The organism is Serratia sp. CY83965, assembly GCF_052166375.1.
Classification (GTDB): domain Bacteria; phylum Pseudomonadota; class Gammaproteobacteria; order Enterobacterales; family Enterobacteriaceae; genus Serratia; species Serratia marcescens.
The window spans coordinates 1,519,688-1,567,113 of record NZ_JBJNOV010000001.1 but is presented as its reverse complement, the minus strand read 5'-3'; the positions used below and the strand labels follow the sequence as shown (position 1 = coordinate 1,567,113).

The following is a 47,426-nucleotide window of genomic DNA, read 5'->3' as shown; positions in this document are numbered from 1 at the left end:
GCGGCTGCCGTCGTCGCGCTGCTCCTGCAGCAACCGATAACCCTGCCACAGGAAACGGGTCGTCTGTTCGATTTTGCCCTTGTAGCGCACCACCTTGCGGCTGCGGCGGCCCAGCGCGTCGTAATGATACTGCGCCTCGAATTCGCCCTGCGGGCCACGGCCGTGCGCCCGCACCAGCCGATTGTCGGCGTCGTAGCGGTAGTGCTGTTCGTACAGGCCGTTGCGCCGGCTGATCAGGTTGCCCCAGCCGTCATACCGGTAAAACAGTTTTTGCCAGTGCGTCAGGCGGTTGTCGGCGATCGGCGCCAGCGGCAGGTGCGCGTCGATGTCGCTCTGCGGGCTGCGTTCGCCCAGCAGGTTATCCGCCAGATCGTACACCAGCCGCGCGCCCGGTTTGCCCTGATTGGGTTCGCGGTGTTGCAGCAGGCGGCCTTCGGCGTCGTAACCGTAGTGCACTTCGCCGCGCAGCGCGTCGCTCACCCCGGCCAGCTCGCCGCGGCCGGTGTAGCGATAAGCGCGCCACAGCACGCCGTCTTCCGGCCGGGTCAGTTTGTCATGGCCGAAGGCGCTGCTCTGCCAGCTGCGGCGGCCCATGGCGTCGTAACGCCGCTGCTGCTGCAGCGCACCCTGGCTGCGGCCGGTTTCCCGGTGCAGGCGATCGCGAGTGAATTCGCTCACCACCTGCTGGTTGAATTTAATGGCGCTGGCGTGGCCGGAACCGTAATACAACCACTGCAGGCGATCGCCCTGCGGCAGCGTCAGCGCCTGCAGGTTGGCCAGCGCATCCCACTGGTATTGCAGCTCGCCGTTCACGCCCTGCTCGCCGAGCAGCCGCCCGGCGGCGTCATAGCGCATCTGCACGCTGTCCGGCTCGATGCCCAGCGCCGCGCCGCTCGCCGTCGGCAGGCGGTTCAGCTCGCGCAGCCGCCCCATGGCGTCGAAGCGGTAATGCCATTCCGCGCTGGCGTTGCCGCGCCAGACCAGCTGCCCGGCCTCGTCGAAGCGGAAGCGCTGTTCGCGCTGCGTCAGCTCGCCCGCGCTGCCCGGCAGGCCGACCTCGCGGTGCTCCTCCAGCAGCCCGGCCGCGCCGTAGCGATAATAGTGGCGGGTGTCGTCCGGGCGCTCTTCGGCCAGCACACGGCCCACCGCATCGTAGCTGAAGCGGTAGTCGCCGCCGTTGCCGTTCTCCAGCCGCGTCAGCCAGCCCTGCGGGCTGTAGTGATAGCGCCGGGTGCGGTTGATGCGATCGGTGATGCTGACCGGCAGCCCCAGGGCGTTGTACTGCCAGCGGGTCAGGCTGCCCAACGCGTCCTGATGTTCGGCCAGCTGGCCGTGCGCATTCCAGTTAAAACGCTCTTCGCCGCCGTCCGGGTGGATCAGGGTGTGCAGGCGGCCGCCGTTATCCCACCGGTAGCGCGTCTGGTGGCCTTCGGCATCGGTCTGCGCCGTCAATTGTCCCAGCGCATCGTAGGTATAAGCCGTCACGCTGCCGGAACAGTCGGTGTAGCGCGTCAGCTGGCCGCGGGCGTCCCACTCCAGCTTCACTTCCCCGCCCAGCGCGTCGATCACACTAGCCGGCAGGCTCTCTTCGTCATCCGGATAGCGGTACAGCGTGGCATTGCCCAGCGCATCGACATAGCGCGTCGGGCGCCCCAGCGTGTCCCAGTGCTGCGCTTCGCTGCTGCCGTCCGGGTATGCGACGGCGAACAGCCGGCCGCTGTTGCGCGAATATTGATAGCGCGTCACGCGGCCGAGCGGATCGGTTTCCGACAACAGGCGGCCGTAAGGGTCCCATTCGCTCTGGCGCTGCGCGCCGCCGGGCAGCAGCACGCTGCACAGCTCGCCGCGTTGGTAGATAAAACCGTAGCGGCGCTGGTCGAAGTCGGTGTACTGCGCCACGTTGTCGTCGTCATCCAGCCGCCACTCCGCCCGCTTGCCGTCGCCGCGCACCGCGCTGCGGCGCCCGCCGGCGAAGTCATAGCCGAACTCAAGGGATTCTCCGGCGCTGTTGCGATAGGCCGTCACGCGCGGCACGCCGTCGATCTCTTGCCATTGGTATTCGTTCAGCAGCCCGGCGGCGTCCTGGTGGCTGATCATCAGGCCGTCGCGCCAGCCAAAGCGGCGCGTTACCTCACCGGCGCGGTTGCTCACCGTCGTCAGTTGGCCCTGCTCATCGTAACCGTAGCGCGCCAGCGTCCGTTCGCCTTCGGCGGTTTGCAGCGCCACTTCATGCAGGCAGCCCTGCGCATAGCGGCACATCAGGCGCTGCCCGGCGCTGTCCACCAGTTCGCTCAGCAGGCCCTCGTCGTCGTAAAACAGCGAGGTGGCGTTGCCGATGGCGTCGGTGATCATGCTCAGCCGGCTCGGCTGCTCGCCCGCCAGCGGCGGGTAGTGGAAAATCTGTTCGCCGACGTCAAACAGCTGCCAACTGCCGTCGTCGTTGTGCATCAGCCAGCATTTTTCGGCTTCGCAGTAAGTTTTGTGGCCGCGCGGCACCATGGGGAAAGCGACGAAGTCGCCGGAAGGCGCGCGCCACACCAGGCCGTCCTGATACGGCTGCAGGCTGCTCTCCCAGAACAGGTTCCAGCCGCGGCCCAGTACGCTGTCGCCGGGGTTGCCGCTGCGCCAATAACGCTGCCAGGCGACCGGCAGGCGCGATGGCAGCACGAAATCGAGATCGTCTTCGCCGTCGAGGAATTTCTGGCCGCTGACGATATCCACCGGCCGGGCGATAATGCCGACCGCGGCGGTCGCGGTCATCAGGGTGCCGGCGCGGCAGGCGATGCGCGCCAGTTTGTTGATGCCGGGCAGCTTGCCCAGCAGTTTGCCGAGCGCCCCCAGCTTGCCGGCGGCGCCGCCCACGCCGCCCACCAGGCCGGCGAACAGCAGCGTCAGGTCAGAGACCTTGTACAGCCAATCCGGCACTTCGGGCTTGATCGGCAAGGTGGTGACGGTGCCGCCGCCGATAAACACGTTGGGCGAACCTTCCATCACCTGCGCATCACAGTTGGTTTTGTCCCCCACGCGCGAGGCGGGCTGGCCGTTGATACTGACCTTGTCGGAGCCCTGCGCCATCTGCATGCTCGGGCCGTCGTCGCTGCAGGCCACCTGGCTGTTGGTGGCGAGCGCGGCGGGTTTGCCGTTAATGAAGACGTTGGGGGAGCCGGTGACGATATTGCCTTTGGGGGTCAGGCTACCGGCACCGGCGTCGGCAATGCCGTCGCGCGCCGCGGTGGCCGCCTCCCCGGTGAGATACCCCACCGCCAGGCTGGCGCCGATAAGCAGCACGCCGACGCCGATACAGGAAGCCGCCAGGCCGGCGACGAACAGCGCACCCGCCGCCAATGCGCCTGCGGCGGCGATCAGGCCGCCGACAAGGGTGCCGGCAATCATGCCGGCCAGGGCATGGGAATGCCCGATGGTATCGCCGACGCGGGCCGCTTCGGTCATCGTAAGTTCCTTTTACGCAAAGAGTTCATCGTTAGGCCACCCGATAGCTGTTCAGCACCTGCTGCAGCAGCGCGTCATCTTGCGGCGTCAGCTTGCGCGCCATCGCCAGGGTGAACACCAGCACCCGCCCCTCCGCCAGCGCAAACACCGCCTGGTTCTGCCAGATGCGTTTGCCGTCGCGCAGGTAGCTGGCGCGCACCCACTCACCGGCGGCCAGCCCATCGCCCAGCGACGCCGGCTCGCGGCTTTTGAACGCCCAACCTTTCAGCCCCTGCGCCAGCGCATCGAGCTGGCGGGTGACGTAGCCTTCCAGGTTCTCCGCCGGCTGCAGCGCATCGCGGGAAATATTGACTGAGGGGGAAACATCATCGCCGGCCAACAGGACGTTGACCGTGCGATCGGCATAGCCTTCCGGCAAAGCGACGCTGCCTTCGCTGAAAGCGCAGCGGGATAAAGCGGACATGCGAGGATCCTTTTGCATAAATAATGCTTAAGCATCGCATAACTTAGCCTTGAAATAAAACCATCAGGCGTCGCCAATGTTGCACGGCGTGACCGCGTTCACTGTGAAAAAGAGCGTTGCCGGAATCTGGCCGGGAATCAAACCGTCATATTACAGAATTATCTGAAACCACTGGCGCGCCGACGCCTTGATTGTGGCTATACTCGGCTCTCGTCCGTTTTTCAGGAGATCAGGATGCTGAGATTCACCCGTAGCGCGCTGCTGTGCGCCGCGCTGGCCGCGTTCAACGCCGGCGCCGCCGAAACGCCGACGTTCGGCCCGGAACTGCAGGGCTTTCACTACCCCTACCCGTTGCAGCAGTTCAGCTTCACCTCGCAGGGGCAGCCGTTAAAGATGGGCTATATGGACGTGCCGCCGGAAGGCGCCGCCAACGGCCACACCGCGCTGTTGCTGCACGGTAAAAACTTCTGCGCCGCCACCTGGCAGGACACCATCAAGGCGCTGAGCAAGGCCGGCTACCGCGTCATAGCGCCGGACCAAATCGGTTTTTGCTCCTCCAGCAAGCCGGCGCATTACCAGTACAGCTTCCAGCAGCTGGCGCAAAATACCCACGGCCTGCTGCAGAACCTGAACATCAGCAAGGCCATCGTCATCGGCCACTCCACCGGCGGCATGCTGGCCACGCGCTACAGCCTGATGTATCCGCAGGCGGTGGAACGGCTGGTGATGGTCAACCCGATCGGCCTCGAGGACTGGAAGGCGAAAGGCGTGCCGTGGCGCAGCATCGATCAATGGTTCGCGCGCGAGCTGAACACCACCGCCGAGGGCATCCGCAATTATGAGCAGCACACCTACTACGGCGGCCGCTGGAAGCCGGAGTACGATCGCTGGGTGGATATGCTGGCCGGGCTGAACAACGGGCCGGGCCACCGCCTGGTGGCGTGGAACTCGGCGCTGATCTACGACATGATCTTCACTCAGCCGGTGTATTACGAGTTCAAGGATCTGCAGACGCCCACCACGCTGATGATCGGCACCGCCGACACCACCGCCATCGGCAGCGATATCGCCCCGCCGGCAGTCAAGGCCAAAATCGGGCATTACGCGGTGCTGGGCAAACAGGCGGCGAAACTCATCCCGCACGCCACGCTGATCGAGTTCGCCGGGCTGGGCCATGCGCCGCAAATGGAGGAACCAGCGCGCTTCCATCAGGCGTTGCTCAAGGCGCTGCAACCCTGAGCGGCCGGTTGGCGCGGCCGCCGCACGGCGGCTAAACTTTCAGCTGGCACTCAATTGCAGGAGACAGCCATGCGACAGATTATTGCCAGCGCGTTCGTCAGCCTCGACGGCGTGATGCAGGCGCCCGGCGGGCAGGACGAAGACCGCAGCGGCGGTTTTCGCTTCGGCGGCTGGACCGCGCCCTATTGGGATGACGCCGTCGCGGAAACGATGAGCGATCTTTTCTCTGCGCCTTTCGATCTGCTGCTCGGGCGGCGCACCTACGATATCTTCGCCGGCTACTGGCCGCATATCACCGACGAGGCCGACCCGTTTTCCGCCGATATCGCCCGCACGTTCAATCAGGCGGCCAAGTACGTCGCCACCCACCACGGCGAGACGCTGACGTGGGAGAACAGCCAGTGGCTGGGGCAAGACATCCTCGCCCGGCTGCGCGAGCTGAAGCGCACCCAGGGGCCGGTGCTGCTGGTGCAGGGCAGCAGCACGCTGATGCAACAGCTGCTGGCCAACGATCTGGTGGATGAACTGCGCTTGCTCACCTACCCGGTGCTGCTCGGCGGCGGCAAGCGGCTGTTCGATGACAACGCGGCGCCGGCGGCCTTCACGCTGGCCCACTCGGTGGTCTCGCCCGGCGGCGTCATTGTGGCTCACTACCGCCGTGCTGGCGCGGTGAAAACCGGCTCTTTCGTGGCGGAAAGCGCCGCGGCGGCCCAGTCGTAAAAAAAGGGCCGGTCGGCCCTTTTCTCTTCCCCTTACTCACCTCAGGCAAACAAAATATCGCTCTGCTCCACCTGCCCGACCACGTGGATCTTGAAGTCGGCGGCATAGCTGTTGCTCTGGGTGTTCATCAACAGATCGGTGGTGCCGTTGAAGGCGTCGAAGTTGAGCTGGATCTCGCCTTTCTGGCCGCTGAAGGCGCTGCCGCTGTCGATAAAGCGCAGCTCGCTCAGGCTGTTGTTGAAGCGCAGGCCGGAGAGATCGATCTTGTCGATGCCGTGCTCGAAGTCTTCAATCACGTCGAACGCCGCCACCGTGGACTCTTTGGCGTTGAGATAGACGAAATAGTCGGTGAAGTTATTGGCGTCTTTGCCGCCCCACAGATGATCCGCCCCCAGGCCGCCGTACAGGATATCGGAGCCGGCGTTGCCCGCCAGCAGGTTGTCCTGATCGTTACCGATGATCACATCGCGCCCGCTGCCGCCTATGGCGTTCTCGATGATCGCCCCGCGCGCGATGGCGACGTTCTGCGTGCCGCCGCCGACGCTGGAGAACGCACCGTCGTTCAGGTTGATCATCTGCTGCTGGCTGTAGCCGGAGAAGTCCAGCGTGTCGTTGCCGCCGGCGTCCCACACCGCGAAGTTGACCGGTTTGCCGTTGTCCGCTGCGGCGGTCAGGAAATCGCGCCCGGTGTTGGAGTTGAAGCCGTACACCGTGTCGCCGGTGCGGGTGTTCATGTTGGCGCCGTACAGCTTCTGGATCGCGGCAATGTCATCCACCATCGGGCCATAGCCGTACACCCCTTTGGTATCGGCGCCGGTATAACCGGCGTTGAAATAGCTCATGATCGAGTATTGCAACGAATCCTGATAATAGGCGGCATCGTTCTGGTAGCTCGGGTTGCCCAGCGACGCGTCATAAGATCCCGGGTGCGCCAGCCCCAGGGCATGCCCCAACTCGTGGGTGAAGGTCTGGCTGCTGAAGTCACCGCTAACCGGCGCCTGATGGGTGGCGAAGTTTTTGTTGAACCACACCGTGCCCGCAAAGGCGTTATCGCTGCCCGGTTTGGAGCTCGGCGGGTAATAGGCGTAAGCGTTGATGGCATTCGGGCCGCTGCCGGCGGCGGTGCTGCCGTCGGCGCGCTGGGTGAAGTACGCGAAGGTGATGTCCGCGCGGTGGTTGATATCGGTAGACGCCGCTTCGGTAAAGGTCACGTTCGCCACGTCGGCCCACGCCTGCATCGATTTCAGCGCCTGAGCCTGCGCCGCCTGGGTCAGTGGCTGCAGCCCCTTGTCGCCGTCGCCGGTCTGGCCGATGCGGTTCAGCGCGCTCTGCGTCAGGAAGGAGTAGGTCAGCGCCACCGACTGATGATACACCTGATCGCCGTTGTGCGTCAGGCCCGGCCGCGTCAGCTGATCGGCGGCGCGATCGAAGCTGAAGTTATCGCGGATTTTACCCAGGTTGTCGATGGCTGCCCCGCCGCGCTGATTGCTGTACAGGTTAGCGTTGTCCAGCGTGAACAGCGCGCCGTAACCCAATCCGTCATAAATGCTGCCGGGCTGGTGATAGTAAAACTGATAGTTATGATCGTTGGGGGATGTGGCGCTCAGGCTGGTGAACTCATCGTCATCTTGCAAAATGTCGTTGTGGCGACTGCGCATTGTATTCTCCTTTTACACAATAGGAACCCACTCGCTTTGTAAGACTATTCATCAGTCGTTCTAATCTAAGCCAAGGCTTAGGAATGACCAGTATAGTGACTCACCCCGCTGGCGCGAGCCCGCCCGGCCTGGCTTCACCACGCCGGGCATTGAGTTGGAGATACGCGTAACAATTTGTATTCTCACTATATTAATGAGAAAAATGAGCGCATTAACGGGTTAATTATTCGTCTTTTTGCGCATTTTATCGCCGATTGGATCAGAATAATCGAGGATTAAAAAACCTAATCCTTCCCTCATCATCAAGATGGGTACGTGCTAAAGTGTGAACGGACAGCCGAAAGGAGTGACCCGATGCCAACCCATTTCCTTATGCGCGCCTTGCGCCGCGCCAGCCTGACAGGAGTCGTTATGAGCATATTGTGCAGCAGTGCCCTGGGCAGTTCACTGCCGTTGCTGGAACCCGCCGCGCTGAAGGGCGACTGGCAGCTCGCCGCCATCGGAGACGGTAAAACCGTCTGCGAGGTGCAGCTGAGCGACGAAGCGGTCGCCAACACCAACGCTTTCCGTTTCAGCGCCTCCGCCCAATGCCTGCAGCCGCTGGCGCTGCACGCGCTGCCGGTCGCCTGGCGGCCGACGCCGGACGGCATGACGCTGACCGACGCCGAAGGGAGCATGGTGGCGTTTCTGGCCCTGACCGCGCCGAAGCGCTATGAGCTGATCGACCGCAACGGCCCTTCGCGCTTTGTGCTGATCCCGCGCTAACCCTTCAGGCGAACAGCAACCCGAGCAGCGCGCCGCCCGCCAGCACCCACAGCGGATGGAGGCGCTTGCTCATGCTCAACCCCGTCGCCAGCGCCACGATTGCCGCCAGCCGCCAGCTGGGCGCGGAAGCCTCGGCGATCAAGATACCGCTGGCCGCCACCAACCCCACGGTCAGCGGCACCAGTCCGGCCTGTACGATGCGGCGCCACGGGCGATCCTTAAAGCGCCGCCAGGCGCCCATCACCAATAGCGTAACGATAGAAGACGGCCCGAACTTGGCGATCGAAGACACCAGCAGCCCCGCCCAGCCGGCGACGTGCCAGCCGACCAGCGGCACGATCATCATGTTCGGCCCCGGCGCGGCCTGCGCCATGGCGAACAGCGCGCTGAACTCCTGGGCGCTCATCCACTGATGCACCTCCACCACCTGCCGCTGCATTTCCGGCAGAATGGTCATGCCGCCGCCGAACGCCAATAAAGAAAGCTCGGTGAAGATCAGCGCCAACGCCATCAACACCCCGCTCATGACGGCCACCGCCACATCAGCAGAATGCTCAGCGGCGCCAGCACCAGCATGGTCGGCAACAGCGGCAGGCGCAGCCAGGCGATGGCGATCAGCGCCAGCGCGACGATCGCCAGCGCCGGCCATTTACCGCGCAGCGGCAGCAGCATCTTGATCCCGGTCGACAGCAGCAGCCCGGCGGCGGCGGCGGCCAGCCCGGCGAACACATGCTGCACATGCGGATCGTTTTGGAAGCGGGCGTATACCACGCCCAGCCCCACCACGATCGCCGTCGGTGCGCTGATGAGGCCCAGCAAAGCGCACAGCGCGCCGCGCAGCCCGCGAAACTCCATGCCCACCGCCACCGACAGGTTGATCACATTGCCGCCGGGCAGGAACTGGCACAGACCGAGCAGCTCGGTAAACTGTTCGCTGCTCAGCCAGCGCCGGCGCTCCACCAGCATACTGCGCGCCATCGGCAGCACGCCGCCGAAGCCGATAAGCCCCAGCCACAGAAAGCCCAAAAACAGCTCAGCATTACCCGGCGCAGCTGCCGGGTGCGGTTTTAACGTATTGATATCTGACATGACATTGCCATTCCACATCGCTTGTTTTGATGTCTGGTATCATGCGCGCCGCCGTGCCATGATGTCTAATGCATTCCGGAAAAACCAAAGATACCTTTGAGGTATGGCTATGATCGAACTGCGTCGCCTGCGGGCATTCGTCACCGTGGTGGAAGAAGGCAACATCACCCGCGCCGCCGAGCGGCTGTTTATCCAACAGCCGCCGCTGACCCGCCTGCTGCAGGGGCTGGAAGACGAACTGGGCGTAACCTTGTTGCAGCGCCTGCCGCGCGGCGTGCGCGTCACCGAAGCGGGGGGCGTGCTGTTTGAAGAGGCCCGCGCCCTGCTGGCGCGCGCCGAACGCCTGCGCGAAGCGGTACAGCGCGCCGCCCGCGGCGAACAGGGCCATATCGCCATCGGTTTCACCAGCTCCGCCGCGCTGCATCCTTTCGTGCCCAACCTGCTGCGCCGCTATCGCGATATCCTGCCGGGTATCACCACCCAGTTGGAAGAAGCCGGCAGCGGCGAACTGATGGAGGCGTTGCTGGAACAGCGCCTCGACGCCGCCTTCGTGCGCTCGCCGGCCAACGGCATTCCCGGCCTGAGCGTCGAGCCGGTGCTCAGCGAGCCGATGATCGTCGCCCTGCCGCTGGGCCACCGGCTGGCGCAAGAAACGCAGCAACCGCTGCCGCTGGCCGAACTGGCCCACGAGGCGTTTATTCTCTATCGCCGCCCCGCCGGTCAGGGGTTGTACGACGCCATCCTGGCCGCCTGCCACCGCGCCGGCTTCAGCCCGCGCATCGTGCAGGAAGCGCCGCGCCTGCCGGCCACCCTCAGCCTGGTCGGCGCCGGGCTGGGGTTGTCAATCGTGCCCGGCTCGATGCGACGGCTGGGCGGCGACGGCATTGTCTACCGCACGATCGCCGAAGAAGCGCAGCTCAGCGCCCCGCTTTACCTGGCGCTGCGCCATAGCCCGGCCTCGCCGATCGTCGAGCGCTTTCGCGAACTGGTCGCCGAGGCGGTTCAGGCCTCGGGCTGATCGGTGATGCGCGTCAGGTGGATCATCAAATACAGCAGCTCATCGTTCGACATCTCCATTTGCAGCAGATTCTTCACGTAATCGCGGATCAATAGCGCGCCGCGATAGGCATGCGGATACTCGGCCGTCATCTGGGCAAACAGAAAGTCGGCCTTCGAGGTCATCTGTTTGCCGTCGAGCATACGCTGGATAAAGAACTGCATATGCACTAAAAAGCGCGCGTAGTTCAGCGAATCGGTGTCGATATTGAGGCGAAAGTGATACTTGATGATATTGAAAATATCTTTCAGCATCTTCACCGCCAGCAACGTGTGCTCCATGTTTTGCACTTCGGTCTGGCCGTTGACCAGGTGAAAGGCGATATTGCCCGCTTCCTCTTCAGGCAGATGGATATTCAGCCGCTGGTTAATGTAGGCCAAGGCTTGCAGCCCCACCGCAAACTCTCGCGGGTAGAAACGCTTCACCTCGAACAGCAGGCGGTTTTGGATGGCGATACCCTTGTGATGACGTTCGATAGCAAAACTGACGTGATCCGCCAGCGTAAAGAAAATCTGTTCATTAATGTTGCCGTTCAGTTGGCGATTGGCCTCACTGAGGATCATCTGCACAATTTCGATGTGCTCCGTCGGGGCAGTTTCAATCAGCCGCAGGTAATCCCGCCCCTTTTGCCCCTCCTGCACCACATACACTTTCTCAATGGCGGCCGAGTTGATCTCGTCTCCGGTTTTGCTGTTAAAACCAATTCCCTTGCCCATGACGATAACCTCACGGTTATCGTCGTCCGCGGTTAACACCAGACTGTTGTTGAGCACCTTAATGACTTTCATCGTCTCGGCCGTCACCTTGCTTATTTGCCCAACCGGCCATTGGCGGCGATAAGCTGCCGATACCAGTCAAAACTGCGTTTTTTGATGCGCCGCAGATCCTTAAGATCCCGTTCTCCGCGGTTCACGTAGATAAATCCATAGCGCTTTGCGTAACCTTGATGCGTGCTGACGACGTCAATCGCCGCCCACGGGCAGTAACCGAGCAGCTCGACGCCATCGTTGATCGCCAGCCGCATCTGTTCGACATGCTGCCGCATGAATTCAATGCGATAGTCGTCGTCGATAGTCTCATCCGCCCGCAATTCATCCGGCGCGCCAATGCCGTTCTCCGTGATCAGTATCGGCAGGTGATAGCGCTCGAAGGTCTTGCGCAGCGTTAAGCGCAGGCCAACCGGATCGATCACCCATCCGTAGCGCGTCTTGCCGACAAACGGGTTTTCCGCCGCACGATACACACCCGGTTCGCCGAGCATAATTTGCTGATCGCCGGCGCGTGCGCTCACGTCTGAACCGTCGCCGCGGCTGGCGGCGATCGTGGCGGTGGAATAGTAATTGATCGCCACATAATCCGGTCGTGCCGCCAACAGCAGCGCCGCGTCCTCCGGCTCCCTGTCCGGCGACCACCCCCGATCCTCAAGGTAACGCCAGGCCAGGGCGTTATAGCGGCCATGCACCGCCACATCGAGAAAACTCCAACAGCGCAACGTCTCCCAGTTATGAGCGGCAATGGCATCCAGCGGATTACAGGTCTCCTGATACATCGAGGTGGTATTGAGCGCCGGGCCAATTTTCCCGCCGGGACAGCGCTGATGGCATAATGCCATGACTTTGGCCTGAGCGACCAACATATGATGACTCTGCTGATACAGCGTCCGTTTGTCAGGCAACGCACCGCCTTTGGGCGTGCCGATAGCGCCGGGGTGCAGGATCATGGTGTTCTGTTCATTGATGGTGAGCCAATACTTCACCCGATCGCCGAAGGCGTCGAACAGCACGCCGGCATAAGTGACAAAAGCCTCGATGGTGGCGCGATTGGACCAGCCGCCCTGCTGCTCCAGCACATACGGCAGATCGAAATGATACAGCGTCACCACCGGCTCGATGCCGTGCGCCAGCAATTCGTCGATCAACTGCCGGTAAAACGCCAACCCCGGCGCATTAACTTCGCCGACGCCTTCGGGCAACACGCGCGTCCACGCAACCGAAAACCGGTAGGCCTTTAACCCCAGTTCTGCGAACAGCTTCACATCCTCGCGAAAGCGATGATAGTGATCGCTGGCCACCGTAAAATCCGCCGTGCCTGCGGGATGTTCGAGCATATCGACGATCGACAGGCTTTTGCCGTCTTCATTCCATGCGCCCTCCACCTGATAGGCGGAAGTCGACGCGCCCCAGAGAAACTCGGCGGGAAAATCGTGCAAGCGTTGATAAATCATGCCGGCTCCTTATTGGCCTTCAGCGCCATAATCGTCTCACCGGCATGAACGCCATGCGGCTTAGGTAACACCTGAACCTGAAACGCTTCGCTGTTGACGATCAATACCGGCGTCGTCAGATCGAAGCCCAATGCGGCGATCGCGCCGATGTCAAAACGCACCAGCTCGTCGCCGGCCTTCACGCGATCGCCGATCTGCAGTCCGGAGTCAAAGTGTTGGCCACCCAGGTTTACCGTGTCGATGCCGATATGCAGCAACAGCTCCGCGCCGTTGTCCCCCTTGATGCCGACCGCATGTTTTGACGGCAGGAAAGTCACGATCTCGCCGTCCAGCGGCGCACGCAGCACGCCTTCCGACGGTATGATCGCCATGCCCTGGCCCAACAAGCCCTGGGAGAAAACGTCATCGTTGACCTGATTCAACGTCACGGCTTTGCCGGTCAGCGGGCTGAAAACCGGCGATACCTCGTCGGCCGCCGCCACCTGAGTCTCGTCGTTCGTCTCCTCGACCGGATCGTCGAAGCCAAGGATCCAGGTCAGGGCAAAGGTCACGACGATGGCAATGGCGCAAGTGATCAGCGCGTGCACGATATTCATCGGGTTCTCACCGATAAACGCCGGCAAAGCGGCCAGGCCAGGAGAAACGAAGGCATAACGCACCAACCCGCTCAACCCGGCGTAAATGCCGGCGCAGCCACCGCCGATCATCGCCGCGATCAACGGTTTGCGCAGTTTCAGCGTCACCCCGTACAGCGAGGGTTCAGTGATCCCCAACAATGCGGTAAAACCGGCGGAGGACGCCAACTGGCGCAAATTCGTGTTCTTGGTGCGGAATGCCACACATAGCGTCGCCGCACCTTGTGCAATATTGGACGCCAACATGCCCGGCCCGTTAATCATCTCAAAGCCATTCTTGGTCAATTGGCCGGTGGCGATCGGTGTCATCGCCCAGGCGGTGCCAGTGATCACCAAAAATGGCTGCAGCCCGCCCATCAACATAGGAATCAGCCAGCTGGCCTTGCCATCGACGATCGCCGCACCGGCGGCCACCATGTCATTGAGGAAAATGCCGAACGGCCCGACCACCACCAACGCCAGTGGCGCGGTGACCAGCAGCACGATCATCGGTTTGGTGAAGAACTTGATCATCGTCGGCGAAATTTTCTCGGCAAACCGCTCGATATAGGACATCAGCCACACGGTAAAAATGATCGGCAACACCGAGCCGGCATAATCCGCCAGCCGCACCGGAATGCCGAGAAAATCAATCGCGGCGCCCGCCGCCTGCATCTGAGCCAGATTAGGGTGCAACAACGCGCCGGCGAGGGTCATCGCCAGGATGGGATTGCACTCGAATTTTATCGCGGCACCGTAAGCCAACAGCACCGGCAGGAAGAAAAAGGCCGCATCGGCGACGGTATCCAGCAATCGATAGGTCGTGCCGGCGGGATCTATCGCCCCGGCCAGCTTGAGGATCGCCAGCAGCGCCTTGATCATCCCCGCGCCGGTAATGGCCGGGATCACCGGGGTAAAGGTCGTGGAAATCACGCTGATAATCCGTGACACCACGCCACCTTTCGGCTGCTGCTTTTGAGCGCCGGTTTGCGGCTGGCCAATCTCCTTTTGCAGCACGCGGAACGTTTGCTGCACGTTATTGCCGACCACGATCTGAAACTGGCCGCCTCGCACCACCACGCTGATAACGCCCGGCAGGGCTTCGATCGCCTTCGAATCCACTTTAGCGTCGTCGTTGAATTCCATACGCAAACGGGTCGCGCAGTGCGTCAGCTTGCTGACGTTGCCTTTACCGCCGACCCGCGCCAATATTTCTAAGCCAAGTTTTTGATAGTCCATCGTCTTCCCCGGTAAAATGCAAAAAAAAAGACCAAAATGGAAATGCGCCTCATCACAAGGAGAAGTGCATTCCTATTTTGGTCTTGCCTGCTTTAGCAGTAACACGCCGCAATAAAAATGGTGTGCGGTCTTCTCGACCGCGCTAAAAGTATCACCATACTCGCGAATACTCGGCAATAGCCAGACGTCAGCGTTGTGAAAGGCGTCACGATTTAGCGTAAATGCACTGCAATGTCGCCGCTGCACGCTTTTTGCGCACACCCATAGCGCAATCGGAAGGAAATAACCCAAAATAATGCGTTTCATTGACACTTTGTTTATTTAATTACAGGGGAAGATTAATTCAGATCCATGACTATTGAGATTAACAATGAATAATTAAACCCGCTCTCACTTAGTAACAAACGCAAACAAATAAACGCCTACGCAATACATTCCAGCCGCTAGGATTTAAGGGTCACAGCCTATTCCCGCCGATGACAAAAATCATTTCAATGGCGATCGCGCCTTCCCCGTCGCCTGCTTCTGCAGGCGCACGGCTTTATATTGGAGAAAATGCTATGCTATCGCGTCGTGATATATTGAAAGTCTCCGCCGTCAGCGCGGCCGCCGCCGGCATGATCGGCGGCATCACCAAAAATGCCGCTGCCGACGACCATCGCAATATCGTGCCCCCCAGCAGCTATCAGCCGCCTGCCGATGCGCAACATCTCTATAAATACAAATTCACCGACAGCAAAAAACGCAGCCTGCCCAGCGGCTGGGCGCGCGAAGCTACCGTCGAGCAATTCCCGATCTCCGAAGGCGTGGCGGGCGTCGACATGACGCTGGAGCCGGGCGGCGTGCGCGAACTGCATTGGCACGCCATCGCCGCCGAATGGGCATTCATGCTGGAAGGCCATGCGCGCATCACCATCCTCGATCCCGAGGGAAAATGTGAGGTGGCGGATTTCGGCCCCGGCGACGTCTGGTATTTCCCGAAAGGCTACGGCCATTCCATTCAGGCGCTGGCGGACGGCGCGCATTTTATTTTGGCGTTCGATAACGGCCATTTCTCCGAATTCGGCACCTTCAGCATCACCGATTGGGTGGCGCATATGCCGAAAGAGGTATTGGAAAAAAGCGTCGACATGCCGGCGGCGGTATTTTCCAAGGCCAAACAGGGCGAAGCTTATATTGTCGGCGGCGCCGTTCCGCCCACCTTGCCATTACCGAAAAGCGACGGCGGATTAAATAATTCCCCGCTGACCCACCGCTATGAATTAATGAAGCAAAAGCCGTTCTTTGAAAATGACGCCGGCAGCGTCCATTTGGTGTCGTCGAAAGAATTTCCCATTTCCACCACCATGACCGGCATCATCGAGATCGTGAAACCCGGCGCGATCCGGGAATTGCACTGGCACCCCAACGCCAACGAATGGCAATACTATATTGCCGGCAAAGGCCGCATGACGGTGTTCAGCTCGCACGGCCACGCGCAGACGGAAGAGTACGCCCCTTCGGACGTCGGTTACGTGCCGCAGGGCTTCGGCCATTACATCGAGAACATCGGCGATGAGGATTTGGAGGTACTGATCGTGATGGACAACGGCATTTATCAGGATATTTCGTTGTCCGACTGGTTGGCGAAAACCCCGGCCTACCTGCTGGCGGACAACTTCAATAATCAGGTTGAGGACTGGCAGGATAGACCGAAAGACAAACGGGTGATGTCGCGGCGCAGCCGATAACGCCGCGGCGAGGGAGAATCTCCCTCGCCGCTTTTCGTTACTGCTTGCGCTGCTCCGCCACCTGTTTGGCGGTGACGCTGCCCTGCTTATCGCCGAAGTGGCCGACCACGAAGTTGGCGACCGCCGCCACTTCCTCGTCGGAATACGCGCTGCCGAACGACGGCATCATCTCATGCCGCTCGCCGACGCTGATGCTCGTCCCCTTCAGGATAGCCTGCACCACGCTGCGCCCCTGCGGATCGTTCACCGCCGTGCTGCCCACCAGCGAAGCATACTCGCTCTGGCGGCCCGGCCCGTTCCACTGGTGGCAGCCGCTGCAGTCGTTGGCGAACATCCGCCGCCCGAGCGAGCTGTCTTGCCCGCCCGGCAGGATCGGGGTGGAAGCCCCCGCGCCCTTCGGCTGCAAGTTCACCGCCGCCGCGCTGTCGCCGGCGATGGGTTCGATGTCGCGCAGGTATTTCACCAGCGCCAGATTATCTTCCGGCGTCAGGAACTGCAGGCTGTTTTCCACCGCTTCCGCCATCGGACCGGCGGCGCTGCTGCGCCCCGGCGCATGGCCGGTGGCCAGATATTGCGACAGTTGCTGGTCGCTCCAGCCGCCGATGCCGGTCTGTTTGTCCGGCGTGATGTTGGCGGCGAACCAGCCCTGCACCACTTCACCGCTCAGGTGCTTGCTCTGGTTAAGACCGAACCCCAGATTGCGCGGCGTATGGCACTCGCCGCAGTGGCCGAGCGCCGTCGCCAGATAGGCGCCGCGATTCCACTGTTCATCCTTGTTGAGATCCGGCGCGAAACGCTGCTCCTGGAAGAACGCCAGGTTCCAGAATTTCATGCCCCAACGCTGGTTGAACGGGAACGACAGCTCGTTTTGCGGGTTGGCCTGTTTCACCGGCGGCAGACTGAACAGATAATCCTTGATCGCCAGCACGTCATCGCGGCTCAGCCCGGTGTAGGAAGTATAAGGCATCGCCGGATACAGGTTGCCCTGTGGGCCGATGCCCTCACGCACCGCGCGCACGAACTGATCGTCGCTCCAGTTGCCGATGCCGGTTTCCTTGTCGGCGGTGATGTTGGTGCCGTAAATGGTGCCGAACGGCAGCTTGAAGGCGAAGCCGCCCGCATAAGGCGTGCCGCCCGGCGCGGTGTGGCACGCCACGCAGTCGGCGGCGCGCGCCAGGTACTCGCCGCGCGCCAGTTTGTCGGTCATGCCGGCCGGCGCCCCGGCGATCGGCGCCGCAGGCTCAGCGCCGGTGGGCCGCAGCAGCGTATACAGCGCGTATCCTCCCGCCAACACCACCACGGCGATAATCAGCCATAACAGCCCTTTCAAGGCATTGCTCATCGCATCTCTCCCTAACCCAACGCCTTGGCGGCCTGGTGGATGGCGGCGCGAATGCGCACATAGGTGGCGCAACGGCAAACGTTGCCGCCCATCGCCGCGTCGATGTCCGCATCGCTCGGATTCTTGCTTTGCGCCAGCAGCGCGCTGGCGCTCATGATCTGGCCGGACTGGCAGTAACCGCACTGCACCACGTCCAGATCAAGCCAGGCTTCCTGCACCGCCTTGCCTTCCGGCGTGGCGCCCACGGCTTCGATGGTGGTGATTTTTTTGCCGACGGCGGCGGAGACCGGCGTCATGCACGAACGCACCGGCACGCCGTCCAGATGCACGGTACAGGCGCCGCACATGGCGATGCCGCAGCCGAATTTGGTGCCGGTCAAGCCGGCTTCGTCACGCAGAAACCACAGCAGCGGCATGTGCGGATCGCCCTCGAAAGTCAGCGGCTGATCGTTTACGGTTAAATGAATCATCAGGTTCTCTCCTTGTCAGACGCCGGATTCGCAGTGGGATTATGCAGCGGCAGGCTCAGCGAGGTGCGCGGCCGCCCAAGCAGCGCCAGCGCATTGCCGACCGCCGGGGCGATGGTCGGCACCCCCAGCTCGCCCACGCCGGTCGGTTTCTCGGTCGAAGGCACGATGATCACCTCGATCTCCGGCATCTCATCGATGCGCAGCGGGCGGAAGTTATTGAAATTGGACTGTTCGACCACGCCGTCTTTCAGCGTGATATTGCCGTACAGCGCCAGGCTCAGGCCGTAGCCGATGCCGCCCTCGATCTGCGCGCGGATCACGTCGGGATTCACCGCCACGCCGCAGTCCACCGCGCACCACACTTTATGCACTTTGGGGATGCCGCCTTCGCCGATCGACACCTCGGCCACCTGCGCCACATAGGTGTCGAACGCCTTGGCGACGCCCACGCCGCGCGCGCGTCCGTCTACCACTTTAGCGCCCTGCCAGCCGGCGGCTTTCGCTACCGCCCGCAGCACGCCCGCCGCGCGCGGCGCATCGCCCATCAGCGCCAGCCGCCCTTCGACCGGATCCTGGCCGGTTTCCTGCAACAGCTGATCGATAAAGCTCTCCACCGCGTGGCCGGTGTGGGTGCTGGCGACCGACCGCAGAGAGGTGGTCGGCACCTTGCCGGGCACGATATGCGCATCGCAGCGGAAGGCTTCGAAGGTGTATGAGACCTCGCTGGCGCCCTCGACCATCATCTGATCGAGGCCGTTGACCACCAGCGCATCCATCGCGCTGTGGCGCGTCCAGGAGTGGCCGACCACGGTATCGGTCCAGCCCACCACTTTGCCGCCCCGAATGGCGCCGCGCAGGCGGTGCAGGATCATCGGGCGATACCAGCCGTTGCGGATGTCGTCCTCGCGCGTCCACACCACCTTCACGCCGTGGCCGGGGCCGATGCCCTTGGCCGCCGCCGCCATGTCGGCCGCCAGATCCGGCCCCAGCGTCGGGTTGCCTAAATCGATGCGCCGGCCGAAGCTGCCGCCCGCCAGAATGGTTTCAATCTGCACCTTGTCCGGCGGCAACTCGAACAGATCGCACAATTGCTTGTGATCGAGCGTCTGGATTTGGCAGCCGTAGCGCGCCTTGACGCTCTCGCCGTCCCAGAACAGATAGCCGTCCAGCGGCTCCATCGGCGCGTGCGCGACGTACGGGAAGGTGTATTCGGCCTCGATCACCTTGTCGGCCTTATCGAACACCTCGTCCGGCTTGCCGTGGCTCTTCGCCACCACGCCGGTTTTCTGCGCCACCTGGCGGAATTCGGCGTAGATCTCCTCGGTGTTGCGCCGTTCGGCCTGCGCGTCGTCCCAGGTGACCCGCAGCCGTTCCCGCCCCTGGATCGCCGCCCAGGTGTTTTTGGCGTAAACCGCCACGCCGGTGGCGACCTGCTTCACCGCCACCACGCCCGGCACCGCCAGCGCCCGCTCGGCGTCGAAGGTCGCCACTTTGCCGCCGAAACGCGGCGGTTTCTTGATGGTGACGGTCAGCATGTCCGGCTCGTGGATATCCTGCGAGAACTGCGCGCTGCCATTGGTTTTCGCCAGCGAATCGACGCGGTGCAAACCGCGCGTTTTGCCGATCAGGGTGAAATTGGCCGGATCCTTCAGCGTCAGGCTGGCGGGATCGGGCGGCGGCAGCGTGGCGGCCAGCGCGGCGAATTCGCCGAAGCCCGCTTCGCGCCCGCTGGCGGCATGGCGGATCTTGCCCGCCTGCACGGTGATTTCCTGCGCCGAGGTTTTCCAGCTCTGCGCGGCGGCCTGCACCAGCAGCGCGCGCGCCATGGCGCCCATACGCCGCATTTGCTCATAGGCATTGGCCACCGAGCTGGAACCGCCGGTGCCCTGGAATCCGAAGGCCAGGTTTTTGTAGATATTGGTGTCCACCGGCGCGGCCACGACCCGCACCTGTGCCCAATCGGCGTCGAGCTCTTCGGCGACCAGCGTCGCCATGCCGGTATAGACCCCCTGGCCCACTTCGGTGTGTTTACTGATGACGGTGACGACGCCGTCGGCGCCGATCTGAACGAAGGCGTTGGCGTCTAACGCCGCCGCGCCGGAGGCGGTCGGGGCAGCCGAACGCGCCAGCGCGCCGGTGGACGGCAGATAGGCGCCGATCACCAACGCCCCGGCGCCGACGATAAACCGCCGCCGCGAAAGCGGAACTTGGGATATGCTCATTGCTCATGACTCCAAAAAAACCGAAGGCGTCACTGCCTTCGGCGAAACAAATCTTGTTATGGGAATGGCTTGTCGCGTCCGTCAGGTGATATAGCGCAACAGAGCAATAATTAGCGTAGCCTATTATCCAGTAGACTTAATGTTGAAGAGGGTTTTTCTATTGGAGAATCGTGCGGTGCGGGCAGACACCCGCACCGGGGTCAGCTCTGCGTCGCCGCCAGAGAGGAGAAAACGCTGAGCAGGTTGATTTGCACCGCCATGTTGTCGCTGTCGAAGGCCACGGTGAGCGCGTCCTGGCGCTCCACGCCGGGCACCAGGCTGAACAGATCCGCCAGCACCGGTTTGGCCGCCATCAGCGTCAGCCGGTAAGGCGGCATAAAACGGCGCTCCACCGGCAGTCTGGCGCCCTGGCGCACCTGTTGCATCGCCCGCTCGCGGATCTCCGCCCGCGCCCGCTGTGGGCTGAGCGATTCGGCGGCGGTTTGCGAGAGGGCGCGTTTTACGCAAACATAGCCGGATTGCGGATAACGTTCAGCGATCCAACGTTGCAGCTCGTCGTCACCGCTCACCAGCCACAACGGCACGTTCAACTCCGCCGCCATCGCCGCATACAGATCGCTTTCGCCTACGACCTCGCCGTTCAGGCTGACGCGATAAAAGGCCCGACCGTTGATGGTATGCGCCAGCACGCCGCGTTCGCCGGCGGCGCTGTGATAACCGATGCACATCAGGCCATCGTAACGTTGATGCTGCAGCCCTTCCACCATCGACAACCCGCGCGGTTTGCCCTGCACCAGGCGCGCCCGCGCATCGATGCGATCGGCGCGCAGGTTCTGCATCATGGCGTGGCTGTCGGCCACCGTCACCTCGGTGGAGCCGCCGGCGAAAGCGCCGTCGATGGCGGCGTTGACCTCCTGCTCCATCAGCTCGCGCGCCGCCGCATAGTCGGCATGGCCCGGGTTGCACTGCTCCGGCCGCATCACGCCGGCAATACCCTCGATATCCGCAGAGATAAAGACTTTCACATCACACTCCCGTTATTTAATTTGCCGCCAGCCGATCGAGCAGCGGGCCCAGCGCCACGCGCGCATGCTGCTGGAAACCGCTGACGCCCTCGGCGCTCAGCAACGCATCCAACACCGCATATTCGGTGGCGTCCGCGGCCGCCGCAAACAGCGGCTCCAGCCGTTCGTCCGGCAGCGTGGCCCCCAGCAACCGGGTGGAGAACGCCAGCGCGATGTCGCCGGAGCCGTGCCCCCAATGGCTGCCTACCCGCCCCAGACCCGCGCCCGCGCGGCGGGCGATGCGGTTCAGCTGGCGGCTGTCCAGCGCCCGATCGCAGGCGATGATGATGATGACCGAACCGGCGTCCACCTGCGGCGGCGGGTCCGCCAACAGTTTGCCCAGCGCCTGGCCGACGCGCACGCCGCTCAGCGTCAGCGAGTCGAGGGTGCCGAAATTGGCCAGCACCAGCACGCCGAGCGTGGTGCCAAGCCCAGGGCAATAGCGTGAGGCGGTGCCGATGCCGCCCTTCAAGCCGAAACTGCTCATGCCGCGCCCGGCGCCGACGCTGCCGCGCGCAAAGCGGGTGGAATGGTTATCCAGCGCGCTGAAGACGTGCTCCTCACGCACCGCCATCGCCTGAATATCGTTGAGGTAACCGTCGTTGCACTCCAGCACCAGGGGGTTAATGGTGGCGCTGCCGCGGCCGATCTGCGGGTAACGCAGACAGCTGCGCCGCACCATTGCGTTGAACAGCGTGCCGACGGCGAAGGTGTTGCTCAGCAGAATAGGCGTTTGCAGCACCCCCAGCTCGTTCAGCTGCACCAGCCCCAGCGGCTTGGCGAAGCCGTTGAGCACCGCGCTGCCACACGGCAGCGGCTGGTTAAACAGATCGCCCGGCGGCACGATGGCGCTAACGCCGGTCTGGCATTCGCCGTCGGCCAGCGTGTGATGCCCGACGCTGACGCCCGGCACGTCGCACAGGGTGTCGGTCGGGCCGGCCGGATAGCGCGCGCCCGGCAGGCGGCGATGGCGCCGCCAATAGCTCAGCAGATTGTCGAGGCTTTGTTGTTCAAACGCCTGGCTGTCTGTCATGGTTCCCTCATCCGCCGTCAGCCCATCAGAAAACCAGAATATCGCGCAATGCGCCGCGCCGTAAATTGAAAGCCGAAGCGAGCAGCAAAAATAGCCTTGCCCCATCGCCGTTCATTGCCTGCACCACTTTGCGTTTGCGGCCGCCCCCCTACGTCAGCCCGCGCGCCACCGCCCCGGCTAGCGGGTACGATAATCGCCGCTTCGGTTATCGCCATGCGAGGAGAACAGCCCGATGAAAGCAATCGTCATTGGCGGCGGCATCGGCGGCCTGAACCTATTGGGTTTTTAGGGGGAAAAACAGTGTAAATGGCCGGTGCCGCGGGTGATATCCCCCTTATCCAAAATGTATAACTCGATCTGCCGACGCAATGGTCGTTTCACGATGGGCAATGATCAGCTTAGTGATGTTGAGTCTCTTAATTGCCTGATTCACGGCAGCTTCGCTCTCCTTATCCAGCGCGCTGGTGGCCTCGTCCAGGAACAAAATAGCCGGTTTTTTGTAGATTGCCCGGGCTATGAATAACCGTTGTTTTTGCCCGCCGGACAATCCCTCCCCCAACTCGCCGATCGGGGTTTCATACCCCATCGGCATGCGCATGATCACCTCATGCAGATAGCTGGCACGGGCACAGGCTTCCATCCAGGCATCATCCATCTCGTCCGCGAACCCGCAGATATTTTCCCGGATCGAGCCGGAGAACAGTTTGTCGTCCTGCATCACGCAGGCAATCATTTTGTGGTAGTTGTTGATGCCGAGCTGCCGGATATCGACGCCGTTCACCTCAACCCGCCCCGAATAACAATCCATAACTATCCTGTATTTCATGAAAAAACCAATAAGAAAAGTGTGTTCTAAACATTGCAACCCATCATATTAAAATAAAACCCGGAATAATATACCGAACCTAATTACACGTAGGCACTATCGATTCAATTAATTGAATCGCCAAATAATCTCAACGCCCAAGATTAATAACCCAATAAAGAAGAGGCGGCGGAACAGCTGCGGGCGCCAATGACGACGCACCCTCTCCCCCAGCCACATGCCGGCAAGCGCCGGCAACAGCGCCAACAGCGAACCGCCGAGCAGCGTAGCGGGCAGCGCCTGATGCCAGGCTAATCCGGCGGCCAGCGCTAGCGTCGAGACGGTGAACGACAACCCCAGCGCCTGCACCAGATCGTCACGCGCCAGGCCCAATGCGTTCAGATAGGGCACCGCCGGTATGACGAATACGCCGGTGGCGCCGGTCAACGTACCGGTCACCAGGCCACACAGCGGTCCCAGCCAAGGCTCTGCCGTGGCGGAAACGCGCCAGTCGAAACGGGTAAAACCCAGCAGCGCATAGCCGATCAGGCAAACGCCCAGCGCCAGCGGCGCCAGGCGGCCGTCGATGTCGGTGAGCGCGCCGGCGCTCAATAACGTGCCCAGCATGACGCACAGCATCATCGGCCAGAGCCGCCGGCATAGCGCCCCCAACCACGGCCCGCACAGCAACTGCCACAGGTTGGTGATCAGCGAGGGCAACAGCAGCAACGCGGCGGCCTGCCCCGGCGGCATCATCAGGCTGAGCAACCCCATCGACACCGTCGGCAACCCCAGACCGATCGCCCCTTTGACCGTGCCGGCCAGCGTAAAAATGCCCGTCAGGGCGATAATCTCGAGTAACGTCAGCGACATGCGTCTATCCTTATGGCGAATCAACGGCCCGATTGTGGCCGGCGCCGCGCCGCGGCACAATGCGGCAATGGCAGAGCCTGCCTGCGGCAAAGACAGAGGAAGAACGCATGCATTTTGACTTTATCGATCTGCGGCTGTTGGCGGCGGTGCTCGAAACCGGCAGCATCACCGCCGGCGCCGAGCGCGTCGGGCTGTCGCTGGCCGCCGCCAGCGCCCGCATGCGCGGGCTGGAACAACAGGCCGGCGTGGCGCTGTTGACGCGCAATCCGCGCGGCGTCCAGGCGACGTCCGCCGGTGAGCGCCTGTTGCAACACGCGCGTGTGCTGCTGCAACAGCGCGACCGGCTGCGGGGTGATATGGCCGAGTTCGCACCGGGCCAGCGCAGCCAGCTGCGCATCGTCGCCAATACCGTCGCCGCCGACGCTTTTCTGCCGGAGCTGTTGGCGGATTTTCTGGTGCTGCACCCGCACACCGACATCGCGCTGGAGGAGCTGCCCAGCCCGGCCATCGCGCAGGCCATCGCCGAACGGGCGGCGGATATCGGCATCGTGGCGGACCACGCCGATCTGCGCGGGCTGACAAGTTACCCTTTTCGCCAGGATCGTCTGGTGCTGGCGCTGCCGCCGGGGCATGCGCTCAGCGGCCGCCGCACGCTCAGCTTTGCGGACGCCCTGCCTTTTGATTTCATCGGTCTGCCGGAAGAGAGTGCGCTGCAACAGCATCTGGAACAGCTGGCGATACGCAGCGGCGGCCCGATGCGGCTGCGGGCGCGTGCGGCTAATTTCGACGCCATCTGCCGCATGGTGCTGCGCGGCGCCGGGCTGGCGGTGGTGCCGGAAGAGAGCGCCCAACGCCATCCGGAGATCCGACACGGCGCCCTGCCGCTGACGGACGAGTGGGCGACCCGACGCCTGTCGATCGCGGTGCGTGACCTGGCGCAGCTGCCGCTGCCGGCGCAGCGGCTGGTGGCGTTCCTGCGCCAAGCCTGAGGCGGCTCAGTGCGTGCCCGGCTCTGCGCGCAGCCGCGCCACCTGAGCCTCCACGTCGCGCCAGGCCGGTTTGTCGCCGGCATAGCGTTGGCGCAGATAATTCACCAGCGCCGTCACCTGCCGATCGGAAAAGCTGTCCTTAAAGCCCGGCATAAAGCCCAATTCGGCGGTGGCCGGTTTGGGGATCCCTTGCAGGATCACCTTGATCAGGTTATCGGGGCGATCGCTGAAGATATTGGTGTTATTGGCCAGATCCGGGCTGATGCCGAACAGCTGCGGCCCGCCGGCGGCGGCGCTGTGGCAGGCCTGGCAAGCGCCCTGAAACAACCGCTCGCCCGCCAGTTGACCCGCAGGCAACGCGCGGGCCGCCAACTGCGCCTGCGGTTCCACATTCAGCGTCGCCTTGGCGCTCAGCGACATCACATAGTTGGCCATCGCCCGCAGATCGCTCTGCGGCAACGTCGCCAGTTCGCTGACCACCGGCCCCATCGGCCCGGCCGCCACGCCGTGCTCGGCGGAATGCCCGCTGCGGAAGTACTGAAACAGCTGTTCCTCGGTCCAGGGTTTGTCCGCGTTGGCCAATTGATTCAGCGCCGGCGCTTCCCACCCGTCCACCATCCCCCCCGCCAGGAAAGCCGCGCCGCCCTTTTCCGCCCCCAGCAGATTGCGCGGCGAATGGCAGGCGGCGCAGTGACCGAGCCCGTTGACCAGATAGGCGCCGCGATTCCACTGCGCGCTTTGTTGCGGATCGGGTTGATATTCCCCCTGGCGCAGGAACAGCGCGTTCCAGCCGGCCATCAGCGGCCGCAGGTTAAACGGGAAGCGCATCTGATTGGCCGGATTGCTCTGGCGCACCGCCGGTTGCGACATCAGATAAGCGTACAGCGCCTGCATGTCGCCGTCGGTCATTTTACTGAATGCCGTGTAAGGAAATGCCGGATAGAGGTGGCGGCCGTCGCGGGCGATGCCCTGACGCATCGCCCGATCGAATGCGGTAAACGACCAGTTGCCGATGCCGGTCGCCACGTCCGGGGTAATGTTGGTGCTGTAGAGCGTGCCGAACGGCGTCGCCATCGCCAACCCGCCGGCGTTGGTCGCCCCTTCCGACGCGGTATGGCAAACCGCGCAGTCTCCGGCGGCGGCCAATTGACGACCGCGCTCCAGCGTGGCGGCCGACCAGGTGCCGGCGCCGGGCGTCGCCACCGGCGCGATCTCCGCCCGCCACGGCAAGGCGCTGCCGGCGATGCCCAGCACGGCGCCGAACAGCCCCGCCGCGCCACCGAACCACCATTTGCCGCGCTTCTTTTTCTTGGGCGGCGCGGCCTGCCGCTCGGCGTCCGGCCCGTTCAACGCCTCTCGCAGCTTGTCCGAGGTGATCGGCAGCTCGCGAAAACGAATGCCGGTGGCGTCGAACACCGCGTTGGCGATGGCCGCCGCGCTGGGCACCGATGCCGACTCCCCGGCGCCCAGCGGCGGATCGTAAGGGCGCGGCATCATCACCACGTCCACCTCCGGCACCTCCGGGAAGGTCAGGATCGGGTAAGCCCCCCACTCTTTGGCGGAGACCGTCGATTCCTCAAAGGTCACGCGCTCTTTCAATACCCGGCTGGTCGATTGCAATACGTTGCCGTGAATTTGGTGGCGCACGCCGTCCGGGTTGACCATCATGCCCGCGTCGTGGCCGACCACGATGCGCGTCACCGCCACTTCGCCGCTGGCTTTGTCGATCGCCACGTCGGCCACCCAGGCGGCCCAGGCCGCGCCAAAGCCGGGAAACTTGCTGTGGATGTAACGGGCGTAGGCAAAGCCGCGCCCGCGCAGCACGCCGTCTTCCGCCGGGGTCTGCATCGGTTCGGTATGCGGCGTCCAGCCGGCGCGTTCTGCGGTGCTGCGCATCAGTTCACTGGCGCGTTCATCATGGATGTAGCGCAGCCGATACTCCAGCGGATCGACGCCGGCGGCGTGGGCCAGCTCATCGATATAAGACTCGTGGGCGAAGGTGTTGGGCAAGGCGGAAACGCCGCGCATCCAGGAGGCGCGCACGATCGGCGCCATGTCCTCGATGCTGACGCGCAGCGCCGGATACTCATAAGGCGGCACCGAGGTGCGGTCGCCCATTTCATAGGCCACCGGCAGCGGCTCGACCCGGCCGGTCAGCAACAGCGCCAGCGTCGGCGCGCCGTTGGAAGGATAATAGGTGCGAAAATCGTAGGCGACCGGGTGCCCGGCGGCGTCCAGCCCGCCGTCCACCTCCATCAGCTGCGCCGTGCCCTTCGGTTCCCACACATGCTCTTGCTCGCGGGTCAGCTGCACCCGCACCGGCCGGCCCACCGCGCGCGACAGCAGCGCCGCGTCGGCGCAGACGTCATCGGCGCAATTGCGGCCATAGCAGCCGGCCGCCTCCATGCGAACGATCTCGATCTGCGCTTCCGGGTACTCCAGCAGCCAGGCCAGATCGGCGCGCAGCAGGTGCGGGTTCTGGCTGCCTGACCAGACCTGCAGACGCTCCGGTCGGTAGTCCGCCAGCGCGCAGGAAGGGCCAATAGAGGCATGAAGCTGATACGGCCACAGGTAGCTGCGGGTGAAACGCCTGTCAGCCGCAGCCAGCGCCGCGTCCACGTCGCCGGTATCGTGCACCACCCGGGTCGAATGCGGGTTGTCGCGCAGCGCCTGCGCCACGTCGGTCATCTGCGGCAAATTGCGGCGCCAGTCTTTCCAGCTGACCTGCAGCGCCTGCGCCGCCTTAATCGCCTGCTCTTCGCGCTCGGCGACAATGCCGATGAAATCGCCGATCACCACCAGTTTGACGATGCCGGGAATATGCGCGATCGAGGTTTCGTCCACCGCCAGCAGACTGGTGCCGACGAATTCGCCGCTGTCGTACCCGGCATAGGGCGGCCGCACCACCCGACCGTGCAGCATGTTCGGCAGGCGCATATCGTGTACGTAGGTGGTTTCGCCGGTCGCCTTGGCCGGAATATCGACGCGCGCGGCGCTGGTGCCCACCAGGCGATATTCCGCCTGCGGTTTCAGCGGCGCGTCGCCGGAAATCGGCAGTTCGACATGGTCGCCGGCCACCAGATCGGCGTAGCTGAGCGCCTGCCCCTGCGGGCTGCGGATCACGCCCTCTTCCAGCGTCAGCTGTTCCACCGGCGCATCGAAGCGCTGCGCCGCCTGGCGCAACAGCCAACGGCGCGCCTCGGCGGCGGCGTTGCGCAGCGGCACGGCGGAGATCTGCAGCGTGGCGCTGGCGATGGTAGCGCCCTGATTCGGCGCGCGTTCGGTATCGCCCAACACCATTTGCACCTGATCCATGCGCAGGTACAGCTCTTCGGCGACGATCTGCCCGAGCGCGGTGCGCACGCCGGTGCCGAGATCGACATGGCCGTTAAAGGCATAGATTTCGCCGCTGCCGCACAGGGCGATAAACAGCCCCTGCTCTTTGGGCTTCAGCACCGGCGTTTGCCCCTTGGGCACCAGCCCCGGCGGCGGTTGCACGCTGTCGACGATCAGCAGCACGCCGTCGCGCTGCAGCAAGTCGGCCTGGCTCGGCGATGGGACACGGGAATCAGTCATGGGCGTGGGCGTCCTCATCGCGGCAGAGAATGATGGCGCGCTGAACCGCACGCAGGATTTCGAGATGGGTGCCGCAGCGGCACAGGTTGCCGGACAGCGCCTGACGGATCTCCGCCTCGCTCGGGGCGGGATTGCGATCCAACAGGGCTTTGGTGGTCATGATCATGCCATTGAGACAGTAGCCGCATTGCGCCGCCTGCTCTTCGATAAAGGCGCGCTGCACCGGGTGCGGGCGCTGGCGATCGCCAAGGCCTTCCAGGGTCACGATCGCCCGGCCGGACACGCCGAGCGCCGGGATCACGCAGGAGCGCGCCGCCACGCCGTCGATCAGCACGGTGCACGCGCCGCATTCGCCCAGGCCGCAGCCGTATTTCGGGCCGTTGAGCGCCAGATCGTTGCGCAGTACCAGCAAGAGCGGCGTATCCGCCATCACCTGCGCATGAAGCTGTTCGCCGTTCACCGACAGCATCAGCGGATGCTCCGTCAGCGTGGTTTTCGCGCCGTCCCTGGGCGATTGCACTTCAGATATCGCCATTGTTCGCGTCTCCGCCTGCACGTGATGATCTTATGGGCTGGCCTCTCGCCGCCGACCACCAGGCAACCGACGTTGCGCGGGCGAATCAGCCGGTGGCAGGCTCTTCCAGCATTTTATTCAGCAGGAATATCAGCGCTATCCGTTCGGCCGGGTTCAGCGTACCGAACGTCAGTTCTGTGATTTTCGCCGCCTGCGGCACCGTTTCCGCCAGCAGCGCGCCGCCGGCGTCAGTGAGGCCGACCACCACCTTGCGCCGATCGATCGGATCCGGCGTCACCGTGATCAGATCGCGCGCCTTCAGCCGTTCGACGATGCCGCGGATGGTGGCCTGATCCACCGCCGTCACCTGCACCAGCTCGGTCAGCGAGCTCGGCCCCATATCGCGCACCGCGCACAGGGTGATGAACTGCACCGCCGTCAGCTGCGAATCGCCGACGTTTTGCTGGAAAATCGCCACGTGGCGCTGATAAACCTTGCGCAGCAGGTGCCCGACTTGCTCGGTAAAATGATAATTTTCGGGTTGGCCGCTCACGGCTGACGGGTATTCGGGGGGCGTCATTGCGTTACTCTCACCATCTATGGAATCCACGAGAATAGTACAAACCCCCGCCGTTGGCAGCAACGATTACGCCCGGTGCACGCGCGACGCCTCCGGCGCCACCACTTCACCGTCCGCCACCACCGTTTGCCCGTCGAGGCGAATGTCGCAGCGGCGCAGCGCGATATCCATATGGCAAGGCGTTTTGCGCGTGCCGCCCACTTCGGTGTTCGGCCCGGTGGAGAACAGGAAGTTGCCGTAGAACGCGCGCGCGTCCATGCACATGCCGTCGTTCTTGTCGTGCAGGCCCATCGCCGTCCACTGGGCGCGCGGCTGCAGACCCCAGCCGATGTGCGAGATGCCGTACACCTCCGGATCGTCGAAGTATTTCATGTATTCGCGCAGGTATTCCGCCTCGAAGCCGCCGTGAATCCGGGTGACGAACCCTTGTTCGATCTCCAGCGTGATGCGTTCGCGCGCATAGCTTTTGAACGGCAGCAAGATATCGCCGACCTCCAGCACCAGCACCCCTTCCGCCTGTTCCTCATTCGGCCAGGTGAACAGGAAACCGCTCGGCCAGTGATCCCAGCGCCCCGGTTCATCGGCATAGCCGTACTCGGTCACCGTCGGGTATTGCCCCAGCGGCGCGCGGAAATCGCTGCCGGCGGCAGAGGTCACCTGCATCATCTTCGCCTGCTCCAGCACGGCGGCGGCGGCCAGCACCCGCGCCTTGTCCTCCGCGTTGGGCAACATGCGCGCCAGCACCTCCGGCGGCTCCACCGCCAGCAGGATGCGGGTGCCGGTTTTCAGGATCTGTTCCTGCTCCGGCGAATGCAGCAGCATCATGGTATCGACGATCAGGTCGGCGGCCTCCAGCGCACGCTGCGCCGCCAGATTGCCGGTCAGCGCGGTATCGCCGCAATAGGCGGTCATGTCGTTGCCCATCGCTCGCGGATGGTTGAATGCCGGCAGTTCGACGGCATACACCCTGGCGCCCAGCCGCAGCGCCGCGTCGGTCGCGGCGCGCACCGTGCGCGCATCGGAATAATGGCTTTTCAAAATCGCCACGCTCTGCGAAGCATCGACCTTCGACAGCGTAAGCACCTGCTCGAACAGCTGTACCAACTGGGTTTCATTGACCGCCATGGCCTGTCTCCTGTCTCGTCAAGGGTCACCGACGCCCGCAAGGCGGCGGTGATTTTTCAAACAATTTAAAGCGAACACACTCATTTCATCTAAGTCAAAAAAGCAAAGGAAAGCAAGCTGCGAATATCCACCATAAGAAAGTCCTATTTCATCCCGCATCAATCCTGTGATTAACATGAGTTTAACAGTAACACGCTGTCAATTAGCGTGAGCGAGATCTGATTTAACACTTTTGCAACTTTTCGTTATCTAGCGCATACACTATAAATCGATCGTCCAGCCACGCGTTGGGCCTACGCTGAAAAAAGCCAACAGAAAGGGGAAACATGATGAGCAAACAACCACGCATCGCCGTCGTCGGCGCCGGGCTGGGGGGCGCCGCCGCCGCCGGGCTGCTGCAAAAAGCCGGCTTTACCGTCGATCTGTATGAACAGAGCCCGGCGTTCTCACGCCTCGGCGCGGGCATTCACATGGGGCCGAACGTACTGAAGATTTTCCGCCGCCTCGGTATTGAGCAACGGTTGGAGCAGATGGCGTCTCATCCCGATTTCTGGTTCAGCCGCGACGCCGAAAGCGGCGACTACCTGTCGCGCATCGAACTGGGCGCCTTCGCCCGCCGGGAGTACGGTGCCGCCTATGTGACGGTGCACCGCGGCGATTTGCAGGCGTTGCAGCTCTCCGCGCTGCAGCCCGGCACCCTGCACTTCGGCAAGTGCCTGAGCAAGATTGAAGATCGCGGTGACGAGGTGGTGCTGAACTTCGTCGACGGCACCTCGGCCCACGCCGATATCGTGATCGGCGCCGATGGCATCAACTCGCGCATTCGCGAGCACCTGCTGGGCGCTGAAGCGCCGACCTACAGCGGCTGGGTGGCCCACCGCGCGCTGATCCGCGGCGAGAAGCTGGCGAAATACAATCTGACGTTCGAAGACTGCGTGAAGTGGTGGTCGGCGGACCGCCATCTGATGGTCTACTACACCACCCAACGGCGCGACGAGTATTACTACGTCAGCGGCGTGCCGCACCCGGCCTGGGATTTCCAGGGCAGCTTCATCGACAGCAGCCGCGAAGAGATGTTCGAGACCTTCGCCGGCTACCACCCGATCGTGCAGGCGCTGATCGAATCCAGCGAACAGGTCACCAAATGGCCATTGCTGAACCGCAAACCGCTGCCGCTGTGGAGCGAAGGCCGTCTGGTGCTGCTCGGCGACGCCTGCCATCCGATGAAACCGCACATGGCGCAGGGCGCGGCGATGGCGATCGAAGACGCCGCCATGCTGACCCGCTGCCTGCAGGAAACCGGCCTCAGCGACTACCGCACCGCTTTCCAGCTGTATGAAGCCAACCGCAAGGAGCGCGCATCCAGGGTGCAGGCGGTGTCCAACGCCAACACCTTCCTGCGCACCCAGGAAGATCCGGCCTGGGTTTACGGCTATGACCTGTATGCGCAAGCGCTGAAATCGGAGAACGCCGCATGAGCACCTTCCTCTACGGCGCCCACGTTCACGCCAACGACATTCGCCAACACTATCTGCGCTACGGCGGCCACGGCCCGGCGCTGATCCTGGTCCCCGGCATCACCAGCCCGGCGATCACCTGGGGCTTCGTCGCCGAGCGGCTGGGGGAAAAATACGACGTCTACGTGCTCGACGTGCGCGGCCGCGGTTTGTCGTCCAGCGGCCCGGAACTGGCTTATGACACAGAGACCTGCGCACAGGACGTCAGCGCCTTCGCCGCCGCGCTGAACCTGGACAGTTACGCCCTGCTCGGCCATTCGATGGGTGCCCGCTTCGCCCTGCGCGCAGCCGCTTTGCGGCCCGCCGGCGTGTGGCGGCTGGTGCTGGTCGATCCGCCGGTTTCCGGCCCCGGCCGCCGCGCCTATCCCGGCCAATGGCCGTGGTACGCCGACTCCATCCGGCAGTCGCTGCCGGGTATGAGCGCCGAGCAGATGCGCGCCTTTTGCCCAACCTGGAGCGAAGAACAGCGCCAGCTGCGCGCCGAGTGGCTGCATACCTGCTACGAGCCGGCGATCCAACGCGCCTACGACGATTTTCATCAGGTGGACAGCCACCGCGACTACCCGCAGCTGACCATGCCGACGCTGTTGATGGCGGCGGGCAAAGGCGGCGTCATTCAGCCCGAAGACCGGGCGGAGATCCGCGCGCTGCAGCCGGAGATCGCCATCGTCGAGGTCGAGAACGCCGGACACATGATCCCGTGGGACGATTTCGACGGCTTCTTCCGCGCCCTGGGCGATTTTCTGGATTAACTGAGGAACACCGACATGAGCAACCACTACCGCATCGGCCAGATCGTGCCCAGCTCCAACACCACGATGGAAACCGAGATCCCGGCGATGCTGGGCGCGCGCCAGCTGATACGCCCGGAGCGTTTCACCTTTCACTCCAGCCGCATGCGCATGAAACACGTCAATAAAGAAGAATTGGCGGCGATGGACGCCGAGTCCGATCGCTGCGCGCTGGAGCTGTCCGACGCGCGGGTCGACGTGCTCGGCTACGCCTGCCTGGTGGCCATCATGGCGATGGGGCTGGGTTACCACCGCGAATCGCAGGCCCGGCTGGCGCAGGTGACGAAAGACAATCAGGCCGCCGCGCCGGTCATCAGCAGCGCCGGCGCGCTGGTCAACGGCCTGAAGGTGATCGGCGCCAAACGCATCGCGCTGGTGGCGCCCTACATGAAACCGCTGACCCAGCTGGTGGTGGACTACATCCAGCACGAAGGCATCGAGGTCAAGGTATGGCGCGCGCTGGAGATCTCGGACAACCTCGACGTCGGCCGGCACGATCCGGCCAGGCTGCCGGGGATCGTCGCCGAGATGGACTTACGCGAGGTCGATGCTATCGTGCTGTCCGCCTGCGTGCAGATGCCTTCGCTGCCGGCCGTCCCGACGGTGGAGGCCCAAACCGGCAAACCGGTGATCACCGCCGCCATCGCCACCACTTACGCGATGCTGACCGCGCTGGAGCTGGAACCGATCGTTCCCGGCGCCGGCGCCCTGCTGTCCGGCGCTTATTGAGGAGGCAGAATGAACGACACCCTCAGCGACAACTATCGCGGCGTCTGGGGCCAGCGCATCGGCTTCGGCCGGCGCCCGGCGCTGCTGGCGATCGACTTTATGCAGGCCTACACCACCGAAGGCGCGCCGCTGTTCGCGCCGGGCGTAGTCAGCGCGGTCGAGGAAAGCCGCGAGCTGCTGGCCTGCGCGCGCCGAACGGGAATTCCGGTGATCCACACCCATATCCGCTATCATGCAGGCCATTTTGCCGATGGCGGCCTGTGGGTGAAGAAAGCGCCGGTGATGAAAGACATGGTGGCGGGCAACCCGCTGGCGGCGTTCTGCCCGCCGGTGGCGCCGCTGGCCGATGAGGTGGTGCTGAGCAAGCAATACGCCAGCGCCTTCTTCGGCACCGCGCTGGCGCCGCTGCTGGTGGCACAAGGGATCGACACGCTGCTGATGATCGGCTGTTCCACCAGCGGCTGCATCCGCGCCAGCGCGGTGGATGCGGTGCAGCACGGCTTTCGCGCCATGGTGGTGCGCGAGTGCGTCGGCGATCGTCACCCCGGCCCGCACGAAGCCAACCTGTTCGACATCGACAGCAAATACGGCGATGTGGTGCACAAACAGGAGGCGCTCGACTACCTGAACCGGTTATGAGTCAACGATTCACCTGCAACGACAATAACGAAGGCGCAGACAGCGCCTCACGCGACCGCCCGAAACAGGGCGGCGCCCATGCAACGCAAACACAACAGGCGCCTCCTGCGGAGGCCAACACGCACCACCTGGAGACAACATCATGGCCATTGTCGACACCCCGCTGGCGGGGAAAGCGGACGCAGAATCGCTGCTGCTGTACCGCAAAATCACCTGGAAACTGATCCCGTTTCTTTGCCTGTGCTACCTGGCGGCCTACCTCGATCGCATCAACGTCGGGCTGGCCAAGCTGCAGATGGCCGACGCGCTGCAGCTGAGCGAAGCGGCCTTTGGTCTGGGCGCCGGGCTGTTCTTCGTCGGCTATATTCTGTTCGAGGTGCCGAGCAACCTGATCCTGCAGCGCGTCGGCGCCAAGATGTGGATCGCCCGCATCATGATCACCTGGGGGTTGCTGTCCACCGCCACCATGTTCGTCACCACGCCGACCCAGTTCTACGTCATTCGCTTTTTGCTCGGCGTGGCGGAGGCCGGTTTCCTGCCCGGCGTGCTCTTTTACCTGACGCTGTGGTTCCCGACCTATCGCCGCGGCCGCATCATCGCGCTGTTCATGATCGGCCTGCCGCTGTCCAGCGTGATCGGCGGGCCGCTCTCCGGCTGGATCATGGGCCATTTCGACATGCGCCACGGGCTGCACGGCTGGCAGTGGCTGTTTCTGCTGGAGGGCATTCCCAGCGTGCTGTTGGGCGTGTTGACCTTCTGGCTGTTGCCTAACACTTATCAGCAGGCCAAGTGGCTGACGCCCGAGGAGAAGCAACGCATCGCCGACGATCTGGCGCGCGACGACGCCGAGGCCGATCACGGCAAGCACAGCTTCCGCGACGGCTTCTTCAACCTGAAGGTGTGGATGCTCGGCGGCATCGACTTCGCTATTCTGCTCAGCGCCTACGCCATGGGCTTTTGGATGCCGACCTTCATCAAAACCGCCGGCGTCACCGACATCACCACCATCGGCTATCTGACGGCGATCCCCAGCGTCGCCGCCCTGCTCGGCATGCTGCTGATCGGCAGCAGTTCGGACCGGCTGCGCGAACGGCGCTGGCATATCATCGTGCCGTTTATCATCGGCGCGTTGGCGATGGCCGGCAGCACCTTCTTTACTCACAACGCGCTGGCCACGGTGCTGCTGTTCTCCATCGCCCAGGCGGCGATCATCGGCGCGGTGCCGGTGTTCTTCAGTCTGCCGGCCACCTTCCTGCGCGGCACGGCGGCGGCGACCGGCTTCGCGCTGGCCTGTTCGCTGGCCAACATCGCCGGGCTGGTGAGCAATTCGCTGATGGGGCTGGCGCTGGATCTGACCGGCAAGAGCGGCGGCGCGCTCTGGGCCTTCGCCGGCTGCCTGCTGCTCAGCTCGCTGCTGGTGGTGGCCCTGCCGGCCAAGGTGGTGAACCGCTGAATGTCGGCCACGCCAAAAAGACGAAGGGCGCATAACGCGCCCTTTTGTTTGCTTATCGGGAGTGGCCGAACTTACTCGTCCTTCAACCCGCGATTGATCAGCATCGGTTCAATGCTCGGCTCTTTGCCGCGCCAGTCGATGTACAGCTTCTCCAGATCCTGGCTGTTGCCGCGCGACAGGATCATGTCGCGGAAACGCTGGCCGTTTTCGGCGGTCAGGCCACCGTGCTCGGTGAACCACTGGAAGGCGTCGTCCGCCAGCATTTCCGTCCACAGATAGGCGTAGTAGCCCGCGGCGTAGCCGTTACCCCAGATGTGCTGGAAGTAGCTGGAACGGTAGCGCGGCGGCACATAGCTGAGATCCACCTTGTCTTTTTGCAGCGACTCGGCCTCGAACTTGTCCACGTCCTGCTGCGGCTGATCGGCGGTCAGCATGTGCCAGTGCATGTCCAGCAGCGCGGCGGACAGCAGCTCGGTCATGCTGTAGCCCTTGTTGAACTTGTCGGCCTTCTTGATCTTGTCGACCAGTTCCTGCGGCATCGCCTCGCCGGTCTGGTAGTGCTTGGCGAAGTGGCTGAACACTTTCGGATCGCTGACCCAGTGCTCGTTGAACTGCGACGGGAACTCGACGAAATCGCGCGCGGTGTTGGTGCCCGACAGGCTCGGGTATTCCTGATCGGCGAACATGCCGTGCAGCGCGTGGCCGAACTCGTGGAACATGGTGATCACGTCGTCATACGACAGCAGCGCCGGCTGCCCCGGCGCCGGTTTGGTGAAGTTGGCGACGTTGTAGATCACCGGCTTGGTGCCGTTGAGCTTCGACTGATCGACGAAGTTGCTCATCCAGGCGCCGCCGCCTTTGTTGTCGCGCTTGAAGTAGTCGGTGTAGAACAGCGCCAGCGATTTGCCGTCCTTGTCGAACACTTCATACACCTTGACGTCCGGCTGGTAGACCGGAATGTCCTTGCGTTCTTTGAAGCTGATGCCGTACAGCAGGTTGGCGGCGTAGAACACGCCGTTGTTCAGCACATTGTTCAGCTCGAAGTAAGGTTTGATCTGCGATTCGTCCAGATCGTACTTGGCCTTGCGCACCTGTTCAGCATAGAACTGCCAGTCCCAGGCCTGCACCTTGAAGTCGCCTTTCTGCTGATCGATCACCGCCTGAATGTCTTTGGCTTCACGCTCGGCGCGCGCGGTGGCCGCCGGCACGATGTTGCGCATAAAGCTCAGCGCGGCATCCGGCGTTTTGGCCATCTGGTTTTGCAGCTTCCAGGCGGCGTAGTTCGGGTAGCCCAGCAGTTTGGCCTGCTCGGCGCGCACCTTGGCCAGACGGGAAATGGTCTGGCGGGTATCGTTGCCGTCCCCCTTCTCCGCACGCGTCCAGGAGGCGTCGAACAGCGCTTTGCGGGTGTCGCGATCTTTCAGGCTCTGCAGCAGCGGCTGCTGGGTGGTGTTCTGCAGCACCAACAGCCACTGTTTCTCCAGCTTGCGCTCGGCGGCCGCCTGCGCTGCCGCGGCCAGCTCACCTTCGGACAGACCGTCCAGCTTCGCCGGGTCGGTTATCGCCAGCGCGCCGTTTTTGCTCGCCGCCAGCAGTTTGTTGGTGAACTGGGTGCTCAGCGTCGCCGCTTCCTGGTTCAGCGCCTTAAGCTTGGCCTTGTCGGCGTCCGACAGGTTGGCGCCCGCCAGCTCGAAGTTCTTATAGGTGACTTCCACCAGCCGACGCGACTCCGGATCCAGCTTCAGCGCATCGCGATCTTGATAGATGGCCTTGATGCGCGCGAACAGCTTGCCGTTGAGCATGATGTCGTCGTTCAGCGCCGCCAGCTTCGGCGAGGTTTCTTCATCCAGCTTCTGCAGCGCGTCGCTGGTGTTGGCCGAGGTCATGGCGCCAAACACGTTCATCACCCGCGTCAGCAGCGAACCGGCCTGCTCCAGCGCCACAAAGGTATTCTTGAAGTTGGGCTTGGCCGGGTTGTTGGCGATCTTCTCCACCTCTTCCCGCTTTTGCTTGATGCCCGCTTCGATCGCCGGCGCGTAGTCGCTTTCCTTGATCAGGTTGAACGGCGGCGCCTGGAACGGCAGGCGGCTTTGATAGAAGAACGGATTCTGAGTCTTTTGCTTGTCGTGCTGATTGGCTTCACCGGTCACGGTAGCCTCCTTCGCCTGGCCGCTGGGCAGCGCGCTATGGTCGGCGTGAGGTTGGGTTTCTGCTGCCTGTGCCTGCGAGCCCAGCGCCATGCCGATCGCCAGCACCAATGTGGATAAACGCATCAAATCGAAACTCCTCCATGTTCACGGAATAAGGTCTCGGGGAATGGCTCCCTCAGAGTCATCACCTAGCTTAGGCGCAGTTGGCAGTTTGAGCAAAAACAAGTGATTAGAAGTTAACCGCCTCGCCGACCGCGGCCAAACGCTTCTTTGACATCTTTATTTTTCATCATCGACACATAGTCACAAAAAGTAATCATTTTATGATTAATTAATTCAATACCATGATAAATAAAGAGGAATCATAAAATACCCTGTTGACTTATCAGGTTACCCAATGTAACTTGATGTAAATTTTGATTAATGGAGCTAATCAAATTGTACCTTATAACGGAAATAGTTCTTATTGTCATTTTCATCCTCATTATCAGTGCGATCTATAAAAACGCGAAGAAAAAAGGCGTGCGCGCGTACCACATCGTTATGCTGTTCTTGATATTTCCCCTTGCCGTATTTTTAGACTACTGCCTGCAGCGCCAGGCGATCCTTTTGGATACGGCCGCCCTTAAAACCACGGCCAGTTATGGTTTGCCGATGGCGATTATTTTTTCGCTTGTTTTATCTATCACCTCTCGCAAGAAGGAGTTTAAATGAGAGCCTTAACGGAAGTTGAATTGTCATGTATTAACGGATCTGACGGCAACGACTCTTATAATCCGACTTCGCTCATTGTCGGTAGCCTGAGCACAATAGCGAAATTACCCACCCCCGTATCCTTAGCTGTGGGCGTCGGGACGGAAATAGCTATTCAAGCCGCACCACACATGCCGGTTAACGTTGCTATTCCACAGGTTCCTATGGGCCCAACCTGGAATGGCAGTGGCGGTGGCCGCCCTTCACCTTCGTCTTCACTTTCAACACCGGATTCATCAAATTAAAAAAACAGTCTTATTATTCCTTGTGCAATAAGGCCGGGATTTAACTTACTCTGCACCAATAAAAATAACGATTAAAAAATGACAAAGCTCGCCATGCTTCACGAAAGCTTGATCCCTTTCGTCGCAAAAAAGACAGGTTCTCAATTACTCTGGCACAATGCATTAAGCCCTGCCGAACAAGACGAACTGAAAAAAGAGACCAGCTATCTCATCGAAGAAAATAATCGCCATGCTATTTTTGATGACGGTACGCCGCGCTTAAACGATGAAAAAGTCTTTTTCGCCGAACGTTATGGCGGCGGCGCTATTTCGCGCAACGGCGGCGGAGCACGCTGTGGCTTTGATGGGCGTTGGCAGGTTAAAGGTATTGGGGCTAATGCGTTAGTCGGTCAAGGGGCAAAGCATGTCGATGGCGAGTTGACGATGACCGGCGCAGTATTGGAGGCATTATGGGGGAACGTCATGGCCAAACTGCTGCCTTACGGTGCCGTGCCCAATAAGGCGATCTTGTTGACCGATAGCCCCTTAGCCGCCATATCTCCTGAATCGGCGAGAAGTCCCCATAACCGCAAGGCGTTGCTGGTGCGTGAGCCCGTCGTGCGCCCTGCACATTTTTGCCGCGCACCCTACTATCATCCTCATGACGCAATGCAAAGGCAGCCTTCGGATATTCAGCGGGTCGAAAAGCTGATTGTCGCCGCACCGGCTTTTCTGCCTCGTCCCCCGGAGTTTGACGCCGCAAGCTGGTTGGCATTGCCCCAGGAAGAACAAGCATTCTACGGGCTCTGCGAGCTTGCCCGGCGTCTCGCGACGCAGATCGCGTACTGCCGCACCCGGCATTTGGTGATGATGACCTCACCCTCCAATTGCGATATGGCCGGCAGGCTGCTGGACTTTCATGGTGTTCGCAGTGTTTTTCCCGCAGAACGTCGCGATCCCGGGCGCAGCTACATTCAACACAACAAGCTCAATGAAGACGCCCCTTTGTTGCTGAGAGGCTTGCAAGATCTCGCTTTTTATTTAGCCAAACATCAATTCGGCCCGGCATTTCTCGCGGCAGCGCACCAAGGCATCGGTGCGGCCTTCAACATGGCCTATAAACGAGCCTGCCTGCTGGATAATCTCGGTATGGCGGGTTTTGACCCTGCATTTTTACAACGCCTGCCTCTCACCGCCGAGTGGTTCGCCTTAGGCGAACGCTTGCAAAAAATGTTCGATTTGGCTCCCGGCGTCTTTACCCGTCGACAAGGTCTTGGCCTGGGGAATGCTCATCCGGCGATTGCCCTGTTGCACCGGCTCATCGACGCGCCCGTAAGGGTTCCCGCCGAACAACAGGGTACGACCGCGGAGGAGAGATTTTCTCTGGCGTTCCGTCGGTTATACGCGCAATACCTTCAGGAAACATCAGCAGCTCAAACCTCCGCCGGATTACAACTGGCGATGAAGCAGACCGTCACCAGAAGGTTGGGTTCCCGCACGTTCATGCGCCGTGAAGTGATTTTTCAAGAAATTGCCGGCTGGCGCGGCGAAGTCAGCGAGATCACCGAACAATTGCAAACCTATCTCGACCGTTTCGAGCGCCAGGCGATCAACGTATTACAATAACAACGCTGAGGATATTTCGTGAGTTTTATCAAAGAAAACCAGCAGGGTAAAAGTAGGTTCAGTCAATACGAGAGCCTGGGCTTCGCCGTTAACTGTATGTTGATGAATAAAAATTACAGTTTGTACCATATAAAAACGTTGCAGCTATGGACTCAGGAAGCGATTAATCAAAACCAATTTAAAATATTATTCGACCATTTGGATAACCCGATAGGGTATATAACTTGGGCCTACCTGAGAGATGAGACGCTGAGTCGATTTATTAACGACCCGCAGTTTCTTCTCCATAACTCAGAATGGGATGAGGGCGGCACGCTGTGTATTTTAGATTTTTGCTGCAAGCCAGGCAGCGCGCATTTATGTTTGGAACACCTTAAAAGAGTTCACCCCATCGTAGAACGCCGCACGATTGTGTGGCGCTCCCGCCGAACGGGCAGACTGATGACTGTAAAAAATAAAGAAAAATAATTGTCAGGGATGAGGCAATGAGCAAACATCAATTACTGGATTCACAGGCAGGATTTTACTATGGCACCAAGATCGGCGATGACAAATCGAGCTATAATATCGCGGAATATGTCGAAATAAATCACACTCTCGATATCGCAAGAATGAAACGTGCTATTCATCGTGTCGTCAGCCAAACCCCTACGCTGCACGTTCTGTTTGATGAGGATAACGGCACGCCTTATCAATATTCCGTCACCGCCAATATCTCAGTGGAATGGGTAGATCTTTCGCAGAGCGCCAACGATATGGCCACCGCTATCGAATTAATGGAAGCGGATGCTAAGCGCCCCTTCTCGCTGAACGCGGCGCCGTTATTCAGACAAAAAATCATCAGGCTGGGTGAGAAACGCTTTCTGTGGTATTTCTGCAGCCACCATCTGCTGCTTGATGGTTACGGCACTTATTTGCTGATCCATCAAGTGGCGCAGGCCTACCGAGACCAGACACAACAACCGCAAGACGTACCGGCGATCGATGCCTTGCTCGGGGCTGAATCTGAGTATAAACAGTCAGCCGCCTATCAAGCAGACCGACATTTTTGGCAAGCGGCCAGCGCCTCACTGCCAGACCCGATGACATTAGCCTGCGCCAATATTCCCTCGGGACAGACCATCCGCCATGTGACGTCGTTGCCCTATCCTGCCGAGTGCCTTGCGCTGCAAACCGAACATCCTTCTTGGCTGGCGCGCACTTTTGTAGCGGTGATGGCGTATTTGTACTTATGTACCGGCGAGAAGCAGCAAACGATCGGCGTCCCTATGATGGCGCGAACAGACGCCCTGTCGAGGCAGGCGCTAACCTGCAAGACCAACGTTGTTCCTTTGACTCTCGATATTGAGGACACCGCCTCATGCCGACAGTTGGCGCAAACCATTGAACACGCGCTCAAGCAACTCAAGAAACATCAAGCGTTTCGTTACGAAGAGATAAAAAGTCTGAGGAGCGTCGCCAGCCGCTCGCCGTTGTTCAACATCGTGGTCAATATCATTCCCTTTGAAGCGGCAGCCTCATTCTCTCCCGCTCAGCGTAGTGAAATTCGTAACTTACGCTCAGGAGGCGCGCAGGATCTGGTCTTCAACATGCGTCCCGATCTCGATAACCAAACGCTGCGGCTGGAGATCGATGCCGACTCAGGGCTTTACGATGCGGCCAGTCTGGTGCGGCACAGCCAGGGGATACAGACCTTGTGCACCTTGCTGTACGACGATCCAGAAAATCTTTCCGTCGCGGCATTGCGACAACGTTTCCCGCTCTCGCTGCTGGGTAAAACAGCCAACGACAACGTGGTCGATATCATGCAGCGTATCGATCGTGCCGTCGTTCAAGCGCCGCAACGCACGGCGATCCTCACGCCTGAACACGCTTCGTCATCGCTCAGAACGCTGTCTTATGCCGTTTTGCAGCAGCAGTGGCGTGCGCTGGCCGATGTCCTGGCTCCCGTTCGCGCCGCACATACCGTACTGTTGCTCGACTTGCCGCAAGGGCCGGAGGCCATCCTCTGCATGCTTGCTGCGTTGCAATTGAAAATGCCCTTCGTCAACCTGAATGCCAAAGGGGATGGAGCGGCTTACCGTCAACTGCTTGAACAGTTTAGCGACGCTATCCTGATTACCGATCGCACGCGTCCCTCCGTTCATTCCGAGCCTGGCGCATTGGAGCATTGGCGCGCATCGACACTCAATATGCCGACGGATTTCGCACACTTCACCGTGTTTCGCCGGCAAACATCGACTGAGGCGCCGGCGTTCCCGGTCGGAACCAGCTATATCATGTTTACCTCCGGTTCGACGGGAATGCCTAAAGGCGTGATAGGCGCCCGACATGCTCTCAACGTTTTTGTCGATGCGGCGATAAAATGCTATGGCATTCAACCGCACGAACGCGTGTTGCAATTTGCGCCCTTGCATTTCGATGCCTGCATCGAAGAAATTTTCATGACGCTGGGGGCCGGCGCCCACCTGTGTATCGCCCCCGAGAACGTCAAGCACAGCTTTGCCGCTTTCTTCACATTCTGCGACGATCATCAAATCAGCCTGTTGGATCTGCCGACCGCCTACTTTAATGAAATGCTGTTCGCCTCCGGTGGTGAACAGACGCTACCGCCGGCCGTCACTACCGTTATCATCGGCGGCGAAAGCCTTTCACCACGAGCCAAAGAACGCTGGTTCGCGCACTACCCCAAAGGCAGGAAGTTATTCAACTCCTACGGCCCAACCGAAACAACCGTGGTGGCGACGGCCGCAGAAATCAAAAACGATGGCGCCGCCGTGACGATAGGCACACCGCTGGATGGTATATACACGGCGATCGTCGGCGAGGATCTCAGGCCGTTGCCGCTCGGCTGCAGCGGCGAATTACTGATAGCCGGAGCGACCGTCGGCCTGGGATATTGGCATCAGCCAACGTTGAGCGCGGAAAAGTTCGTCACCCTTGAGGCCAACGGCCATCTCATGCCCGCCTTTCGTACCGGCGATATCGCCTGCCAGCGCCAAGATGGGCAGTTGGTGTTCCTTGGCCGCAAAATTCGTGAAGCGAAAATCGCCGGGCAGCGCGTCAATATGGGTGAGATAGAAAGCTGTCTGGCCCGCTTGCCCTCCATTGTCGAGATTGCCGTACTGGCCAAAAGCGGCGACGCGGGAACGGAACTGTACGCGCATTATCACAGCCGGCAGCCGCTCAGTGAGGCAATGCGCCGCACACTGTACGGCGAACTGCCCAATGCCCATATTCCTCAGCGCTTCGTGCATCATCCAACGCCGCTGGTCAAACTGGCTAACGGCAAGATTGATTATCGCACCCTGGAGAGACAATCCCGGATGCCTGAACCCACACGGGAGTTGCGTTCGACGACATTCAACACCCTGGTGCATGAAGTTTGGCTGGCGACGCTGGGCAGTGACGATGGCGACTTCTTCACGCTCGGCGGCGAGTCCCTGCAGGCCATAAAAATCATTAACGTGCTTAACGCCCACTGTCGGTTGGATCTGAACCTGAGCGACATTCTTGAACATCCAAGACTCGCCGATTTCTGCCGACACCTGACGCAGTTGGCCCATGCACGCTATGGTCTGGATCCGCAGCATCTGGACATCCGTTGCGCTATCGGCCGCTGTCTATCAACCGAGGCGCCGACCAGCAGCAGGCTGTTTATTCAATCTCCCGAAGGCACAGATGAACGGCTTTTATTGGCCGCCCTCGCCGACAAACGCGATGTGGACATTCTGTCACCGCAGGCGCTGCCGTTGCCTGCTGAATGGTCGCTGAACGCGGCCATATTCAACGTACCGAACGAAGCCACTCAATATGCCAGTTGGCTTGATGCACTTTCGGCCCTGCTGCACACCCTGCCCGGCCGAGTTAACCACATGATCTTTATGCATGATACGGCCGGCGGAGCCAGACTCACGCAAGGCCTGCTACGCGATTTACGGCATGAGCGACTACTGTTGCTGCATAAAGTCGATGCGCGCCGCCAAGCCGTCGACGCCGGCGTTACAGAGTTGATAGCCCTCTCTGCGCGGCTGGGTTATTTCCCGCACATTCGGTTCGATACGGCCAATGAGCGATTGAACGGCTGCGTACTGAGGATCTTCGGTTTCGATGATGGGGAGAATATCGACCATCGCGCCGCCTTCACAATGGCGCAGCGGAGAAACCCGGGAGTGCAGTTGTGTAGCTTAGCGCATTGGCTGAATTTGATTTCCGCCCACAGCGACAAACGCCCGAATAAAAGCGGTCGAACAGCGAAAACTATCGACGTCAACATGGAAGGAGCGCACTGATGAGCGTCATCGGCTTGATCAATCTGATGGAAATGGCGAAACAGGGAGCAAAATTCGGCGAGCTGTCGCCTCGACGCCAAACCATCGAGCATGTTGACGCCGCCGCACTCAGTGCGGTGCAGGAAGACATCACCGCATTTTTATCTGTCTGTACGCCGGACAATTCAGAGCGGCACACCGGGGAGAAGCCTTGTTACACCGTCAATCACTACGCGGGGCAATACCTGTGGCTGTATGAAAACTTCACCAAGAACAGCCCGCTGTATAACATTCCGATCGCTAAAGAGATCCTGGGGCCCTTTGAACCCGAGCGTTTGCTCGCCGCGTTGAAAAAACTGCTCAAGCGGCACGGTGCGCTTTGCGGCCGCTACCGGCTAGACGGTGAAGCCATCACCGTTGACATCGTGCATCCTGATGAAACCATTTTCGAACACAGCCTCGAGGACATCAGCAGGCTGAACAGTGAAGAGCAGCAAGAAAATATGCTGGCGGCGCTTAACGCCCAGTGTACGATTCCGTTTGACCTCGCGGCTGAGTATCCCCTGCGCTGCCGGATCTTGAGAAAGAGCGCGCAGCACCACTATCTGTTCTTGACCTTCCACCATTGCGTGGTCGACGGCTGGACGGCCAATTTGCTGGTGGATGAACTGAGCCGTGACTATCAAGCGTACGAAGAGCATTGGCATTATGACAACGGCCAGGCGTTTTTCCGCTATCTTGAAGACCCTTTCCTCGCCGTCGCCAATGTCGATGACAGCATGGCGTTTTGGCGCGATGAACTGGATGGTGCGCCGGAAAAACACGCGCTTGAATACGATATCGCCATCACCGCGGCAGGCAAAACACAGAATATCGTCAGAACATCGCTGACGAACGAACTGCAGTCGGCCCTGGCCCAGTTAGCCAAACATAACGGTACGACGCTGTTTACGCTGTTGCACTCCGCCTTCGCGTTACTGATTGCCAGAGAATCGGCGACGGATCGCGTGGTCATCGGTAGCCCGATCGCCAACAGGAACGAGCCGACGTTAAACGACGCCGTTGGCAGCTTCGTCAACACGATCGCTCACCAATTTATCATCACTGGCGACGACAGTTTCACCGCGCTGCTGCAAAAGAACGCGAATAAATTTGCGCGCGCTTTCAAACATCAGGGATTGCCCTTCTCTTATCTGGTTGAACAACTCAAGCCCACGCGCGGCAAGTTCCACCCCATTTTTCAAATCATGTTCGTCTGCCAACATCGCAAAAGCAACGAGCTAAATCTTGGCGGCGCGCAGGTTAACACCCTGCCAAGACGCTATGCGCCGCCCAAGTTTGATCTGGTTCTGGAAGTGATTTCCGGCGCAGAAGGCATTCAGTTGGAGTGGCAATACAACGCCAAGCTGTTTACGCCGGAGCGTATTAACGGATTGGCGCAAGCTTACGCATTGCTGTTGCAGCAAATTGCCTGCGATCCTTCGCGGGCCGTCGACCACTATTCGCTGGCGCCAATGGCCGATAACCGGCAATTGCGACAGCTCTCCGTCGGGCAGGCGATGCCGGTATGCTTGCGGCAACCTCTTTCCGATCGGCTGTTACGTGCTGCCCACCAGCATGGGGATCGCCCGGCGTTGTTCGAGGGAGATCAGGTGTGGCATTACGATCGGCTATTGCGGCACGCCGGCCTCGTGGCGCATTGGCTGAACGCCCATACCGCCCCAGGCGCGCTCATCGCCATCGATCTTCCACGCGGCGCTCATCAAGCTATTGCGGCGCTCGGCGTGATCCTCGCCGGACGCGCCTACTTGCCGTTGGCCGAAGGATTACCGGATGCCCGCGTAGCGGCCATTATGCGAATATCGGGTTGCGCCTGGGTTGTGAGCAATCGGGCTCACCATCGCGCCCGCTATCCGCAGACAACCCGCGTTCAGGATCTGGAGGCGCTGTTTTCTCCCCCTGTCACAGGCACAGCAACCTTCCCACCAGGCGAAGCGGAAGCACTCGCCTATGTCATTTATACATCGGGGACGACAGGCACGCCAAAAGGCGTGGCGATGGAACACGGCGCCGTCACCAATACCTTGCTGACCATGAATCAACTGTTTAACGTTTCACATCGTGACAACGTATTGGCGCTCGCCGACCTGGCCTTCGATTTATCTGTCTATGACCTGTTCGGCAGTTGGCTAGCCGGCGCATCGGTAACCGTGTTATCGCCGCACGACGCTAAAGAGCCGTCAGCATGGCTACATGCGATACGCCAGCGGAAAATCAGCATCTGGAACTCGGTTCCCGCCATCTTGCAAATGCTGGTGCAATACTGCGCACAAGAAAACATCCTGTCGCTGCCTCAACTGCGGCATATCTGGCTGAGCGGCGATCGTATCTCTCCGCGGCTGATCGCCGAAGCACATCGGCTTTGCCCCAAC

At 61.4% G+C, this 47,426-nt stretch carries 36 protein-coding genes and 1 pseudogene (1 of these 37 cut by a window edge); 17 read left to right on the top strand and 20 right to left on the bottom strand.

The window, feature by feature from the left end; all coding sequences use genetic code 11:
* Positions 1–3,450: PAAR domain-containing protein (locus ACJ8PL_RS07860; protein WP_442531032.1), on the bottom strand; the 3,450-nt coding region annotated here is incomplete at its 3' end.
* Positions 3,451–3,481: 31 nt separating this feature from the next.
* Positions 3,482–3,913, bottom strand: coding sequence for a DcrB-related protein (locus tag ACJ8PL_RS07855; RefSeq protein ID WP_079449260.1), 432 nt, complete (start codon positions 3,911–3,913; stop codon positions 3,482–3,484).
* A gap of 234 nt (positions 3,914–4,147) precedes the next feature.
* On the opposite strand from ACJ8PL_RS07855, the gene ACJ8PL_RS07850 reads away from it, so the two are divergent.
* Both ACJ8PL_RS07850 and ACJ8PL_RS07845 read left to right on the top strand, forming a co-directional pair.
* Positions 4,148–5,152: an alpha/beta fold hydrolase gene (locus ACJ8PL_RS07850; RefSeq protein WP_049299004.1), complete on the top strand. Its 1,005-nt coding sequence runs from the start codon at positions 4,148–4,150 to the stop codon at positions 5,150–5,152.
* Positions 5,153–5,221: 69 nt separating this feature from the next.
* Positions 5,222–5,872, top strand: a complete 651-nt coding sequence (locus ACJ8PL_RS07845; RefSeq protein WP_079451276.1) for a dihydrofolate reductase family protein — start codon at positions 5,222–5,224, stop codon at positions 5,870–5,872.
* 41 nt (positions 5,873–5,913) lie between these two features.
* On the opposite strand, the gene ACJ8PL_RS07840 is transcribed toward ACJ8PL_RS07845, so the two are convergent.
* A complete protein-coding gene (locus ACJ8PL_RS07840; protein WP_123867591.1) occupies positions 5,914–7,530 on the bottom strand; it encodes a serralysin family metalloprotease in 1,617 nt (538 codons plus the stop codon).
* A gap of 411 nt (positions 7,531–7,941) precedes the next feature.
* On the opposite strand from ACJ8PL_RS07840, the gene ACJ8PL_RS07835 reads away from it, so the two are divergent.
* Positions 7,942–8,295 carry a protease inhibitor Inh/omp19 family protein gene (locus tag ACJ8PL_RS07835; protein WP_016927814.1) on the top strand — a complete coding sequence of 118 codons (354 nt, stop codon included), beginning with the start codon at positions 7,942–7,944 and terminating at the stop codon, positions 8,293–8,295.
* A gap of 4 nt (positions 8,296–8,299) precedes the next feature.
* On the opposite strand, the gene ACJ8PL_RS07830 is transcribed toward ACJ8PL_RS07835, so the two are convergent.
* Positions 8,300–8,821, bottom strand: a complete 522-nt coding sequence (locus tag ACJ8PL_RS07830) for a chromate transporter (protein WP_028127817.1) — start codon at positions 8,819–8,821, stop codon at positions 8,300–8,302.
* On the bottom strand, positions 8,818–9,384 hold the full coding sequence (locus ACJ8PL_RS07825; protein ID WP_016927816.1) for a chromate transporter: 567 nt from the start codon (positions 9,382–9,384) through the stop codon (positions 8,818–8,820). Before ACJ8PL_RS07825 ends, ACJ8PL_RS07830 begins: the two co-directional genes overlap by 4 nt.
* A gap of 103 nt (positions 9,385–9,487) precedes the next feature.
* On the opposite strand from ACJ8PL_RS07825, the gene ACJ8PL_RS07820 reads away from it, so the two are divergent.
* Positions 9,488–10,402, top strand: a complete 915-nt coding sequence (locus ACJ8PL_RS07820; protein WP_028128279.1) for a LysR family transcriptional regulator — start codon at positions 9,488–9,490, stop codon at positions 10,400–10,402.
* On the opposite strand, the gene licT is transcribed toward ACJ8PL_RS07820, so the two are convergent.
* From licT to ACJ8PL_RS07805, 3 genes are read right to left on the bottom strand one after another with little or no spacing between them, the layout of a single operon-like run.
* Positions 10,387–11,229 carry a BglG family transcription antiterminator LicT gene (licT, locus tag ACJ8PL_RS07815; protein ID WP_016927818.1) on the bottom strand — a complete coding sequence of 281 codons (843 nt, stop codon included), beginning with the start codon at positions 11,227–11,229 and terminating at the stop codon, positions 10,387–10,389. The two genes, ACJ8PL_RS07820 and licT, sit on opposite strands and share 16 nt — an antisense overlap.
* A gap of 20 nt (positions 11,230–11,249) precedes the next feature.
* Positions 11,250–12,665: a glycoside hydrolase family 1 protein gene (locus ACJ8PL_RS07810; protein WP_442531031.1), complete on the bottom strand. Its 1,416-nt coding sequence runs from the start codon at positions 12,663–12,665 to the stop codon at positions 11,250–11,252.
* Positions 12,662–14,518 carry a beta-glucoside-specific PTS transporter subunit IIABC gene (locus ACJ8PL_RS07805; RefSeq protein WP_110146972.1) on the bottom strand — a complete coding sequence of 619 codons (1,857 nt, stop codon included), beginning with the start codon at positions 14,516–14,518 and terminating at the stop codon, positions 12,662–12,664. Before ACJ8PL_RS07805 ends, ACJ8PL_RS07810 begins: the two co-directional genes overlap by 4 nt.
* Before the next feature lie 560 nt (positions 14,519–15,078).
* Here ACJ8PL_RS07805 and ACJ8PL_RS07800 point away from each other — a divergent pair.
* Positions 15,079–16,248, top strand: coding sequence for a cupin domain-containing protein (locus ACJ8PL_RS07800; RefSeq protein WP_442531030.1), 1,170 nt, complete (start codon positions 15,079–15,081; stop codon positions 16,246–16,248).
* Between the two features lie 37 nt (positions 16,249–16,285).
* Here ACJ8PL_RS07800 and ACJ8PL_RS07795 read toward each other — a convergent pair whose 3' ends face one another.
* From ACJ8PL_RS07795 to ACJ8PL_RS07765, 7 genes and pseudogenes are all read right to left on the bottom strand, one after another.
* The gene (locus ACJ8PL_RS07795) at positions 16,286–17,590 is read right to left on the bottom strand and encodes a c-type cytochrome (protein WP_016927822.1); all 1,305 of its coding nucleotides are present in this window, start codon (positions 17,588–17,590) and stop codon (positions 16,286–16,288) included.
* 11 nt (positions 17,591–17,601) lie between these two features.
* Positions 17,602–18,060 carry a (2Fe-2S)-binding protein gene (locus ACJ8PL_RS07790; protein WP_016927823.1) on the bottom strand — a complete coding sequence of 153 codons (459 nt, stop codon included), beginning with the start codon at positions 18,058–18,060 and terminating at the stop codon, positions 17,602–17,604.
* Complete coding sequence (locus ACJ8PL_RS07785; protein WP_079449264.1) at positions 18,060–20,282, bottom strand: xanthine dehydrogenase family protein molybdopterin-binding subunit; 2,223 nt, start codon at positions 20,280–20,282, stop codon at positions 18,060–18,062. Before ACJ8PL_RS07785 ends, ACJ8PL_RS07790 begins: the two co-directional genes overlap by 1 nt.
* Before the next feature lie 200 nt (positions 20,283–20,482).
* The gene (locus ACJ8PL_RS07780) at positions 20,483–21,307 is read right to left on the bottom strand and encodes a M55 family metallopeptidase (protein WP_442531029.1); all 825 of its coding nucleotides are present in this window, start codon (positions 21,305–21,307) and stop codon (positions 20,483–20,485) included.
* 16 nt (positions 21,308–21,323) lie between these two features.
* Positions 21,324–22,379, bottom strand: coding sequence for a P1 family peptidase (locus tag ACJ8PL_RS07775; RefSeq protein WP_442531027.1), 1,056 nt, complete (start codon positions 22,377–22,379; stop codon positions 21,324–21,326).
* Between the two features lie 334 nt (positions 22,380–22,713).
* Positions 22,714–23,175: pseudogene (locus ACJ8PL_RS07770) on the bottom strand (ATP-binding cassette domain-containing protein); the annotation flags it as partial.
* Between the two features lie 138 nt (positions 23,176–23,313).
* Complete coding sequence (locus ACJ8PL_RS07765) at positions 23,314–24,057, bottom strand: sulfite exporter TauE/SafE family protein (RefSeq protein WP_442531026.1); 744 nt, start codon at positions 24,055–24,057, stop codon at positions 23,314–23,316.
* 107 nt (positions 24,058–24,164) lie between these two features.
* Here ACJ8PL_RS07765 and ACJ8PL_RS07760 point away from each other — a divergent pair, with 107 nt between their 5' ends.
* Complete coding sequence (locus ACJ8PL_RS07760) at positions 24,165–25,046, top strand: LysR family transcriptional regulator (RefSeq protein ID WP_033640419.1); 882 nt, start codon at positions 24,165–24,167, stop codon at positions 25,044–25,046.
* Positions 25,047–25,052: 6 nt separating this feature from the next.
* Here the strand turns inward: ACJ8PL_RS07760 and ACJ8PL_RS07755 are convergent, their stop codons facing one another.
* From ACJ8PL_RS07755 to ACJ8PL_RS07740, 4 genes are all read right to left on the bottom strand, one after another.
* Positions 25,053–28,622, bottom strand: coding sequence for a molybdopterin cofactor-binding domain-containing protein (locus tag ACJ8PL_RS07755; protein WP_442531024.1), 3,570 nt, complete (start codon positions 28,620–28,622; stop codon positions 25,053–25,055).
* A complete protein-coding gene (locus tag ACJ8PL_RS07750) occupies positions 28,615–29,157 on the bottom strand; it encodes a (2Fe-2S)-binding protein (RefSeq protein WP_033640422.1) in 543 nt (180 codons plus the stop codon). Before ACJ8PL_RS07750 ends, ACJ8PL_RS07755 begins: the two co-directional genes overlap by 8 nt.
* 85 nt (positions 29,158–29,242) lie before the next feature.
* Positions 29,243–29,716, bottom strand: a complete 474-nt coding sequence (locus ACJ8PL_RS07745) for a MarR family winged helix-turn-helix transcriptional regulator (RefSeq protein WP_028128198.1) — start codon at positions 29,714–29,716, stop codon at positions 29,243–29,245.
* A 66-nt stretch (positions 29,717–29,782) separates the two neighbouring features.
* The gene (locus ACJ8PL_RS07740) at positions 29,783–30,841 is read right to left on the bottom strand and encodes a 2,5-dihydroxypyridine 5,6-dioxygenase (RefSeq protein WP_442531023.1); all 1,059 of its coding nucleotides are present in this window, start codon (positions 30,839–30,841) and stop codon (positions 29,783–29,785) included.
* Between the two features lie 326 nt (positions 30,842–31,167).
* Between ACJ8PL_RS07740 and ACJ8PL_RS07735 the strand changes: the two genes are divergently transcribed.
* The 5 genes from ACJ8PL_RS07735 (at position 31,168) to ACJ8PL_RS07715 (ending at position 35,970) form a co-directional block, all read left to right on the top strand.
* Entirely contained in the window at positions 31,168–32,319 is a 1,152-nt protein-coding gene (locus ACJ8PL_RS07735) for an FAD-dependent monooxygenase (RefSeq protein WP_033634195.1), read from the top strand.
* On the top strand, positions 32,316–33,110 hold the full coding sequence (locus ACJ8PL_RS07730) for an alpha/beta fold hydrolase (RefSeq protein WP_442531022.1): 795 nt from the start codon (positions 32,316–32,318) through the stop codon (positions 33,108–33,110). Before ACJ8PL_RS07735 ends, ACJ8PL_RS07730 begins: the two co-directional genes overlap by 4 nt.
* A gap of 15 nt (positions 33,111–33,125) precedes the next feature.
* Positions 33,126–33,878 (top strand): maleate cis-trans isomerase family protein, encoded by a 753-nt coding sequence (locus ACJ8PL_RS07725; protein WP_097102109.1) that lies wholly within the window; start codon positions 33,126–33,128, stop codon positions 33,876–33,878.
* Positions 33,879–33,887: 9 nt separating this feature from the next.
* The gene (locus tag ACJ8PL_RS07720; protein ID WP_016927839.1) at positions 33,888–34,517 is read left to right on the top strand and encodes an N-carbamoylsarcosine amidohydrolase; all 630 of its coding nucleotides are present in this window, start codon (positions 33,888–33,890) and stop codon (positions 34,515–34,517) included.
* 142 nt (positions 34,518–34,659) lie between these two features.
* A complete protein-coding gene (locus tag ACJ8PL_RS07715) occupies positions 34,660–35,970 on the top strand; it encodes an MFS transporter (RefSeq protein WP_016927840.1) in 1,311 nt (436 codons plus the stop codon).
* Positions 35,971–36,041: 71 nt separating this feature from the next.
* On the opposite strand, the gene dcp is transcribed toward ACJ8PL_RS07715, so the two are convergent.
* Positions 36,042–38,243: a peptidyl-dipeptidase Dcp gene (gene dcp / locus ACJ8PL_RS07710; RefSeq protein WP_028128196.1), complete on the bottom strand. Its 2,202-nt coding sequence runs from the start codon at positions 38,241–38,243 to the stop codon at positions 36,042–36,044.
* A 315-nt stretch (positions 38,244–38,558) separates the two neighbouring features.
* Between dcp and ACJ8PL_RS07705 the strand changes: the two genes are divergently transcribed.
* The 6 genes from ACJ8PL_RS07705 to ACJ8PL_RS07680 all read left to right on the top strand — a co-directional run.
* Positions 38,559–38,834, top strand: coding sequence for a hypothetical protein (locus ACJ8PL_RS07705; RefSeq protein ID WP_131818048.1), 276 nt, complete (start codon positions 38,559–38,561; stop codon positions 38,832–38,834).
* A complete protein-coding gene (locus ACJ8PL_RS07700; RefSeq protein WP_125460888.1) occupies positions 38,831–39,118 on the top strand; it encodes an E492 group microcin in 288 nt (95 codons plus the stop codon). The genes ACJ8PL_RS07705 and ACJ8PL_RS07700 overlap by 4 nt, the downstream gene beginning before the upstream one ends.
* Positions 39,119–39,196: 78 nt before the next feature.
* A complete protein-coding gene (locus tag ACJ8PL_RS07695) occupies positions 39,197–40,723 on the top strand; it encodes a hypothetical protein (protein WP_016927843.1) in 1,527 nt (508 codons plus the stop codon).
* 18 nt (positions 40,724–40,741) lie between these two features.
* Positions 40,742–41,191, top strand: a complete 450-nt coding sequence (locus ACJ8PL_RS07690; protein ID WP_016927844.1) for a toxin-activating lysine-acyltransferase — start codon at positions 40,742–40,744, stop codon at positions 41,189–41,191.
* A 17-nt stretch (positions 41,192–41,208) separates the two neighbouring features.
* Entirely contained in the window at positions 41,209–45,015 is a 3,807-nt protein-coding gene (locus tag ACJ8PL_RS07685) for an AMP-binding protein (protein ID WP_442531020.1), read from the top strand.
* Positions 45,015–47,426 carry the 5' portion of a non-ribosomal peptide synthetase gene (locus tag ACJ8PL_RS07680; RefSeq protein ID WP_442531019.1) on the top strand. It continues 1,734 nt past the right edge of the window, so the window shows 2,412 of its 4,146 coding nt (coding positions 1–2,412); its start codon is at positions 45,015–45,017; its stop codon lies beyond the right edge, outside the window. Before ACJ8PL_RS07685 ends, ACJ8PL_RS07680 begins: the two co-directional genes overlap by 1 nt.

Excerpts from the sequence above, each read along its gene's own strand:
- ACJ8PL_RS07855 (WP_079449260.1), bottom strand. The coding sequence starts at position 3,913 with ATGTCCGCTTTATCCCGCTGCGCTTTCAGCGAAGGCAGCGTCGCTTTG.
- ACJ8PL_RS07850 (WP_049299004.1), top strand. The coding sequence starts at position 4,148 with ATGCTGAGATTCACCCGTAGCGCGCTGCTGTGCGCCGCGCTGGCCGCG.
- ACJ8PL_RS07845 (WP_079451276.1), top strand. The coding sequence starts at position 5,222 with ATGCGACAGATTATTGCCAGCGCGTTCGTCAGCCTCGACGGCGTGATG.
- ACJ8PL_RS07840 (WP_123867591.1), bottom strand. The coding sequence starts at position 7,530 with ATGCGCAGTCGCCACAACGACATTTTGCAAGATGACGATGAGTTCACC.
- ACJ8PL_RS07835 (WP_016927814.1), top strand. The coding sequence starts at position 7,942 with ATGAGCATATTGTGCAGCAGTGCCCTGGGCAGTTCACTGCCGTTGCTG.
- ACJ8PL_RS07830 (WP_028127817.1), bottom strand. The coding sequence starts at position 8,821 with ATGAGCGGGGTGTTGATGGCGTTGGCGCTGATCTTCACCGAGCTTTCT.
- ACJ8PL_RS07825 (WP_016927816.1), bottom strand. The coding sequence starts at position 9,384 with ATGTCAGATATCAATACGTTAAAACCGCACCCGGCAGCTGCGCCGGGT.
- ACJ8PL_RS07820 (WP_028128279.1), top strand. The coding sequence starts at position 9,488 with ATGGCTATGATCGAACTGCGTCGCCTGCGGGCATTCGTCACCGTGGTG.
- licT (WP_016927818.1), bottom strand. The coding sequence starts at position 11,229 with ATGAAAGTCATTAAGGTGCTCAACAACAGTCTGGTGTTAACCGCGGAC.
- ACJ8PL_RS07810 (WP_442531031.1), bottom strand. The coding sequence starts at position 12,665 with ATGATTTATCAACGCTTGCACGATTTTCCCGCCGAGTTTCTCTGGGGC.
- ACJ8PL_RS07805 (WP_110146972.1), bottom strand. The coding sequence starts at position 14,518 with ATGGACTATCAAAAACTTGGCTTAGAAATATTGGCGCGGGTCGGCGGT.
- ACJ8PL_RS07800 (WP_442531030.1), top strand. The coding sequence starts at position 15,079 with ATGCTATCGCGTCGTGATATATTGAAAGTCTCCGCCGTCAGCGCGGCC.
- ACJ8PL_RS07795 (WP_016927822.1), bottom strand. The coding sequence starts at position 17,590 with ATGAGCAATGCCTTGAAAGGGCTGTTATGGCTGATTATCGCCGTGGTG.
- ACJ8PL_RS07790 (WP_016927823.1), bottom strand. The coding sequence starts at position 18,060 with ATGATTCATTTAACCGTAAACGATCAGCCGCTGACTTTCGAGGGCGAT.
- ACJ8PL_RS07785 (WP_079449264.1), bottom strand. The coding sequence starts at position 20,282 with ATGAGCATATCCCAAGTTCCGCTTTCGCGGCGGCGGTTTATCGTCGGC.
- ACJ8PL_RS07775 (WP_442531027.1), bottom strand. The coding sequence starts at position 22,379 with ATGACAGACAGCCAGGCGTTTGAACAACAAAGCCTCGACAATCTGCTG.
- ACJ8PL_RS07765 (WP_442531026.1), bottom strand. The coding sequence starts at position 24,057 with ATGTCGCTGACGTTACTCGAGATTATCGCCCTGACGGGCATTTTTACG.
- ACJ8PL_RS07760 (WP_033640419.1), top strand. The coding sequence starts at position 24,165 with ATGCATTTTGACTTTATCGATCTGCGGCTGTTGGCGGCGGTGCTCGAA.
- ACJ8PL_RS07755 (WP_442531024.1), bottom strand. The coding sequence starts at position 28,622 with ATGACTGATTCCCGTGTCCCATCGCCGAGCCAGGCCGACTTGCTGCAG.
- ACJ8PL_RS07750 (WP_033640422.1), bottom strand. The coding sequence starts at position 29,157 with ATGGCGATATCTGAAGTGCAATCGCCCAGGGACGGCGCGAAAACCACG.
- ACJ8PL_RS07745 (WP_028128198.1), bottom strand. The coding sequence starts at position 29,716 with ATGACGCCCCCCGAATACCCGTCAGCCGTGAGCGGCCAACCCGAAAAT.
- ACJ8PL_RS07740 (WP_442531023.1), bottom strand. The coding sequence starts at position 30,841 with ATGGCGGTCAATGAAACCCAGTTGGTACAGCTGTTCGAGCAGGTGCTT.
- ACJ8PL_RS07735 (WP_033634195.1), top strand. The coding sequence starts at position 31,168 with ATGATGAGCAAACAACCACGCATCGCCGTCGTCGGCGCCGGGCTGGGG.
- ACJ8PL_RS07730 (WP_442531022.1), top strand. The coding sequence starts at position 32,316 with ATGAGCACCTTCCTCTACGGCGCCCACGTTCACGCCAACGACATTCGC.
- ACJ8PL_RS07725 (WP_097102109.1), top strand. The coding sequence starts at position 33,126 with ATGAGCAACCACTACCGCATCGGCCAGATCGTGCCCAGCTCCAACACC.
- ACJ8PL_RS07720 (WP_016927839.1), top strand. The coding sequence starts at position 33,888 with ATGAACGACACCCTCAGCGACAACTATCGCGGCGTCTGGGGCCAGCGC.
- ACJ8PL_RS07715 (WP_016927840.1), top strand. The coding sequence starts at position 34,660 with ATGGCCATTGTCGACACCCCGCTGGCGGGGAAAGCGGACGCAGAATCG.
- dcp (WP_028128196.1), bottom strand. The coding sequence starts at position 38,243 with ATGCGTTTATCCACATTGGTGCTGGCGATCGGCATGGCGCTGGGCTCG.
- ACJ8PL_RS07700 (WP_125460888.1), top strand. The coding sequence starts at position 38,831 with ATGAGAGCCTTAACGGAAGTTGAATTGTCATGTATTAACGGATCTGAC.
- ACJ8PL_RS07695 (WP_016927843.1), top strand. The coding sequence starts at position 39,197 with ATGACAAAGCTCGCCATGCTTCACGAAAGCTTGATCCCTTTCGTCGCA.
- ACJ8PL_RS07685 (WP_442531020.1), top strand. The coding sequence starts at position 41,209 with ATGAGCAAACATCAATTACTGGATTCACAGGCAGGATTTTACTATGGC.